This window comes from Rhizobium tumorigenes, assembly GCF_003240565.2.
Classification (GTDB): domain Bacteria; phylum Pseudomonadota; class Alphaproteobacteria; order Rhizobiales; family Rhizobiaceae; genus Rhizobium; species Rhizobium tumorigenes.
The window spans coordinates 2,670,001-2,725,235 of record NZ_CP117255.1; the positions used below are offsets into that span (position 1 = coordinate 2,670,001).

Annotated in this window: 58 protein-coding genes, 1 other RNA gene and 1 pseudogene; 42 read left to right on the forward strand and 18 right to left on the reverse strand. The window is 60.9% G+C overall.

What is annotated here, in order from left to right; all coding sequences use genetic code 11:
- The first annotated feature begins 398 nt into the window (after positions 1–398).
- The 7 genes and pseudogenes from PR017_RS13025 to PR017_RS13055 form a co-directional block, all read left to right on the forward strand.
- Positions 399–740 carry a hypothetical protein gene (locus PR017_RS13025; protein ID WP_111220913.1) on the forward strand — a complete coding sequence of 114 codons (342 nt, stop codon included), beginning with the start codon at positions 399–401 and terminating at the stop codon, positions 738–740.
- Between the two features lie 152 nt (positions 741–892).
- Complete coding sequence (locus tag PR017_RS13030; RefSeq protein ID WP_111220912.1) at positions 893–1,099, forward strand: hypothetical protein; 207 nt, start codon at positions 893–895, stop codon at positions 1,097–1,099.
- Between the two features lie 74 nt (positions 1,100–1,173).
- On the forward strand, positions 1,174–2,034 hold the full coding sequence (locus tag PR017_RS13035; RefSeq protein WP_111220911.1) for a pseudouridine synthase: 861 nt from the start codon (positions 1,174–1,176) through the stop codon (positions 2,032–2,034).
- A 6-nt stretch (positions 2,035–2,040) separates the two neighbouring features.
- Positions 2,041–2,721 (forward strand): phosphoribosyltransferase, encoded by a 681-nt coding sequence (locus PR017_RS13040; protein ID WP_111220921.1) that lies wholly within the window; start codon positions 2,041–2,043, stop codon positions 2,719–2,721.
- A gap of 116 nt (positions 2,722–2,837) precedes the next feature.
- Positions 2,838–3,791: a phosphoribosylaminoimidazolesuccinocarboxamide synthase gene (locus PR017_RS13045; protein WP_111220910.1), complete on the forward strand. Its 954-nt coding sequence runs from the start codon at positions 2,838–2,840 to the stop codon at positions 3,789–3,791.
- Positions 3,792–4,116: 325 nt separating this feature from the next.
- Positions 4,117–5,550 carry an efflux transporter outer membrane subunit gene (locus tag PR017_RS13050; protein ID WP_111220909.1) on the forward strand — a complete coding sequence of 478 codons (1,434 nt, stop codon included), beginning with the start codon at positions 4,117–4,119 and terminating at the stop codon, positions 5,548–5,550.
- A gap of 474 nt (positions 5,551–6,024) precedes the next feature.
- Positions 6,025–6,753, forward strand: a pseudogene (locus PR017_RS13055) (SH3 domain-containing protein); the annotation flags it as partial.
- A 307-nt stretch (positions 6,754–7,060) separates the two neighbouring features.
- Here PR017_RS13055 and PR017_RS13060 read toward each other — a convergent pair.
- The 4 genes from PR017_RS13060 to PR017_RS13075 all read right to left on the reverse strand — a co-directional run bounded on the left by PR017_RS13060 (position 7,061) and on the right by PR017_RS13075 (position 8,632).
- Positions 7,061–7,303 (reverse strand): DUF982 domain-containing protein, encoded by a 243-nt coding sequence (locus PR017_RS13060; protein ID WP_111220907.1) that lies wholly within the window; start codon positions 7,301–7,303, stop codon positions 7,061–7,063.
- A gap of 175 nt (positions 7,304–7,478) precedes the next feature.
- Positions 7,479–7,790 carry a hypothetical protein gene (locus PR017_RS13065; protein WP_111220906.1) on the reverse strand — a complete coding sequence of 104 codons (312 nt, stop codon included), beginning with the start codon at positions 7,788–7,790 and terminating at the stop codon, positions 7,479–7,481.
- Between the two features lie 224 nt (positions 7,791–8,014).
- Positions 8,015–8,203 carry a hypothetical protein gene (locus PR017_RS13070; RefSeq protein WP_111220905.1) on the reverse strand — a complete coding sequence of 63 codons (189 nt, stop codon included), beginning with the start codon at positions 8,201–8,203 and terminating at the stop codon, positions 8,015–8,017.
- A 132-nt stretch (positions 8,204–8,335) separates the two neighbouring features.
- The gene (locus PR017_RS13075) at positions 8,336–8,632 is read right to left on the reverse strand and encodes a hypothetical protein (RefSeq protein ID WP_111220904.1); all 297 of its coding nucleotides are present in this window, start codon (positions 8,630–8,632) and stop codon (positions 8,336–8,338) included.
- Positions 8,633–9,276: 644 nt separating this feature from the next.
- On the opposite strand from PR017_RS13075, the gene PR017_RS13080 reads away from it, so the two are divergent.
- The 5 genes from PR017_RS13080 to PR017_RS13100 all read left to right on the forward strand — a co-directional run bounded on the left by PR017_RS13080 (position 9,277) and on the right by PR017_RS13100 (position 16,921).
- Positions 9,277–11,685 (forward strand): transglycosylase domain-containing protein, encoded by a 2,409-nt coding sequence (locus tag PR017_RS13080; protein ID WP_111220903.1) that lies wholly within the window; start codon positions 9,277–9,279, stop codon positions 11,683–11,685.
- Positions 11,686–11,979: 294 nt separating this feature from the next.
- Positions 11,980–13,899, forward strand: a complete 1,920-nt coding sequence (gene dnaK / locus PR017_RS13085; RefSeq protein ID WP_111220902.1) for a molecular chaperone DnaK — start codon at positions 11,980–11,982, stop codon at positions 13,897–13,899.
- A gap of 90 nt (positions 13,900–13,989) precedes the next feature.
- A complete protein-coding gene (gene dnaJ / locus PR017_RS13090; protein WP_111220901.1) occupies positions 13,990–15,129 on the forward strand; it encodes a molecular chaperone DnaJ in 1,140 nt (379 codons plus the stop codon).
- Between the two features lie 199 nt (positions 15,130–15,328).
- Positions 15,329–16,570, forward strand: coding sequence for an SAM-dependent methyltransferase (locus tag PR017_RS13095; RefSeq protein WP_111220900.1), 1,242 nt, complete (start codon positions 15,329–15,331; stop codon positions 16,568–16,570).
- A 171-nt stretch (positions 16,571–16,741) separates the two neighbouring features.
- The gene (locus tag PR017_RS13100) at positions 16,742–16,921 is read left to right on the forward strand and encodes a hypothetical protein (protein ID WP_111220899.1); all 180 of its coding nucleotides are present in this window, start codon (positions 16,742–16,744) and stop codon (positions 16,919–16,921) included.
- A gap of 92 nt (positions 16,922–17,013) precedes the next feature.
- On the opposite strand, the gene PR017_RS13105 is transcribed toward PR017_RS13100, so the two are convergent.
- From PR017_RS13105 to PR017_RS13115, 3 genes are all read right to left on the reverse strand, one after another.
- Complete coding sequence (locus PR017_RS13105) at positions 17,014–17,289, reverse strand: metal/formaldehyde-sensitive transcriptional repressor (protein ID WP_111220898.1); 276 nt, start codon at positions 17,287–17,289, stop codon at positions 17,014–17,016.
- A gap of 30 nt (positions 17,290–17,319) precedes the next feature.
- Positions 17,320–18,276 carry a CDF family Co(II)/Ni(II) efflux transporter DmeF gene (gene dmeF, locus PR017_RS13110; RefSeq protein WP_111220897.1) on the reverse strand — a complete coding sequence of 319 codons (957 nt, stop codon included), beginning with the start codon at positions 18,274–18,276 and terminating at the stop codon, positions 17,320–17,322.
- 116 nt (positions 18,277–18,392) lie between these two features.
- Positions 18,393–18,836, reverse strand: coding sequence for an SRPBCC family protein (locus tag PR017_RS13115; RefSeq protein ID WP_111220919.1), 444 nt, complete (start codon positions 18,834–18,836; stop codon positions 18,393–18,395).
- Between the two features lie 182 nt (positions 18,837–19,018).
- On the opposite strand from PR017_RS13115, the gene recF reads away from it, so the two are divergent.
- From recF to PR017_RS13130, 3 genes are read left to right on the forward strand one after another with little or no spacing between them, the layout of a single operon-like run.
- The gene (recF, locus tag PR017_RS13120) at positions 19,019–20,143 is read left to right on the forward strand and encodes a DNA replication/repair protein RecF (RefSeq protein WP_111220896.1); all 1,125 of its coding nucleotides are present in this window, start codon (positions 19,019–19,021) and stop codon (positions 20,141–20,143) included.
- Between the two features lie 45 nt (positions 20,144–20,188).
- Positions 20,189–20,974 (forward strand): molybdopterin-synthase adenylyltransferase MoeB, encoded by a 786-nt coding sequence (locus PR017_RS13125; protein ID WP_111220895.1) that lies wholly within the window; start codon positions 20,189–20,191, stop codon positions 20,972–20,974.
- Positions 20,971–21,459 (forward strand): GNAT family N-acetyltransferase, encoded by a 489-nt coding sequence (locus PR017_RS13130; protein WP_111220894.1) that lies wholly within the window; start codon positions 20,971–20,973, stop codon positions 21,457–21,459. The genes PR017_RS13125 and PR017_RS13130 overlap by 4 nt, the downstream gene beginning before the upstream one ends.
- Positions 21,460–21,514: 55 nt before the next feature.
- On the opposite strand, the gene PR017_RS13135 is transcribed toward PR017_RS13130, so the two are convergent.
- Complete coding sequence (locus tag PR017_RS13135; RefSeq protein ID WP_111220893.1) at positions 21,515–22,516, reverse strand: 2-hydroxyacid dehydrogenase; 1,002 nt, start codon at positions 22,514–22,516, stop codon at positions 21,515–21,517.
- A 185-nt stretch (positions 22,517–22,701) separates the two neighbouring features.
- Between PR017_RS13135 and PR017_RS13140 the strand changes: the two genes are divergently transcribed.
- Positions 22,702–23,241: an SH3 domain-containing protein gene (locus tag PR017_RS13140; RefSeq protein ID WP_111220892.1), complete on the forward strand. Its 540-nt coding sequence runs from the start codon at positions 22,702–22,704 to the stop codon at positions 23,239–23,241.
- On the opposite strand, the gene PR017_RS13145 is transcribed toward PR017_RS13140, so the two are convergent.
- Positions 23,234–24,226, reverse strand: a complete 993-nt coding sequence (locus tag PR017_RS13145; RefSeq protein WP_111220891.1) for an adenosine kinase — start codon at positions 24,224–24,226, stop codon at positions 23,234–23,236. The two genes, PR017_RS13140 and PR017_RS13145, sit on opposite strands and share 8 nt — an antisense overlap.
- 328 nt (positions 24,227–24,554) lie before the next feature.
- Positions 24,555–25,766 carry an MFS transporter gene (locus PR017_RS13150; protein WP_111220890.1) on the reverse strand — a complete coding sequence of 404 codons (1,212 nt, stop codon included), beginning with the start codon at positions 25,764–25,766 and terminating at the stop codon, positions 24,555–24,557.
- A gap of 200 nt (positions 25,767–25,966) precedes the next feature.
- Here PR017_RS13150 and PR017_RS13155 point away from each other — a divergent pair, with 200 nt between their 5' ends.
- The gene (locus tag PR017_RS13155) at positions 25,967–26,500 is read left to right on the forward strand and encodes a ribonuclease H family protein (RefSeq protein ID WP_111220889.1); all 534 of its coding nucleotides are present in this window, start codon (positions 25,967–25,969) and stop codon (positions 26,498–26,500) included.
- 42 nt (positions 26,501–26,542) lie between these two features.
- Here PR017_RS13155 and PR017_RS13160 read toward each other — a convergent pair whose 3' ends face one another.
- Positions 26,543–27,136 (reverse strand): c-type cytochrome, encoded by a 594-nt coding sequence (locus PR017_RS13160; RefSeq protein ID WP_111220888.1) that lies wholly within the window; start codon positions 27,134–27,136, stop codon positions 26,543–26,545.
- 149 nt (positions 27,137–27,285) lie between these two features.
- Here PR017_RS13160 and PR017_RS13165 point away from each other — a divergent pair, with 149 nt between their 5' ends.
- The 5 genes from PR017_RS13165 (at position 27,286) to PR017_RS13185 (ending at position 30,265) form a co-directional block, all read left to right on the forward strand.
- Entirely contained in the window at positions 27,286–28,041 is a 756-nt protein-coding gene (locus tag PR017_RS13165; protein ID WP_111220887.1) for a 3-deoxy-manno-octulosonate cytidylyltransferase, read from the forward strand.
- Positions 28,042–28,051: 10 nt separating this feature from the next.
- Complete coding sequence (locus PR017_RS13170) at positions 28,052–28,906, forward strand: prephenate dehydratase (protein ID WP_111220886.1); 855 nt, start codon at positions 28,052–28,054, stop codon at positions 28,904–28,906.
- 38 nt (positions 28,907–28,944) lie between these two features.
- On the forward strand, positions 28,945–29,178 hold the full coding sequence (locus PR017_RS13175) for a BrnA antitoxin family protein (protein WP_111220885.1): 234 nt from the start codon (positions 28,945–28,947) through the stop codon (positions 29,176–29,178).
- A 78-nt stretch (positions 29,179–29,256) separates the two neighbouring features.
- Complete coding sequence (locus PR017_RS13180; protein ID WP_111220884.1) at positions 29,257–29,772, forward strand: GNAT family N-acetyltransferase; 516 nt, start codon at positions 29,257–29,259, stop codon at positions 29,770–29,772.
- A 97-nt stretch (positions 29,773–29,869) separates the two neighbouring features.
- Positions 29,870–30,265 carry a (R)-mandelonitrile lyase gene (locus PR017_RS13185; RefSeq protein WP_111220883.1) on the forward strand — a complete coding sequence of 132 codons (396 nt, stop codon included), beginning with the start codon at positions 29,870–29,872 and terminating at the stop codon, positions 30,263–30,265.
- A 5-nt stretch (positions 30,266–30,270) separates the two neighbouring features.
- On the opposite strand, the gene PR017_RS13190 is transcribed toward PR017_RS13185, so the two are convergent.
- Positions 30,271–30,516 carry a DUF6434 domain-containing protein gene (locus PR017_RS13190; RefSeq protein ID WP_111220882.1) on the reverse strand — a complete coding sequence of 82 codons (246 nt, stop codon included), beginning with the start codon at positions 30,514–30,516 and terminating at the stop codon, positions 30,271–30,273.
- Positions 30,517–30,681: 165 nt separating this feature from the next.
- On the opposite strand from PR017_RS13190, the gene PR017_RS13195 reads away from it, so the two are divergent.
- The gene (locus PR017_RS13195; RefSeq protein WP_111220881.1) at positions 30,682–30,861 is read left to right on the forward strand and encodes a hypothetical protein; all 180 of its coding nucleotides are present in this window, start codon (positions 30,682–30,684) and stop codon (positions 30,859–30,861) included.
- 19 nt (positions 30,862–30,880) lie between these two features.
- Here the strand turns inward: PR017_RS13195 and PR017_RS13200 are convergent, their stop codons facing one another.
- Both PR017_RS13200 and PR017_RS13205 read right to left on the reverse strand, forming a co-directional pair.
- Positions 30,881–31,249 carry a VOC family protein gene (locus tag PR017_RS13200; protein WP_111220880.1) on the reverse strand — a complete coding sequence of 123 codons (369 nt, stop codon included), beginning with the start codon at positions 31,247–31,249 and terminating at the stop codon, positions 30,881–30,883.
- Positions 31,250–31,341: 92 nt separating this feature from the next.
- Positions 31,342–32,253: a LysR family transcriptional regulator gene (locus tag PR017_RS13205; protein WP_111220879.1), complete on the reverse strand. Its 912-nt coding sequence runs from the start codon at positions 32,251–32,253 to the stop codon at positions 31,342–31,344.
- 114 nt (positions 32,254–32,367) lie between these two features.
- On the opposite strand from PR017_RS13205, the gene PR017_RS13210 reads away from it, so the two are divergent.
- Positions 32,368–33,063 (forward strand): NADPH-dependent F420 reductase, encoded by a 696-nt coding sequence (locus PR017_RS13210; protein ID WP_111220878.1) that lies wholly within the window; start codon positions 32,368–32,370, stop codon positions 33,061–33,063.
- Positions 33,064–33,123: 60 nt separating this feature from the next.
- Here PR017_RS13210 and PR017_RS13215 read toward each other — a convergent pair whose 3' ends face one another.
- Genes PR017_RS13215 through PR017_RS13225 form a run of 3 tightly spaced genes read right to left on the reverse strand, consistent with a single transcriptional unit; the run spans position 33,124 to position 35,193 of the window.
- Positions 33,124–33,813 (reverse strand): helix-turn-helix transcriptional regulator, encoded by a 690-nt coding sequence (locus PR017_RS13215; protein WP_111220877.1) that lies wholly within the window; start codon positions 33,811–33,813, stop codon positions 33,124–33,126.
- A gap of 13 nt (positions 33,814–33,826) precedes the next feature.
- Entirely contained in the window at positions 33,827–34,786 is a 960-nt protein-coding gene (gene nudC / locus PR017_RS13220; RefSeq protein WP_111220876.1) for an NAD(+) diphosphatase, read from the reverse strand.
- A complete protein-coding gene (locus tag PR017_RS13225; protein WP_111220875.1) occupies positions 34,783–35,193 on the reverse strand; it encodes an HIT family protein in 411 nt (136 codons plus the stop codon). Before PR017_RS13225 ends, nudC begins: the two co-directional genes overlap by 4 nt.
- A gap of 90 nt (positions 35,194–35,283) precedes the next feature.
- On the opposite strand from PR017_RS13225, the gene ffs reads away from it, so the two are divergent.
- From ffs to PR017_RS13240, 3 genes are all read left to right on the forward strand, one after another.
- Positions 35,284–35,380, forward strand: an RNA gene (ffs, locus tag PR017_RS13230) — signal recognition particle sRNA small type.
- A gap of 46 nt (positions 35,381–35,426) precedes the next feature.
- Positions 35,427–37,310, forward strand: coding sequence for a DNA polymerase III subunit gamma/tau (locus PR017_RS13235; RefSeq protein ID WP_111220874.1), 1,884 nt, complete (start codon positions 35,427–35,429; stop codon positions 37,308–37,310).
- A 37-nt stretch (positions 37,311–37,347) separates the two neighbouring features.
- Entirely contained in the window at positions 37,348–37,671 is a 324-nt protein-coding gene (locus PR017_RS13240) for a YbaB/EbfC family nucleoid-associated protein (protein ID WP_111220873.1), read from the forward strand.
- An 81-nt stretch (positions 37,672–37,752) separates the two neighbouring features.
- Here the strand turns inward: PR017_RS13240 and PR017_RS13245 are convergent, their stop codons facing one another.
- Complete coding sequence (locus PR017_RS13245; protein WP_206423186.1) at positions 37,753–38,370, reverse strand: MOSC domain-containing protein; 618 nt, start codon at positions 38,368–38,370, stop codon at positions 37,753–37,755.
- A 57-nt stretch (positions 38,371–38,427) separates the two neighbouring features.
- On the opposite strand from PR017_RS13245, the gene recR reads away from it, so the two are divergent.
- The 15 genes from recR to PR017_RS13320 all read left to right on the forward strand — a co-directional run bounded on the left by recR (position 38,428) and on the right by PR017_RS13320 (position 55,225).
- Positions 38,428–39,033: a recombination mediator RecR gene (recR, locus tag PR017_RS13250; RefSeq protein ID WP_111220871.1), complete on the forward strand. Its 606-nt coding sequence runs from the start codon at positions 38,428–38,430 to the stop codon at positions 39,031–39,033.
- Between the two features lie 227 nt (positions 39,034–39,260).
- Entirely contained in the window at positions 39,261–40,490 is a 1,230-nt protein-coding gene (locus PR017_RS13255; protein ID WP_425070030.1) for a lytic murein transglycosylase, read from the forward strand.
- A gap of 148 nt (positions 40,491–40,638) precedes the next feature.
- A complete protein-coding gene (gene rimP / locus PR017_RS13260; RefSeq protein ID WP_111220869.1) occupies positions 40,639–41,256 on the forward strand; it encodes a ribosome maturation factor RimP in 618 nt (205 codons plus the stop codon).
- Positions 41,257–41,301: 45 nt separating this feature from the next.
- Positions 41,302–42,924 (forward strand): transcription termination factor NusA, encoded by a 1,623-nt coding sequence (gene nusA / locus PR017_RS13265; protein WP_111220868.1) that lies wholly within the window; start codon positions 41,302–41,304, stop codon positions 42,922–42,924.
- Positions 42,921–43,613 carry an RNA-binding protein gene (locus PR017_RS13270; RefSeq protein ID WP_111220867.1) on the forward strand — a complete coding sequence of 231 codons (693 nt, stop codon included), beginning with the start codon at positions 42,921–42,923 and terminating at the stop codon, positions 43,611–43,613. The genes nusA and PR017_RS13270 overlap by 4 nt, the downstream gene beginning before the upstream one ends.
- 100 nt (positions 43,614–43,713) lie before the next feature.
- Positions 43,714–46,452 carry a translation initiation factor IF-2 gene (gene infB, locus PR017_RS13275; protein ID WP_111220866.1) on the forward strand — a complete coding sequence of 913 codons (2,739 nt, stop codon included), beginning with the start codon at positions 43,714–43,716 and terminating at the stop codon, positions 46,450–46,452.
- Between the two features lie 83 nt (positions 46,453–46,535).
- Positions 46,536–47,177 carry a YcxB family protein gene (locus tag PR017_RS13280; RefSeq protein WP_111220865.1) on the forward strand — a complete coding sequence of 214 codons (642 nt, stop codon included), beginning with the start codon at positions 46,536–46,538 and terminating at the stop codon, positions 47,175–47,177.
- Between the two features lie 69 nt (positions 47,178–47,246).
- Entirely contained in the window at positions 47,247–47,657 is a 411-nt protein-coding gene (gene rbfA / locus PR017_RS13285; protein WP_111220864.1) for a 30S ribosome-binding factor RbfA, read from the forward strand.
- Between the two features lie 9 nt (positions 47,658–47,666).
- Positions 47,667–48,599 carry a tRNA pseudouridine(55) synthase TruB gene (truB, locus tag PR017_RS13290; RefSeq protein WP_111220863.1) on the forward strand — a complete coding sequence of 311 codons (933 nt, stop codon included), beginning with the start codon at positions 47,667–47,669 and terminating at the stop codon, positions 48,597–48,599.
- Positions 48,600–48,821: 222 nt separating this feature from the next.
- A complete protein-coding gene (locus PR017_RS13295) occupies positions 48,822–49,400 on the forward strand; it encodes a hypothetical protein (protein ID WP_133255603.1) in 579 nt (192 codons plus the stop codon).
- 254 nt (positions 49,401–49,654) lie between these two features.
- A complete protein-coding gene (rpsO, locus tag PR017_RS13300; RefSeq protein WP_111220861.1) occupies positions 49,655–49,924 on the forward strand; it encodes a 30S ribosomal protein S15 in 270 nt (89 codons plus the stop codon).
- Positions 49,925–50,330: 406 nt separating this feature from the next.
- The gene (gene pnp, locus PR017_RS13305) at positions 50,331–52,466 is read left to right on the forward strand and encodes a polyribonucleotide nucleotidyltransferase (RefSeq protein ID WP_111220918.1); all 2,136 of its coding nucleotides are present in this window, start codon (positions 50,331–50,333) and stop codon (positions 52,464–52,466) included.
- 82 nt (positions 52,467–52,548) lie between these two features.
- Entirely contained in the window at positions 52,549–53,565 is a 1,017-nt protein-coding gene (locus PR017_RS13310) for a class I SAM-dependent methyltransferase (protein WP_111220860.1), read from the forward strand.
- 122 nt (positions 53,566–53,687) lie between these two features.
- The gene (locus PR017_RS13315) at positions 53,688–54,782 is read left to right on the forward strand and encodes an AraC family transcriptional regulator (RefSeq protein WP_111220859.1); all 1,095 of its coding nucleotides are present in this window, start codon (positions 53,688–53,690) and stop codon (positions 54,780–54,782) included.
- 185 nt (positions 54,783–54,967) lie between these two features.
- Positions 54,968–55,225 carry a response regulator transcription factor gene (locus tag PR017_RS13320; RefSeq protein ID WP_111220858.1) on the forward strand — a complete coding sequence of 86 codons (258 nt, stop codon included), beginning with the start codon at positions 54,968–54,970 and terminating at the stop codon, positions 55,223–55,225.
- Positions 55,226–55,235: the final 10 nt, after the last annotated feature.

The window sequence follows — 55,235 nt, forward strand, 5'->3', positions numbered from 1 at the left end:
CAAATCACCCCCAAAACTCTCAAGCTTCTTTTCGAAACAACAGAGCGAAGCAGTTCGTCGCCAGAAGCGCCGCCGCCCTCGTCAGTGACCGGCTTATAGGCCCTACATCCCGAAGTAGTCAACACACACCCACCAAAGTTTTTTGAAAAATTTATAACTGACTGTTTCTAAACACATATTCAGAACATCTTTATCAACACGACAAAACCAGACACCACTCGGACAGCCAAACGAAAACTACAAAACCGAAAATCTTGCCCAAATGGTCAAAATTCGACGTTCGGGAATTCTTCTTGAGATCCAGAATCCCGTCTCTTAATCAAATGGGGCTGGGATGGCGACGGAACCAAAACGCTCGTCGTGCTGTTACAGGGGCCTACGGATAAAAGGAGGCCAGCATGGCGACCACGACTGACGACATCAAGAATGGCATGACCAAGGACATCAGCGCTCTGCAGCAGGAAATCACCCGCCTTCAGAAGCTGGTGGCATCGCAGGGCTCGGAAGCCTACAGCGACTTGCGCGACAAGGCCGGCAAACTCTACGACGACGCGGCGCCCAAGGCCAAGAACGCTGTCGCCCAGATCAAGGCTGAAAGCGCCGCAGCAGCAGAAGCCGCTAAGGAGCATGCCGCTGCAACAACGACCGCCCTCGTCGTGGTCGGCCTTCTCGGCCTGGCCGCAGGGTACCTGCTGGCAGGCGCATCGCAGCCCGAACCGCAGCGTACCTGGTGGCGCTAAGCGGACTTCGGTGCAAATCGAAGGTATGAAAGATCAATACAAAGGCCTGCCCATGCGGCAGGCCTTTGTATTGAGTGCAATCCATGATTTACTGATGGCTTATACAACGCAATTCGAGGCCTAACGATAAGAAAAAAGCGCGGGAGGAAATCATGCAGACTGCCAGACCGGAAAGTATCGTCGAAGTCAGCGTCGTAAAGTCGGGCATCAGCCGGGCAGTCGGCATCATGAGCATGCGGCAGGCACTCGAACTTCCCGACATTCCGAACCTCATCTATTCCCACCCGGACCCGGCGTTGGCTGCCGCCGGCGTAGAGGTGAGCCGCGAGGACCTCGAAGCCTTCCTCAGTCATCACTGATACGGACGGGATCCATGTGGGTGGTTCCCTCCCGCCCACTGCCCGCCTACACCGTTTGCATGTAGCCGCCTGACATGCCAAACCGGCTGCAACGATACCAAGTGCAGGACGGACCGGTGAGCCAACGGCAATCTCCGCAACGACATGACCAAGGCGGTAAAAATCGCGAAACAGCGGACGGCAAACGGGTGACGCTACCCCGGGCACTGTCGAAGCTCGGCTATTGTTCGCGAACCCAGGCAGAAGCGCTGATTTCCGAAGGCCGTGTGAGTGTTGACGGCCGCACTGTGATGGACACCGCTGCCTGGGTCGATCTCGACCACACGCGAATTGCCGTCGATGGAATTGCCGTGGTGGCAGAGACGAAGGTCTATCTCATGCTCAACAAGCCGCGCGGCCTTGTGACCACGCGCCAGGATCCCGAAGGCAGGCCGACAGTCTATGATTGCCTGAAGACTTTCGACGCCCCGCACCTTTCACCGGTCGGCCGGCTCGACAAGGCCAGCGAAGGACTGCTGCTCTTCACCAACGATACTGTGCTCGCACAGGCGCTGCTCGATCCCATCACCCATGTCGCAAAAACCTACCATGTGCAGATCGACCAGCAGATGGACGAAATGCGGCTGGCGCGGATGATCTCCGGCGTCACATCCGATGGTGAATGGCTGACGGCAAGCACGGCAACGGTGCTGCGCCATGGCGATCGCAATGCATGGATAGAGGTGGAACTGCGACAAGGGCGCAACCGCCAGATCCGCCGGATGCTCGATGTGCTCGGCGTTGCCTGCCTGCGGCTGGTGCGCGTCAGTTTCGGGGATCTGCAACTCGGGGATCTCCCCAAGGGCAATGTGCGGGCTTTGACGGAGACAGAAGTGCGAGGTCTCAGGCAGGCAAGCGGCATGGAGAAGCGCAGCGAGCCCGGCCGGAGGCGCTAGACCATGATGCAGCCCGAAGACTTCTGGCAGCAGATCGATCCGCACGGGCCCGAGATGGCCGGGCCTTTCCACGACAGCTACAGCGCCGCTTTCGCCGGCGGCCGGATCAGGCTTCCGATCCGCGTGCTTGCCGATGGGCGCCACGCACTCGCGTCGCTGATCATCAATCAGGCGAGCTTTGTCGTGCAGGATGCATTGGCAAGGGCGCTCGCCGACCGGCTTTCCGGCTTTGCCATCGATGTCGTTGTCGGCCTGCCGACGCTCGGGCTGACGCTCGCCTCCGCAGTTGCCCGCCAACTCGGCCACATCAGGTACGTCCCGCTCGGAACTTCGCGGAAATTCTGGTACCGCGACGAACTGTCAGTGGATCTGTCCTCCATCACCACGCCAGATCGGAAGCGTCTGTTCATAGACCCTCGGCTCCTGCCGTTGATCGAAGGCAAGCGCGTGGCCCTGGTCGACGACGTCATCTCCAGCGGAACGTCGATCGCCGCCGGCCTCGAACTGATGACGCTATGCGGCGTCGAACCGGTGGTGATTGGCGCGGCGATGTTGCAGTCGGAGCGCTGGCGGCAGCGTCTCGGCGCGCTCGATCAGAAATGGACAGAGCGGGTTGTCGGCGTCCTGGCGACGCCTCTCCTCGAGCCGGCAGACGGCGGCGGCTGGCAGCGGCCGGCCTCGTCTTGAGCCAGTCATCCTGCCCCGCGACGGAGCGATCGCGGTTGACATCGGCGACTGGCAATTTATGGATCGGCGTACAACACGCATCCGCAAGCCGGATGCCTAGCCGATCGGTGGTCCCCTTGCGCATCCTTTCAGAAGCCCATTTTCCCGAACTGCCGAACTATTATCGCGGCAAGGTGCGGGAAAACTACGACTTGCCCGACGGCAACCGCATCATCATCAGCACGGACCGGCTGAGTGCATTCGACCGTATCCTCACCTGCATTCCTTACAAGGGCCAGGTACTGACTGAAACGGCGCGCTACTGGTTCGAGGCCACCAAGGACATCTGCCCCAACCACGTGGTTGCCTATCCTGATCCGAACGTCGTCATCGGCAAGCGGCTGGATATCCTGCCCGTCGAGATTGTCGTTCGCGGCTATCTGGCAGGCACCACGGGCACATCCATTCTGACGCTCTACAAGAAGGGCGAGCGAACCATGTACGGCACGACGCTGCCAGACGGCATGCGTGACAACCAGATCCTGCCGAAGCCGATCATCACGCCCACCAGCAAGGAATTCGACGGTGGTCACGACGCGCCGCTGACGCCCACCGAAATTATCGAGGGCGGATTGCTGACCGAACTGCAGTGGAAGACGCTGTCGGAGTATGCCTTTGCGCTCTTTGCGCGTGGCCAGCAGATGGCGCTCCAACGCGGTCTTATCCTGGTCGATACGAAATACGAGTTCGGGGTAGACGAGGCCGGCACCATCATTCTCGCCGACGAGATCCACACGCCGGATAGTAGCCGCTACTGGATTGCCGACAGTTACGAGGAAAGCTTCGCAAAAGGCACGCGCCCGGCGAGCTTCGACAAGGATTTCGTCCGCAGCTGGGTCGCCGAGCGCTGCGATCCGTATCGGGACGAAATACCTGAGATTCCTCAGGATTTGGTGGAGCAAACCTCGAAAGTCTATATCGCCGCCTTTGAGGCTATAACGGCCACCCGCTTTGTCCCTGACGATCGTGGCGAGACGCCGCTGGCACGGGTTCGCGCAAGTTTGGCCAGCTATTTTCCGAAATCAGCATGAACGGTCTTGTAATTCTACAACCGTCATTGTCCGAGCCAAAAGGTAACGCGAGTCGACCCGACAAGGTCGCGGCGACCGGCGGACAGGGTATGCTTTTTGCAACACTTGGAAAAAATCGTTGACGCAAGAGGCCGTTTCACACCTCTGTGTGATCAATCACGTCTTAGAATCTGGCAGAGGGACTGTGATCTTGCAGATGCGATTGCTAGATTGTCGCGACTTACGACTACCCGTTTGCGGACCGTGAATGTGTATGATCTTGATACGGAGTTATGAAAACTTCGTTAACACGCTGATAGTAATTAGAATTGTGGGAAATAAAGTGATGGTTTCCATTCGTACAGCTGCTCCTGCCCTGCTGCTTATCCTGGCAGGTTGCGTCAGCGGCCCAGATCATAAGCCGCCGGTGATGCCTCTGCCGGCGAAATTCTCGGAAGGCGGTACGAAGTCGAACGATGACGTTTCCAGCCGCAAGTGGTGGACAGATTACCATGACACTAAGCTTGACGGCCTGGTTAACATAGGTCTCGCCCAGAATGTTTCCATCCTTTCGTCCATCGAAGCAACCGTCGCCTATGAAGGCGATGTCACGGTCGCCGGCGCAGGGGGCCTCCCCAGCCTAACAGGCACTGCAGCGCAGACGATGAGCGGCCAGAAGGGCAAGCTGCGCACAGCGCAGGCAACGCAGCACACCAGCAGCGGCGAATTGACGGCTTCCTGGCTTCTCGACTTGTTCGGACAATATCGTCGTGCCCGCGAAGGCGCACTCGACACGCTCGATGCAGCCTACGCCACCGTCGATGTCACCCGTCTGGCCTATCTGCAGGATCTGGTGACCAGCTACATCACGGCTCGCTACTATCAGGCCCTGATCGGCGTCGCCAACGAGAACCTCAAGTCCCGCCGCGAGACACTCGAACTGACGAAGTTCCAGCTGCAGGCCGGCGCCGCATCACGTCTTGACGTGGTTCAGGCCGAGGGCCTCGTCAACTCGTCGCTCTCCGAACTGCCGCCGAACGAAATCGCCTTCCGCAAGCAGGTGCATCACATCGCTACCCTGCTGAACGTCCCTTCGGCCACCGTCATTGCCGAAATGCAGTCGTCGACCGGACAGCCCGTATTTCGTGGCAGCGTGACAACCGGCGTTCCCGCCGATCTCGTCCGCAACCGTCCCGATATCCGCAAGGCCGAACGTCAGCTGGCAGCAGCCACAGCCCAAATCGGCGTTGCCGAAGCGCAGCTCTACCCGAGCATTTCGCTGAGCGGTTCGATCTCGCCTTCCTACATCAAATCAGGCAGCACGAAGGGTGGCCTCACGACCTGGTCGTTCGGCCCCACGCTCAACCTGCCGATCTTCGACGGCGGCCTGTTGCGCGCCAACGTCAAGATCGCCGAATCGAACGCCCGTGCGGCGTATCTCTCGTGGAAGTCGACGGTGTTGTCGGCTGTCGAGGATGTCGAGAACGCACTTTCGGCCGTTACCCGCGATGCACAGACGATCTCGGCGCTGCGTGCGCAGGTCAAATCCTACCGCGAGGCGCTGCAGCTTTCGACTGCTAGCTACAAGGATGGCGCATCTTCGCTGCTAGACGTCATCACCGCGCAGCTTCAGGTCACTTCGGCACAGGAGAGCCTTGCCGCTGCCGTGCAGACCAGTGCAGCCGACTATGTGTCGCTCAACGTTGCGATCGGTGCAGGCTATGTCGCAGCCAGCCCGGACAAGGTTACTCCGGTGACGTTAGCCTCAAAGAAGATGTAAGTTCGAACAGGGCGTCGTCGCCCAAACTTTGTTACACATTGAAACCGCCGCAGCACCGCTTGCGGCGGTTTCATTTTGGGGGAGGCAATCTGACGGCGGGCTGTTGGCTGATCCTGGCTGTATGAGCAATACAATACGCCAAAACGACAAAAAGGCCGGAACGATCCGGCCTTTCGTCACCTGCTTCGAAACAATGCCAGTACATCCGTGGTCAAAGCAAAAGCAGATTTGCACATAGTCTGGGCGCGATAGGTTAACAAAAGGTTAACGCTGTCCCGCCTTTGCCACTGGGAGCGTTGCTCCCCGGGCCTTTTTATCGATATGTGGCTGCAAAGTAGATGGTTTGGCAGGACGCGCATTTCAAGATGGAAGTGCCGTTCCGCGTTCAAGTTACGTTCATGCATCTATTCTTACAAGACGAAAGAAAGCAGCCTCTCGAATCATTGGCTGCAAGACGTCCCACGGAGGAGACACATGAGGAAACTACTTCTGGCCACCGCAGCCCTGGGCAGCGTGTTGGTCTTGCCGGCGATAGCCGAGGCTGCCTCGGGCTTCTCGACGGCGAATGTCAACATGCGTTCCGGACCGAGCACCGCCTATCCAGCAGTGACGCTCATCCCGATTGGCGCGCCACTCCGGATAAATGGTTGCCTTGCCGACCTCCCTTGGTGCGACGTCTCGTTTGACGGTGGTCGCGGTTGGGTCGCAGGCCGTTATGTCCAGGCGGTCTACCAGCAGCGGCGTATCTATGTCGGCCCGCAATATTACCGTCCGCTCGGCATCCCGACAATCACCTTCGATCTCGACAACTACTGGGACCGCAACTATCGCGGCCGGGATTTCTACCGCGACCGTGATCGCTGGGCGCAGGGTCCGGACTGGCAGCGCAATGGTGGCCAGCCGATCTATCGCCGGCCACCACCGCCGCCGGTTTACGATCCTGAGGACGATGACCAGGGTAACTGGCAGAGGCGCCACCAGCGCCAGCCAGACTACGGCGACAACTACCAGGGCGATGACACTCCGCCACCCCGCCACCGTCCGCGTTATGGCGACAGCGATGCTGGCCAGCGCTATGGCGACCCCGACCAGGGCAACTTCGACGGCGACAACAACCAGCCGCCGCGCAGGCGCCAGCAGCAGAATCAGCAAGATCAGCAGCAGCAACGCCCTCAGCGTGATCAGCCTCCACAAGGCCAGCCACCGCGTCAGCCGCAGCCGCAGCCACAGCAGCCGCAACCTCAGCCTCCGCAACAGCCTGCTCCGCCGCCGCCGCGTGCTCAGCCCGAGGCCCCTCGCCCGCAACCACAGCCGCAGGCTCAGCAGCCGGGCAATAGCGAGCCGCCGCGCGTCATTCGTCGCAATGATGGTCAGGTCATAGTGTGCCCGGACGGTGGCTCCGCCTGCAACGAGCCGCATTCGTCGCACAACTGAGTACTGAAGATACAGGGGGCCTCTCGGAGGCCTCCTGTCATGCCCAATCCGCGAGGAGCGTCCGCTTAGGTCCGCTTCAGTGTGTTGTCAGGTCTGCTTCACGCGTTGCCGACATAAAGATCTCACGAGCTTCCTCGGCCGACCGCCGGCCTGCTATCGCCGCGCGGCATACACTGCGCGCAGCCACATAGAGAGGCCCGCGCCGATCCGGCCACATGTCCATCAGGCAGTGCAACGCATCGGATGGACCACTGACCACCCGGGCGTCATCCTGACTGAAACCCACTTCTACCGGATTGCTCCATTTAACGTGTCGCATGAGCCTGTCTCCTCCTGACCTATGCCTGCGCGTTCATCCTCCTCGATGACGTGCAAATGACATTGTCCATTAGTCCCGATAAAAACACAACCGGTGAAATACGGGGGAGCTGCGCAGCAACGCTTGGCCATTCGAAGGACCAGATCGCGAAGTTGTAAGGTTGAAAAGGCGGGCTTCAGAAATTTCCTCTTGCACCATCGGCGGTCAGCATCTTGAAGTTGGTCCCATCGGTCAGGATTTTGGCGCAACCGGTGCTGCCATTCGGCGATCGGATGCAAATGCTGCCGTTAGACACCTTGTAGCCCTTGCTGCTGCCTTCCTTGTAGGTGAAGCCATTGGCGTTGGTTTTGCCGGCAGCGTTCGGACCGAGATGCTTGACGATTTCAGCCTTGGTTGCCGAACGAAGCTCGGCGGAGGAAGCTGGGACGGATAGCGCACACAGGGATAAGGAACCTGCGACGAACAGGTTGGCAATTTTCGCGATCATGATGACATAGACCTCTTGGGAAGCAGGACGGTGCTGCAGCGGCGGCAGTCCGAACAGGACGCCAACTCATGCCAAAAATACAGAGGGCCGTGAGATGTGCAATGCAGTTGTTGATTTTTGCAGTGCAAAAATTGTTTCTGGAGCTGCCGGCGAAGGCAAGGTTCATATCCAGACATTGCTCGGGCGGCACGTGCCGCCCGACTGGGAAATTTGTCAATCGTCGGTTAGATCGCCGTATTCGAGTCTGGCCGGGCCATTGCGGCAACGGGATCGTTTGGGTTCAGGTCGTCTTCCGGCTGGATTATCGGGGGCACGGCCGGCTTTTCCTGGGTCCGGTCGGGGATACCTGGCGTGAATGTCGGGCCACGCGGTGTTTCAGCGTCTGGCTGCGGAAGAGGATCGCGATTAGGCATGGATTTCTCCTTTATCAACTAACGGCACTGGGACTAACGACACCACCAGCCATTCGTTCCGCCGTACAAAAGAAATCTGGAATCCATTTCTTCTAACGAGAAAAGAGCCCCGCAGGGCTCTTTTCAGATGTATTACAGGCGAATGATGACGCCGTTGCGGCGGTGATGGCGCTGCCATTCGCGGCGGTTGTGGTATCCGCGATCACGGCGCCACTCTCCGCGGCCATGGCGGAATTCGCGGCGATCGTGGCGCCAGTTCCGGCGCTCATGGCGATCGTGGCGCCAGCGCTCGTCCCGGACCTGTACCACGTCAGAAGACTGTGTGATCTGGACTGGCGCCATCGGCGCGGCAGATACTGGAGCGGATACGGCAAACAGTGAGCCCAAGGCCATGGACGCAGTCAGAAACGCGGTGGCAAAAATTTTCATATTCGATCCCTCATTGAACAAAAAACATGCAGTCGCTTACCAAATGCGCGAGCAGCGTTTGTGTTCCACAAGGAACAGATGAGATATCAAGTCTCGGAGATACGGATACCGGCATGGGCAGCAGCCACGCGGTACCGCAAAGTGTCTGCACCCTGCAGCGCCAGTGAAAATTACAAACCGATCCGCATCCCGACGAAGAGAATGGGGAGTGCCGCGATCATGCAGGTGATCGCTAGAGCCGCAGCAAACTTGTGCAGTTGCGCCCGCCTCGCCCTACGCTCGTCCCACTCGATATTCATCGACCGCCCCTCGGTTGCACAGAATGCAAATCAAACATCGAACATGCAGGAAGTCGAGTGGGGCCACGCTCAAAGATCTTGACTCTACGACACAGAACGGGAGCGTTCATTGCGCGGAGAGGTAGAGGCATAACTGAAGAGAGCAGTTCGGCTTGCCGATCAAATAGCAAACCTCCGACCACAAACTGTTGATCGGGATATGGAAAACCCGTGCCGCCTTTAACATCCCCTTAAATCGCCGCATTTAAAGTTCAACCGAAAGCTGGGTCGCGGGGCGCCTTTTGACAGGCAATTTGCCTGTCGGCCTGCGTGCAGCATCATCACCGAAGGGTTGACCGGTCCGCAATGGCAGGAAAAGGCAGATCAGGTCAGCGCATCGAACCGTCCTTCGCCGGCAAGCCCGACCGCGATGACGACGAGCTGACGATCGACGCTGAAGATCGCATAGTCGGCCGCTCGCCCGCAAAGGGTTCCGGCAAGGCACGCGAGAAATATCCCAAGGGTCGAAAGACCGCCCGGAGCGGGCGTGGCGGAGGCCACAAGAGACCGCAGCGCCGCGAAGGCATCGGCTTCATAGGCCTTATCCGACGGCTGATATACTGGTGTCTGGTGCTGGCCTTGTGGGGTGGCATAGGCGTTGCCGGCATTGTCCTCTACTACGGGTCGCGCATGCCGAGCGCCAGCACGTGGCAGATCCCGGCCCGTCCACCCAATGTCAAGATCAACGCCATGGACGGCACGTCGCTCGCCAACCGCGGCGCGACCGGCGGCGAGGCCCTAGCGCTCGAGGACATGTCTCCGTTTATTCCAGAGGCCATCGTCGCCATCGAGGACCGGCGGTTCTATTCGCATTTCGGCGTCGACCCCATCGGCCTAGCCCGCGCGTTCACGACCAACCTGCTGACCGGCCATACCGTCCAGGGTGGATCGACCCTGACGCAGCAACTGGCCAAGAACCTGTTTCTGTCGCCCGACAGGACAATGGAGCGCAAGGTCCAGGAAGTGTTGCTCGCCCTCTGGCTGGAGCACACCTACACCAAGGACCAGATCCTCGCGATGTACCTCAACCGCGTGTTCTTCGGCTCGAACGCCTTTGGCGTCGAGGCCGCGTCACGTCGCTATTTCAACAAATCCGCCCGTGATGTGAACCTCGGCGAAGCCGCGATGCTGGCCGGCCTCGTCAAGGCGCCGTCGAAACTGTCGCCGATCCGCGATCCAGCGGCAGCCCATGCTCGCCAGCAAGTCGTGCTGCAAGCGATGCGCGACCAGGGCTATGTCACGGACGCAGATATCAAGACGGCACTGGCAGCCCCTCCGACCCGCGCCAAGAGTTTCTGGAACGGCGCACAGAATTATGCGGCCGACATGGTGATGGACCAGCTGCCGGGCCTGATCGGCCAGATCAAGGAAGATGTCGTCGTCGAGACCACCATCGACATGGCGATGGAGGCCAAGGCCGAACAAGCGCTGGGCGACGTGCTCGATCATGATGGCAAGAAGCTCGACGCCTCGCAGGCAGCGTTGATCTCGGTGGACGGAACAGGCGCCATCCGCGCCATGGTCGGCGGTCGCGACTATGCCGAGAGCCAGTACAACCGCGCTGTCACAGCCAAACGCCAGCCGGGATCGGCCTTCAAGCCCTTCGTCTACGCGGCGGCGATGGAAATGGGCCTGACGCCGACATCCGTGCGCAATGATGCGCCTATCAAGATCGGAAACTGGACGCCGGAGAACTACGAGCAGAAATATTCCGGCGTCGTGACGCTGGCGACGGCCCTCGCCCATTCTCTCAACACCATCGCAGCCCAGCTGGTGATGGAGGTCGGCCCGCCGAACGTGATCAAGCTCGCCCATCGCCTCGGCATCGATTCAGAACTGCAGGACAATGCCTCGATCGCGCTTGGAACATCCGAAGTGTCGCTGCTGGAGCTGACATCCTCTTATGCCGCCTTCATGAACGGCGGCTACAAGGCCACGCCGCACGTCATCACCAAGGTGACGTCTGCCTCCGGCAAGGTGCTTTATACCGCGAATTTCAGCGATCCGCCCCGCGTCCTCAGCCCCAGCGTCGTTACCAACATGAACTACATGATGGAAGGTGTGATGGCATCGGGCACCGGCAAGGCGGCCAGGATTCCGGGCTGGCAGACGGCCGGCAAGTCCGGCACGACGCAATCCTTCCGCGACGCCCTCTTCGTAGGCTTTACCAACGACTTCACGACAGGCGTCTGGTTCGGCAACGACGACGGCAAGTCGATGAAGAAGGTCACCGGCGGCAGCCTGCCCGCAAAGGCGTGGAAGGAATTCATGATCGCGGCGCACAAGGGCCTGACGCCGGCACCGCTGTTTGGCGGCGGCCAGATGATCGATGGCAGCATGCCGATGGCGCAGTCAGGCGGCGATGCCGGCGACCAGTCGACGATCTCGGGCATCATCTCCGGCGTGCTTGGCGGCCCGACAACCGGCAACATTCCCCCGAAGACGCCAGCGGCAGCAGCCAATTCTCCAGCCGGCACCTATCCTCCGGCGCCCGCCAACCCGGCAGTCTCGGCAAGACCCACTGCGGCGCCCCAGCAGGCACCGGCTGCTGTCGCCAACAATGACGAACCGGTCGACATGCCACCCGTCGGGCCCGGCGCGGACAGCAATCCCTATGCCTCGCAAAGCCCTACACCGCCTGCCGATATCGGCGAATCGCCGTCGGATGCGCGGCCACGCCGAACCACCTTGCTCGACTATCTCATGGGCCGATAACACCTCTTGACGTTTGATTTGGCCGTTGCCACTTGCAGGATGGACTAAGGGCTGGTCTGATGCCGGTTCACGCCTCTTTCCGGGGTTGCCGTCAGAAGCTGCAACACCTTGAAATAAAGCGTGGGCTTTGCCGGATTCCGCTTCATTTCGAGCCTTGCAGTCCGCAAAATCGCTACTTATATAGCCGACATCACCGCAGCTATGACTGCGCAAACCGCAAGACTATCCCGTAAGGGGCTGTCCCAGAAATGCCTGACAGGGGTTTCGACAGTCTGCTTCAATGGAGAGAATGACATGGCAAAAGTAATTGGTATCGACCTTGGAACGACAAATTCCTGCGTATCCGTCATGGACGGGAAGGACGCCAAGGTCATCGAGAACGCCGAAGGCGCACGCACGACCCCATCTATGGTCGCTTTCTCCGAAGATGGCGAACGCCTCGTCGGTCAGCCGGCCAAGCGCCAGGCGGTGACCAACCCCACGAACACACTCTTCGCTGTCAAGCGCCTGATTGGCCGCCGCTTCGAAGATCCGACTGTTGGCAAGGACAAGGACCTCGTCCCTTTCAACATCGTCAAGGGCGATAACGGCGACGCATGGGTCGAAGCCAACGGCAAGGGCTATTCCCCTGCACAGATTTCCGCGATGATCCTTCAGAAGATGAAGGAAACGGCTGAAGCCTACCTCGGCGAGAAGGTCACCCAGGCCGTTATCACCGTACCAGCCTACTTCAACGACGCACAGCGCCAGGCAACCAAGGACGCAGGCCGCATCGCCGGCCTTGAAGTTCTGCGCATCATCAACGAGCCGACGGCAGCAGCACTTGCCTACGGTCTCGACAAGAAGGAAGGCAAGACCATTGCCGTCTACGACTTGGGCGGTGGTACGTTCGATATCTCGATCCTCGAAATCGGTGATGGCGTCTTCGAAGTGAAGTCGACCAACGGCGACACCTTCCTCGGCGGCGAAGATTTCGACATGCGCCTCGTCGAATACCTTGTCGGCGAATTCAAGCGCGACAACGGCATCGACCTCAAGGGCGACAAGCTGGCCCTGCAGCGCCTGAAGGAAGCCGCTGAAAAGGCGAAGATCGAACTCTCCTCGTCGCAGCAGACCGAAATCAACCTGCCTTTCATCACTGCTGACGCGACCGGCCCGAAGCATCTGACGCTGAAGCTGACCCGCGCAAAGCTGGAAAGCCTGGTCGACGACCTGGTCCAGCGCACCGTCGCACCGTGCAAGGCAGCCCTGAAGGATGCTGGCGTGACTGCGGCCGAGATCGACGAAGTCGTTTTGGTCGGCGGTATGAGCCGCATGCCTAAGGTCCAGGAAATCGTCAAGCAGCTGTTCGGCAAGGAGCCTCATAAGGGCGTCAACCCTGACGAAGTCGTTGCCATGGGCGCGGCCATTCAGGGCGGCGTTCTGCAGGGCGACGTCAAGGACGTCTTGCTGCTCGACGTGACCCCGCTGTCGCTCGGTATCGAAACCCTCGGTGGTGTGTTCACGCGCCTGATCGAGCGTAACACGACGATCCCGACCAAGAAGAGCCAGACCTTCTCGACCGCAGACGACAACCAGTCGGCCGTAACGATCCGCGTTTCCCAGGGCGAGCGCGAAATGGCGCAGGACAACAAGTTGCTCGGCCAGTTCGACCTCGTCGGCCTGCCCCCGTCGCCACGCGGCGTTCCCCAGATCGAAGTCACCTTCGATATCGACGCCAATGGCATTGTTCAGGTTTCGGCCAAGGACAAGGGCACTGGCAAGGAACAGCAGATCCGCATCCAGGCTTCGGGTGGTCTTTCCGACGCCGAGATCGAAAAGATGGTCAAGGACGCCGAAGCCAACGCCGAAACCGACAAGAAGCGTCGTGACGGTGTCGAAGCCAAGAACCAGGCAGAAAGCCTGATCCACTCCAGCGAGAAGTCGCTGAAGGACTTCGGCGACAAGGTTTCGGAAGCCGACCGTACGGCGATTGCCGATGCGATTGCCGCCCTGAAGAGCGCAACCGAAGCCTCCGAGCCGGACGCCGAGGACATCAAGGCGAAGACCCAGACGTTGATGGAATCCTCAATGAAGCTCGGCCAGGCGATCTACGAATCGCAGCAGGGTGGCGATGAGGCAGCAGCAGCCGATGCAGCAAGGCACTCTGCCGCTGACGACCATGTCGTCGACGCCGACTACGAGGAAATCAAGGACGACAAGAAGTCCGCATAAGTCACAAGCGCAAGCCGAAACGGTTTTGCGGAAACTTAAGTCCGGCTGCCTCTTGGCAGCCGGAAATCCATTTCCGGGGTCTAATCCTGCATGGCTAAAGCAGACTATTACGAAATTCTCGGTGTCTCGCGCTCTGCGGACGACAAAGAGCTCAAATCTGCGTTTCGCAAATTGGCAATGGTGCATCACCCCGACAAAAACCCGGGTGATCACGAAGCCGAACGCAAGTTCAAGGAATTGAACGAAGCCTACGAGATGCTGAAGGATCCGCAAAAGCGGGCAGCCTATGATCGATACGGCCACGCGGCCTTCGAACATGGCGGCATGGGCAATGCCGGCGGCGGAATGGGCGGCGGCGGCGGTTTCTCCGACATCTTCGAAGACATCTTCGGCGAGATGATGGGTGGTGGGCGCCAGCGCCAGCGCTCGTCCGGCGGCCGCGAACGCGGTGCCGACCTTCGCTACAACATGGAAATCTCGCTCGAGGAAGCTTTTGCCGGCAAAACCGCGCAGATCCGAGTTCCGACTTCTATAACCTGCGACGTCTGTTCGGGCTCGGGCGCCAAGCCCGGCACCCAACCAAAGACCTGCTCGACCTGCCAAGGCTCCGGCCGCGTGCGCGCAGCCCAGGGATTCTTCTCGATCGAACGTACCTGCCCGACCTGCCACGGCCGCGGCCAGATCATTCCCGATCCCTGCACCAAGTGTCAGGGTCAGGGTCGCGTTACCGAGGAACGCTCGCTGTCGGTCAACATTCCCGCCGGCATCGAGGACGGCACCCGCATCCGCCTGCAAGGGGAAGGCGAAGCCGGCACGCGCGGCGGCCCTGCCGGCGACCTCTATATGTTCTTGTCTGTCAAACCGCACGAATTCTTCCAGCGCGACGGCGCAGACCTCTATTGCGCCGTGCCGATTTCCATGACGACCGCAGCACTCGGCGGCACCATCGACGTGGCGACGCTTGATGGCACGAAATCGCGTGTCACCGTTCCCGAGGGCACGCAGGCCGGCAAGCAATTCCGGCTGAAGGCCAAGGGCATGCCCGTTCTTCGCTCGGCCCAAGTCGGCGACCTCTATATCCAGGTGCAGATCGAGACTCCGCAGAAGCTAACCAAGCGTCAGCGCGAGCTGCTGCAGGAGTTCGAACAGATATCTTCACAGGATAACAATCCCGAATCGACAGGCTTCTTCGCCCGCATGAAGGATTTCTTCGACACGCTCAGCGAATAGGCATCTCGGCCGGATTGTGAGACTTGAAGTCGGTTGCGGAAACGCTGCCGGCTTCGCTCGTTCAGGCGAAGAAGCTTTGGGAGCGGCAGGCTGGTTTCTGTGTCACAATACCTCTCGCCTTTTTCGTCAACCCAATGATAGGATATCCTAATTGGGCCCGGCAACGCAGCCGTGGCGGTGGTTTGACGAGAGAAAATGCATGTTTCCGCTTTCGCATATGATGAAGGCTTTTATCCGCAAGGGCCGGCTGACGGTCATCGACGCAGACGGCAAGCGCCACGTATTTTCAGGCACCGAAGGCCCCCACGTTACGATGCGGCTGACGGACAAAAAGCTTTATAGGACACTGGTCTTCAACGCCGAGCTTGCTGCCGGCGAGGCCTATATGGATGGCACCATGCGCTTCGAGGACGGCTCGACATTGCGCGACTTCCTCACGCTGTTCTCGATCAACCGGCTGTCGCTCGGCTCCTACCCGATCCAGAAGATCCTGCGTGCCATCAAGATGAGGTTCCGCAAGCGCCAGCAATCCAACAGGAAGGGCCAGGCGCAACAGAACGTCGCCCACCACTACGATATCGGAAACGAGTTCTACAAACTCTTCCTCGACGAAAACATGCTCTATTCCTGCGCTTATTTCCGCGAGCCAAGCGAAACGCTGGAGCAGGCGCAGCGCAACAAGCTCAGGCTGCTGGCCAGCAAGCTCGGCCTGAAACCGGGCATGAAAGTCCTCGATATCGGCTGCGGCTGGGGCGATCTGGCGCTTTATCTTGCCAAGCTGGAAGACATCGAGGTTCTCGGCGTCACCCTATCGCGCGAACAGCAGGCCCTTGCCACCGAGCGGGCACGCAAGGCAGGCCTTGGCGACCGCGTCACCTTCGAGTTGCGCGACTACCGCGATGTCACCGAGTCCTTCGATCGTATCGTCTCGGTCGGCATGTTCGAGCACGTCGGCGTCCATCATTACGACGAGTTCTTTGCCAAGCTGAATTCACTGATGCCGGACGATGGTGTTGCCGTGCTGCACTCCATCGGCCATATGAGCCCACCCGGCATGGCCAGCGCCTGGCTGCGGAAATACATCTTCCCCGGCGCCTATTCGCCGGCGCTGTCAGAAGTGTTCGAGGTCGTAGAGCGCAACAGCCTTTGGGTGACCGACCTCGAGTTCCTGCGGGTGCATTACGCGACGACGCTGCAGCATTGGGCATCCCGCTTCGAGGCGAACCGCGACAAGGTAGTGGCGCTCTACGACGAGCGTTTCGCCCGGATGTGGGAATTCTACCTGATCAGCGCCGAGATGATGTTCCGCACGGGAAGCCAGCTCGTGTTCCACATGCAGCTATCCCGCTCCCGCGATGCCGCCCCCATCGTCCGCGACTACATCACCGACCAGCAGCGAGCCTACATCGAGAAGGAGAAGACTCTCGATATGACCGTTTAGGCGCTCTCCTGCGAGTTTCGGCTGGGCGAAGTGCATGCCCACGCCGGCAGTCGGCTGAGGCAGTTCGCGAGCGGAAACATTCCAGCCACGATTTCACCACCGTAATGTCAACTGGCTGACACCCGGTTGTAATGCTCCCCGTCTATCCCTTCGGCAAACGAGGAGATCGCTATGCACGCCACCGAATTGACCATGTCCGAGATGTTGAGAGACCCGATGATCCGCCTGATGCTGCGCGCCGACCGGGTGCCGTTGGGCGAGTTCGCAAAACTCCTGGAAGAAGCGGCAAGCGCCCGGACAAAGGGCCGGCAGGAAGATGCCCAACCCTCGCGGCCACCGCTTGCACATTGAAGTAAGCAGGAGGCAGTCCCATAATTTTGGGTGACCCGACACGCAGAATGAGCATACACCGGGGGAGAAGAAGTCCCCCTCACCGCGCGCTGCTATTTCAGATAGGTGCGCACGACATCGATGAGTTCCGCCGCGCCTTCCTCACGCTCCGCTTGGCGGAGGTCCGCTGCCGCAAGGTGCATGCGGATGTGATCTTCCATCACCTCGCCCATCAGGCCATTGATCGCACCGCGGACGCCGGCGATCAACTGCATAACCTCTTCACAGCCTTTTTCGTCCTCCAGCATCCGTTCGACGCCTTCCATCTGGCCACGGATACGCCGCACCCGGTTGATGAGTTTCTGCTTTTCACGGATCGTGTGGCTCATTTGACTGCCCTCCCGGCGACGCTTCGGTGCTCAGGCCGCACGAGCTTCGACCTCGACCGTCACATGCGAAAGATCGTCGATCGCAGCCAGTTTTTCACGGTAGTAGGACGGCGCGTGCGGATTATCGGCAACGATCGAGACGATGGCGCCGTGATGGCCGGGCCCGAGCTGCCAGACGTGAAGATCGAGGATCTCCACCCCCTCCCGCGTCATGATATCCTTGATTTCCTCCGGCAGGTCCTCGTCATCGGTCTGGTAATCGAGCAGAACGCGCCCGCTGTCGCGGACAAGCACCCAGGACCAGCGGGCGATTACGATACCGCCGACGATGCCGATGGCGGGGTCAAGCCAGAGCCAGCCATAGATGCTGCCGAGCACGAGCGCGCCTATCGCCAGAACAGATGTCAGCGCATCCGCCAGCACATGCACGTAGGCCGCGCGCAGGTTCTGATCCTTACCCCCATGCCCATGATGTCCGGCATGGTCATGGGAATGGTGGTGGCCATGGCTATGATGGTGATCGTCCCTGAGAAGCCATGCGCAGACGATATTGACGAGCAGGCCGACCACGGCCACGAAGATCGCCTCTTGGAAGTTGATGGAAACCGGCGATCGCAGGCGCAAGAAACTTTCCCACGCAATCATAAGAGCGATCAGCGCCAGTACAACCGCGCTGGCAAAGCCCGCGAGATCGCCGAGCTTGCCGGTACCGAAGGAAAACCGCGGATTATTGGCGTGCCTGCGGGCGTAAAGATAGGCCAGCGCGGCGATCAGCATGGCTGCAGCATGCGTGGACATATGCCAGCCATCCGCCACCAGCGCCATAGAGCCGAACATATTCCCAGCAACGATCTCGATCACCATCATCGATGCCGTGATGGCAATGACGAGCCAGGTGCGACGCTCGTTGCGAGCATGATTTTCACCGAGAAACAAATGGTCATGGGCAGCGCCCAACGTGCGGCCGTGATCGTGCGACAGGGTCATGTTCGAAAATTCCTGATTGGTAGCATAGGGGGGTACCCTATCTGGCGCGTAGCCGCAAGATTGAGCCGAGGCCTCTGTCGTGGCCCGATGCCTTACATCCCTTGAGACCTCGATCACTAATCGGCGATATCGGGTTCAACGAGCTTTGCCAGATTACGGAGGGATTCCTGCCAGCCGAGATAGCACATCTCGACCGGAATAACGTCGGGAATGCCTGCCTGAACGATCACCAGTTCGATGCCGACGGACACCGTCTTCAAGACGACAGTGACCTCCATCTCGCCGGGCAGGTTTGGATCTTCGAAACTGTCCGTGTAACGAAGCCGCTGATTTTCAACCAGTTCTTTGTATTCGCCGCCGAAGCTGATGCTTTTGCCGCTTGAGAAATTGCGAAAGGATAGCCTGAATCTACCGCCAACGCGCGGCTCAAGGTGATGCACCGTACATGCAAAGCCATTGGGCGGGAGCCACTTTGCCAGCGCGTCCGCTTCGAGAAAGGCGCGATAGACTTTGTCCGGGTTGGTCGCCAGCACGCGGTGCAGATTTACACTATTCGGCATGATCATCCCCCCTCAGGCCTGCTAGACTGCCATCATAGACGCGAATATTCGATTGCCAACATCCCTTTTGGATAGGCCCCCTTCCCAACAAAACGCCTGTCCCACAACAAGCCTCCCAGCCGACCTTGCCATTCCGCACCGATCGGCATAGCTCTCACCGGACACACGAATCCCGGATCCCGATGCCGCATAAGGTCTCTCTCTCTCGCCTGAAACTGACCGACTTCCGCAACTACGCGGCAGCGGCGCTGGATCTGGACGGGCGGCACGTCGTGCTGACTGGCGATAACGGGGCCGGCAAGACGAACCTGATGGAAGCAGTCTCGCTGCTGTCGCCGGGCCGCGGCCTCAGGCGCGCCGCCTATGGAGATATCACCCGGGTCGGGGCGGCCAATGGCTTCTCCATCTTTGCGGAAATCGAGGGTATGGACGGCGGTGTCGAGATCGGCACCGGCGTCGATACCACGGACGAGACAGCGGTCCGGCGCCTGCGTATCAACGGCACCACGGCCAGAACCGTCGACGAATTGACCGACCACCTGCGCGTAGCCTGGCTGACGCCGGCCATGGACGGACTCTTTACCGGTGGCTCCTCCGATCGCCGGCGTTTTCTCGACCGGCTGGTCCTGTCGCTCGATCCGGCCCATGGCCGCAGGGCAACCGACTTCGAGCGCGCCATGCGCAGCCGCAATCGCCTGCTCTCCGAAGGCCGTTTCGACCCGGCCTGGCTTTCCGGCATCGAGCAGCAGATGGCAAGTCTCGGTATTGCGATGGCGATTGCCCGCGAGGAAATGCTCGGACTGCTGTCGGGCCTGATCGACGCCAGCCGCGAGGCTACCCCCTTTCCCTCGGCCTCCCTCACCCTCTCCGGTTTTCTCGATGGCGGGCTTGATGGCCCAGCCGTCGATCTCGAGGATTGCTATGCCGACATGTTGCGCGACAGCCGCTACCGCGACGCCGGCGCCGGACGAACATTGGATGGGCCGCACCGCGCCGACCTCAAGGTCCGCCATCTCGAAAAAGACATGGACGCCGGGCGCTGCTCGACCGGCGAACAGAAGGCTCTGCTGGTCGGCCTGGTGCTGGCACATGCCCGACTAGTCGGCAATTTGACAGGCCACGCTCCCGTGCTGCTGCTCGATGAAATTGCTGCCCATCTCGACGAAAATCGACGGGCAGCGCTGTTCGACCTGATCGACGGCCTCGGCGGCCAGGCCTTCATGACCGGCACCGACCGGAGCATGTTTTCGGCGCTCGGTGAGCGCGCCCAGTTTCTGGGCGTCGACCACGGTGCCGTCCAGCCATGACGCACCGCTTTTGCGCGAGCCGGATGCGAATGATAGGATGATGAAATGGAACCCTTGAACCCCGATGAAATCGAGCGCTACCGCCGCCATATCCTGCTGCCCGAGATCGGCGGCGCCGGCCAGCAGAAGCTGAAGGCAGCCCGTATCCTGGTCATCGGCGCCGGTGGTCTCGGTGCGCCGGTGCTGCAGTATCTAGCCGCCGCCGGCATCGGCACGCTCGGCATCGCCGACGACGACCGGGTATCGCTGTCAAACCTGCAGCGCCAGGTGATCCACGACACCGGTACCATTGGCGAACTGAAGACGCAAAGTGCGACCGATGCCATCGCCCGGCTCAACCCGCATATCCGCACCATCCGCTTCGAGGAGCGGTTTGCGGCCGAGACGGCAATGCGGCAACTCGCCGGCTTCGACCTCGTGGTCGACGGCTCCGACAATTTCGATACCCGCTATGCGGCCGCCGACGCCGCACATACCGCCGGCAAGCCCCTTGTCTCCGGCGCCGTCGGCCGTTTCGACGGCTCGCTGACCGTGTTGAAGCCCTATGAAACCGACCCTGACGGCCGTCTCAATCCGACCTACCGCGATCTGTTTCCAGCCCCGCCGCCGGAGGGTTTGATCCCTTCCTGCGCCGAGGCCGGCATCGTCGGCGCGCTTACCGGCGTCATCGGAACGCTGATGGCGATGGAAGCCATCAAGCTCGTTACCGGCATCGGCGAACCGCTGATCGGCCGGCTGCTGCTCTACGACGCACTTGCCGCAAGGTTCGACACCATCCGTTATGCAAGGCGCACCAAGCCGGCTAAGGTGGGTGGCACCGCAGGATCATGAGCGGCCTAGAACTGCACCGACTGGAAGAAGACTTTACCGGTTGGGACACCTTGCTGGGGCTTATCCAGACCTCATTTGCAGACATGGAAGGCCGCGTCGACCCACCCACGTCGGCAGAAGCCCTGACAGCCCGGTCATTGCGACAAAAGGCCGGAGCCGAAATCGGTTTTATAGTCATGCAGGAAAAGATCTTAGCCGGCTGTGTATTTTGTCGATTGGAACCCGATTGCCTCTACATAGGCAAGCTGGCGGTTCTGCCGGCACTGCAGGGCCGAGGTATAGGTCGAAGGCCGATCGAGGCTGCGGAACAGCTTGCGCGGCAGGAAAAGCTACCGGCGCTGCGGCTCGAAACCCGTATCGAACTCGTCGAAAATCACGCAACATTTGCTGCCTGGGGCTTTCGCAAGACCGCCGAAAACGCCCATCCCGGCTTCGGCCGGACCACCTCGATCGAAATGCGGAAGTCCTTGCTGCCGGCAGATTAACCATCGCCAACGACGAGCGCTTCCACGTGGATCCTTTGGCCTGACCCGAGGGCACTCAGCGCCCGGGCAGCACCCGGTTCGGCGGGCGATGGCTATCCATGAAGGCGCGGATGTTGATGATCACTTTGTCGCCCATCTCGATGCGGCCCTCGATGGTGGCAGAGCTCATATGCGGCAGGAGCACCACCTTGCCTTCGTTGGCGAGCTTGATCAGCTTCGGGTTCACGGCCGGCTCGTTGGAAAACACGTCGAGACCGGCGCCGGCGATCTTGCCGTCACGCAGGATGTTGATCAGGGCCGGCTCGTCGATGATGTCGCCCCGCGCGGTGTTGACGATGAAGGCGGTTGGTTGCAGCAGCGCCAGCCGTCTTGCCGAGATCAGGTGATAGGTGCCTGGTGTCGAGGGGCAGTTGATCGAGATGATATCGACGCGGGCGAGCATCTGGTCGAGGCTGTCCCAGTAGGTCGCCTCCAGCTCGTCCTCGGTCTCCGGGCTGACTTTGCTGCGGTTGTGATAGTGGATCGAAAGGCCGAAGGCCTTGGCACGGCGGGCGACGGCGGTACCGATGCGGCCCATGCCGACGATGCCGATGCGCTTGCCGGAAAGCCTGCGGCCGAGCATCCACGTCGGCGACCAGCCGGCCCATTCGCCGGGCTTGTCAGTCAGCACCCGCGCGCCCTCGGCCAATCGCCGCGGCACGGCGAGGATAAGCGCCATCGTCATGTCGGCGGTATCTTCGGTCAGCACGCCCGGCGTGTTGGTTACGGTGATGCCCTTTCGCGCCGCAGCCTCCACGTCGATGTGATCGGTGCCGTTCGAGAAGCCGGCAATAAGTTTCAGCTGCGGGCCTGCCTGTTCGATAAGGGTCGCATCGATCCTGTCGGTCACCGTCGGCACCAGCACATCGGCCGTCTGCATCGCCGCCGCCAGTTCGCTGGAGGTGCGCGGCCGGTCGTCTATGTTGAGCTCGGCGTCGAACAGCTCGCGCATCCGCGTCTCGACTGCGTCGGGCAGTTTGCGCGTCAGATAGACTTTTGGTTTTTTCTTCGTTGTCATGACGCCCTGCGATGCCTTGTTCAGAGGTCCTTAACCAAGACCAGACATAATTTTAACGTTGCGGGCAGTTCTACCAGACCCGCAGTCGAAGACAAACAGAAGTCGCTTTCGGCGTCCACGCATTTGCGGATGGCCGGAACGAAGCGCGCCCGGGCAGCGCGCCACGACAATCGAACGGAATTCTGATGCGGAGCACCATCTTCAAATCCTGTACGGCATTTGCACTCGGCCTGATGATGATGGCCGGCTCGATCCAGATCGCCAACGCTCAGGCAGCCAAGGGTGCCAGCGGCTTGCCGCTGCCACGCTTCGTGACGCTGAAATCGAAGCGCGTCAACCTGCGCATCGGCCCGAGCAGCGATTACGCGGTCTCATGGCTCTATACCCGCGCCGGCCTGCCAGTCGAAATCATCCAGGAATACGACAACTGGCGCCAGGTACGGGATGCCGACGGCACGGAGGGCTGGGTCAACCAGTCGCTGCTGTCAGGCTCGCGCGCCGCGATCGCCGCCCCGTGGATGAAGGGCAAAGGCAAGGAAGTCTACGTCAACATGCGCCGGGATCCGCAGCCGTCGAGTTCCGTCATTGCCAAGCTCGAGCCCGGCGTCGTCCTCGATGTGCGCGAATGCAACGGCACCTGGTGCAAGACGACAACCGATGGAACCGAAGGCTGGGTGGCGCAATCGGAAATCTGGGGCGCCTATCCCGGAGAGGCCTTCAAATAAGCCCGGCTTCCTTGGCCAGCTTCGACAGCGACTTGTCAGGCCGGGGGCCGATCTGCTGGATCACAGTGCCTGCCGCAAGGCAGCCAAGCTTGCCGCAATCCCGGAGTTCCCGTCCCTGCGTATACCCATAGAGGAAGCCGGAGGCGAACAGATCGCCGGCCCCTGTCGTGTCGACAAGCTCGTCCAGCTCGATGGCGTCGACTTCGTAGCGCTCGCTGCCGCGCAGGATGACCGCCCCGTCTTCGCTCATCGTCACGGCTGCAATCTTGCAATCGCGGGCGATCCCGGCCAGCGCTTCCTCGAAATCCTCTGTCTCGTAGAGGCTGAGTGCTTCCTGACGGTTGGCAAAAACGATGTCGACGGTGCCGGAGCGCATCAGCTCCAGGAATTCGTCCCGGTAACGGCCGACGCAGAAGCTGTCGGAGAGCGTCATCGAGACCTCGCGACCGTTTTCATGGGCGATACGGGCGCATTCGCGGATCGCATCCTTGGCGCGCGGCGGATCCCAGAGATAGCCCTCGAAATAAATGACCTTGGAATCGGCAACGACATCGGCTTCGACGTCCTCGGGTCCGAGCTCGACGCAAGCACCGAGATAGGTGTTCATCGAGCGCTCGCCGTCCTCGGTGACGAAAATCATAGAACGGGCGGTGGGCGGAAACGTCTCTTTCGGCGCGGTCTCATAGTGGACGCCGAGCGCGCGGATATCGTGGGTAAAGATTTCGCCGAGCTGGTCCTTGGCGACCTTGCCGAAATAGGCTGCCTTGCCACCAAAATTGGCGATGCCTGCTGCCGTGTTGCCGGCGCTGCCGCCGGAGGCTTCGATGGCCGGGCCCATGCGGGAATAGAGCAATTCGGCACGCTCAGCGTCGATCAGGTTCATCGCCGCCTTGGTGATGGCGTTGTCGATCAGGAACTGGTCGTCGCACCGGGCAATAATATCGACGATGGCATTGCCAACGGTGAGTACATCGAAACGTGTCATCAAAATGGAACCCCGGTCACTGTCTTCGCCGGTGTCCGGTCATATCGGGTTTTGAAAAGTTTGGAAGGCGGAATCGCCACCGCCCGCCCAAGAAATGCCAAGTGGTCACAGAGCCGTCACTTTCGCCGTGTATTTATCCATCAGGCGATAGGCATGGACGGTCGGTAGATCGTTAGAGCCTTTATCGCTTGGGGTGAGAAACCCTGGCTTCCATTGAACGCGCTGACCACGGATGTACTGGCAGACGGCGATGGAAGCAGACCACCGGGATGACCGGCTGCGGAAAAGCGGGCAATGCCCGCTTTTTTTGTGCCTTTTTCTAGGTCGACTAACGAACGCCAGCAGACGTTCGCCGTCCCCCGAAGAAGAGCGAAACACCTAGCAGCGTTGCGGCGAGACAGATCAGGCAGACGCAGACGAGGCAAACGCCGATCCATCCGGCAAGCGTCCAGGCCATGCCGCCAGCGAATGCCCCAAGTGCACCACCGGAAAACGTCGAAACCATATACATGGTGTTCAACCGGCCGCGGATTTCATGACCGATGGCAAAGATCCGCGTCTGGTTGGCGATCTGGCCGCTCTGCAGGCCGAAATCGAGCAGGTTGACGGCAACGACCAATGCCAGCAGATGCGTCGTCCCTAACGTGGCGGCAATCGCGAAACTGGCAAGCAGGGCGCAGAAGGCGAAAGCATTCACCCGCGACGAACCCCAGCGGTCGGCAAGTCGCCCTCCAACAGGCGCCATCAGCGCACCGGGGGCACCCCACAGGCCGAAAAGGCCGGCTGCGGCGGCTCCGAGGCCGAAGGCGGGGCTGGCGAGATGGAATGCCAGCGTCGCCCAGAACGCCGAAAAAGCGCCGAAAGCCAGGAAATTCATCCCCATCGACAACAGCAGCGGCCGGTGCTTCAACAGCGGCACAAGCGAGGCCAGCAGCTCGCCATAGCTCATTTTCTGCATTGTCTGCGGTCGCTGCGGCATGAAGGCCGGAATGAAGAAGAAAAGGATGAGCGTGAGAACTGCCGCCAGGCCGTACGACGCACGCCAGCTGTCGGTATATCCCGCCACAAGACCGGAGACTGTGCGCGACAACAGGATGCCCATGACCAGACCGGTGGTCATCGTACCCACGACCCGGCCCCGCTTTTCTGCCGGCACCAGCGAGGTTGCAAGCGGTATCAGCACCTGTGGCACGACGGTGACCAGCGCAAGACAGGCGCTGGCACCGATAAGCACGCCGATACCGGGCGCAAGCGCCGCTCCGAGAAGGCCTATCGCCGTCAGCGCCATCAGCCAGCGCAGCAACCTGCGTGGCTCGGCAATATCGGCAAGCGGCACCAGCAGGAGAATGCCGAACGCGTAGCCGACCTGGGTCGCCACCGCAACCAGCGACGACACATGCTCTGGAACGCCGAAGCTAACGGCGATCTGGCCGAGCAGCGGTTGGCAGAGATAGATATTGCCGACCATGACGCCACAGGCGGCGGCCATCAGGGGTATGGTGCCGCGATGGATTTCAGGCAACGACTGCGAATTGGGCATCAAAAGACTCACATTGGCATAAGCGCGCAGAACGTCATGCTTCGGTCATCTTGTCGAGGTCGCAGGGTGTGCCGTTTATGCAAGGCAGCATCCCGCTCGTGACCGAGGTAAGCGGCGGCCACAGCATTCGAGGTTGGCAACGCGCAATGTATCCGGGTTAGGATGTTCCGGTTTTGCCGCGTCTTCGATAGGCCAACTCATTGACCTCCACGCCTACCCCATCCCCCGAAGCCCACCCGGCCGTGTTACGGCAAGGACTTCATGTCTTCACCGACGGCTGCGTCGAGCCCGGTACCGGCGATGGTGGCTGGGCCTATGTCGTGTATCGCGATGGACTCGAGATAGCCTCGGGCTGCGGCGGCGTCGTAAAGACCGCCAACAATGCGATGGAAATCATGGCAGTGCTGGAGGCCGTAAACTGGATCGGCAGCAATGCCGCCGAAGAGCCCGTCGTCATCTGGTCCGATTCGCTCTACGCCATCAGGGGCTGCAACGCCTTCCGGCAGATATGGAAAGGCAACGGCTGGAAAAAGATCGACGCCAACCCGAATCTCCGGCGAAGGAAGATCGCCCATGCGGAGATTTGGAAGGCACTCGATCTTAAGCTGTCGCAAAACGCCTTCATCAGTATCGAATGGTGCAAGGGTCACTTCGGCATAGACGGCAACGAGCGCGCCGACGGGCTTGCAGACCAAGGCCGCCGGACAATCCAACGGCCGGGCGGCCGGACGTGAAGACCCGGCCACGGATGGCCGGGCTTTGTCGGAGAATTAGGCTCAATTGGTAGTGGGCGCCGGCGCGGCGGCGGCGGCATCCGGCAGCGGTGCAGGCGTATCAGCCAGCGTCCGGAGATAGGCGATGACATTGGCGCGGTCGGTGTCTTTCGGCAGGCCTGCAAACCCCATCGCGGTGCCCGGAATGTATTTCTTCGGGGATGTCAGAAAATGCGCCAGATGGTCATAGGTCCACTTTTCTGACGAACCCTTGGAAAAATCCTTGATGGCAGCGGAATAGCCAAAGCCCTCATGCGAGGCGATCGGTCTGTCGACTATGCCGTAGAGGTTTGGACCGACCTTGTTCGGTCCGCCCTTGCTGCCGTCATGACAGGCCTGACACTTCTTGAAGATTGTTTCGCCAACCTTGGCGTCGGCCTTCTGCAACAGCTGGGCAATCGGCGTTTCAGGCGCTGCCGCCGCAGTCTTGCCACTGGCGCCGCCGGCCGGTGCCGTCTCGTCGGCGACAATGATAAACCCCGGCTTTTCCGGCGGCTCCGAAGCAAACAGCGCGCCGGACACCAGCGACACCGACTTCAACACGAACAACGTCGCCAGAAGCGCACCGAGTCCCATGTTCACGTAGGATGAATTCATCTGCTATGTTCCCCTCCCCGGCAAACCCGCCGGCCCCATCTTGAATTCGGCCGAAACCTGTGTCTTCTGACTGTCCCTTACAAAACTCTCCACCCAGCTCGGAACATCACACTTTTTGACATTTTTCCGACGGGAATAAAAGGCCAACAATGACGTACCTCGATATCGGCAAGACGCTGGTCCTCATCCCCGCCCGTCTGGCTTCCACCCGATTGCCGGGCAAACCGTTGGCCGACATTGCCGGCCTGCCCATGATCGTACAGGTTGCCATGCGCGCGCGCGAAGCGGCTATCGGTCGCATCGTCGTCGCTGTCGACCATTCCGACACGTTCGACGTCGTCAGAAACGCCGGCTTCGAGGTGGTGATGACCCGCGAGGACCATCAATCCGGCTCCGATCGCATTCACGAGGCGCTGCGCGCTGTCGATCCGGACGGTCGCATCGAGACAATCGTCAATGTCCAGGGCGACCTGCCGACCATCGACCCCGCCACGATCCGCGCTGCCCTGAAGCCGCTCGAAGATACCGCCGTCGATATTGCGACGCTGACGGTGGAAATCCGCGACGAGGAGGAAAAGACCAATCCCAACGTCGTCAAGATCGTCGGCTCGCCGCTGTCGGACAGCCGGCTGAGGGCACTTTATTTTACCCGCGCCACCGCCCCCCATGGCAAGGGGCCGCTTTACCATCACATCGGCCTCTACGCCTATCGCCGCGCGGCACTCGAGCGCTTCGTGACGCTTGCCCCATCGACGCTGGAAAAACGCGAATCGCTTGAGCAGCTACGAGCGCTCGAAGCCGGTATGCGCATCGACGCCGAGATCGTTGACACGGTTCCGCTGGGTGTCGATACTCCGGCCGACCTCGAAAAGGCCCGCCGAATGCTCTCCGGCGCCTCTCTCTGACGGATTTTTCATGACAACCAAGACCAACAAGATTGCCTTCCAGGGCGAATACGGCGCCAATTCCGACATGGCCTGCCGCGACATGTTTCCCGACATGGAGCCGCTTCCGTGCCAGACCTTCGAGGATGCGTTCACCGCGGTCGACAATGGCGATGCCGATCTGGCGATGATTCCGATTGAAAACACCATCGCCGGCCGCGTCGCAGACATCCATCACCTGCTACCGGAATCCAAGCTCCACATCATCGGCGAATATTTCATGCCGATCCGTTTCCAGCTGATGGTGCTCCCGGGCGTTACCCGTGACGAGATCCGCACCGTCCACAGCCACATCCATGCGCTCGGACAATGCCGCAAGATCGTTCGTGCCAACGGCTGGAAGCCGGTCATCGCCGGCGATACTGCGGGCGCTGCCAAGCTGGTGCAGGAAACAGGCGACCGCTCGATGGCGGCGCTGGCCCCCCGGCTGGCCGCCGACCTCTACCATCTCGACATCATCGCCGAGAATGTCGAGGATGTCGAAAGCAACACGACACGCTTCGTCGTGCTGGCACGCGACGAGGCCTGGGCGGAGCGCAGCTCCAGGGACGAAAAGATCGTCACGACTTTCGTCTATAATGTCCGCAACATCCCGGCCGCCCTCTACAAGGCGCTCGGCGGTTTCGCCACAAACGGCATCAACATGACCAAGCTCGAGAGCTACCAGCTCGGCGGAAAGTTCGTGGCCACCCAGTTTTACGCCGACATCGAGGGTCATCCCTCCGATCCGCATGTCCGCCAGGCGCTGGAGGAACTGCGGTTCTTCTCCGAAAAAGTTCGCATCCTCGGCGTCTACAAAGGCCACCCGACGCGCGGTTCGATGTAGGCATTGCAACTGCCGCCGTCATACAGAAGGAAACCGCCATGCCCACGCCACCCCGCCGCCCGGTCAGCCCGATGGACGCGGCAGAGGCGCTCTTCAAGCCGACAAAGAAGCCCGTCGCCCCTGCAGTCGAGCGCCCTGCCGTGCCCAACACGAAGGAGATGGTGTCGATCAGGCTCGACAGCGACGTGCTCGCCCACTTCCAGGAAGACGGTCCCGGCTGGCAGGACCGCATCAACGACACGCTGCGTGCAGCCATGCTGGCCAAGGATTAGCATCCGGCCATACCCCATGCCGGGATGACGCGCGGAACGCATGGCTCGCGCAGCAGACCGGCAATTGAATGGACCCTCATGATCACCTTCCGGCCTATGCTTCCCGAAGAGTTCCCCGCATACCTGGATTACTTCATTGCCGACTACGCCGATGAAATTGCTGAGAACTATGCGATGTCTTCGGCCGCTGCACGGATACGGGCTGAGCGCGAGGTCGCGGCGGAGCTTCCGGCCGGCCCGCGAACCGCAGGCCAGGAATTGCTCTGCATATTCAGCGAGCAGAACCCGGCGCAACCCATTGGCTATCTCTGGTATCGCTCCGACAGCGACCGCCATTCGGCTTTTGTCTGCGACTTCTGCATACTCCCGGAGTACCGGGGACAAGGTCGCGGTCACTCTTCTCTGGCTGCCCTGGAAGCAATGATGCGGCAACAGGGATACACGGAGATCAAGCTGCGCGTGGCTGCCGATAACGCGCGTGCTCAACACCTCTACGCCGTCGGCGGCTTTCGCGTCACTGGGGTAAATATGTCCAAACGCATCGACGCTGAAGCGGTGCCGGAAAAAGCCCTCGCCAACGAGCCCACTATCTGACTTCCCGAATTGAGGTGCACACACCTGATCCGGTGCACTCTGCGCGCTAAGTAACGATTACCGGCGGCAGGGAAATGCCGCGCAACAGGAGAGTTCCATGAAGATCACCCGCAGCGGTTCGCTTCCATCGGCCAAAGGCCCATCCGATTACTTCACCGGCACGGTGCGCATCGATGCGCCTTTCAAGGGCGAAGATCCGGCCCGGATCGGCGGCGCCACCGTCACCTTCGAACCCGGCGCACGCACCGCCTGGCACACGCACCCGCTCGGCCAAACCCTGCTCGTGCTCTCCGGCCTCGGCCGTGCGCAGCGAGAGGGCGGGCCGATCGAAGAGATCCGCCCCGGCGACATCGTCTGGTTCGCGCCGGGTGAGAAACACTGGCACGGCGCTGCACCTTCAACAGCCATGAGCCATGTCGCCATCGCCGAAGCGCTTGACGGCAAGGTCGTCAATTGGCTTGAGCACGTCACCGACGAGCAGTACGAGGGCTGATAGGATCAGGCATCGCTCGCTGCAGGTGATGTCGGCGGACGCTTTGCAGCCTCGCGCCGGCACCATTCGTCGGCAGCACTGCCCATGGTCTGGCCGACAGCCGTCTTAAGCCAGGCCATGAAGGGGCGGTCGAACTTGAACCCTTCGCCGCATTCCACTTGAAAAAATCGACGGACGTTCTGCGTGTTGCGGTAGGAAGCCGTCAACGGCGTCGCGCGCGTGATTTCACTGCCATGCCAGTCGAATGCCATCCCCACTCCCCGTCTTACCCATGCACCCGCTTCTTATCCGCCACCTCTTATGCCCGCAATGCACCAAGCTCACGGCAGATCATCAATATGTGAATGGGTATGTTGCAGTGCAACGTGCTAAGTAATTAGCTTACTACCTATCCACTACGATGAAGGTTGAAAAGCATGTCGGAAGATAAGAGCACACATCTGGTATCCGTTCTCAAGACCATGATCAGAGACCACGGAATGCCGCGGTCCCTGGATGAGATCACCGATCCGGACTTTCGTAGCATGGCAGTCGCGCATATCGATGAATTCGATGAAGCCCGCGATGAATGCGAAAGCGACCTCACCCTGAACTGATGCGGAACTGCGGTGCAGCCTACTGATCCGGTTCGCAAACACGCAAGCGATGGCCATCGGGATCGAGCGCCACGAAGGTCTCTCCGAAATCCATCGTCGTCAACTCCTGCGCAATCGGCATTCCCTGTTTGCACCATTCCCGGTAATGGGCGGCAATGCTGCCCTTGCCTGGCAGAGCAAAGCCGATTTCACCGCGATTTCCAAGCGCTAAAGGCTGAGGTTCCACGGAACTACGGCGCCAGAGCCCGAGCATGAAACCGCTATCGAGAGCGAAGGCGGCATAATTCGGCGAATCCGCAACCGGCTCGCGACCAAGAAGGCCGCGATAGAAAACGACGCTCTCGGCCGGGTCCTTGACGTAGAGAATGATGAGATTGGGATTGGTCATTTTCGCTGCTCCTTGTTGTCGATGGAGCAACGATAGCAGCAACCACTGACAGTTTATGGCAGCAGTGTGGGCAATGCATCTGAGTTGTTCTTCTATGTTGCGCCACCGGCTTTCGCCTCGCCGAACTCCTCCATGACGGCCTCGATGAAGCTTTTGAGTTTGGGGGTCTGGCGGCGGTCGGGGTGGAAAAGAAGATGCATCGGTCGCGTCTCCGTCCGGTAGTCCGCCAACACCCTGACGAGACGACCATCGGCCAGCATGTCCCGCGCGTGGTCGTAGGCAATCAGCGCGATGCCGAAACCGCCCACCGCAGCCGAGAGCAACCCCTTGGCATCGTTCACCCGCAAGCGCCCCTGCACCTTTGGTTCATAAACGCTGTCGCCCATCTCGAAACGCCAGTGATAGTTTTCCGGCTGCGACCACAGGGCCTGCCCCAGGCATTCGTGGTATTCGAGATCGGCAGGATGGGTCGGAGTTCCGCGTTCCTGCAGGTAGTCCGGCGAGGCACAGAGCACGACGCGAAACGGCGCAAGCCGGTACTTGGTGAGGGTCGTGTCACCGACCTGCCCGATGCGGAACACAGCTTCGAAAGACTCCTTGACCGGATCCACATACTTGTCGTCGAGCACCAGATCGACTTCAACGTCGGGATATCGACGCAGGTAGCGGGTCACCAGACCGATCAGGCTCTGTGATCCGAACGAAACTGGGGCGTTGATGCGCAGGCGCCCCTGCGGCGTGCCCTTGGCCTGCTCCGCAACGGCATCGGCCCAGTCGGCATCGGCTAGCACCAGCTTGCACCGGTCGTAGTAGGTCCGGCCGATCTCGGTCACGCTTTGCCGCCGGGTGGTGCGATAGAGCAGCCGTGCTCCAAGGCGCGCCTCGAGATAATTGACATGCTTGGCCACCATTTGCTGCGAGATGCCGAGCACGGTCGCGGCAGACGCAAAGGAGCCCATCTCCACCGACGTGACATAGGCATTCATGCTGACAAGACGATCCATTCCACACTCCGGGTAGTGATTGATACCATCCTATTGCGATTTATCGCTATGTGAATATGAATTATTGTCCGGTTGTCTCTCCACGAAGGAGACTGGCAATTCGGAGTATTTGATATGAAAATCGGAATTATCGGTGCCGGCAATATTGGCGGCGCGCTCGCAACCCTGCTTGTCAAGGCGGGACACCAGGTCGATATCGCCAACTCCCGCGGTCCGGAAACGCTTTCGGAGTTGGCCACGAAAACAGGCGCACGCGCCGCAACTGTCGAAGCAACTGTGCTCGACAAGCACGTTGTCGTCGTGACGATCCCCCTGAATGCCATCCCGTCGCTGCCTCGCGACCTCTTCGCCAATGTGCCCGCGAAGACCATCGTCATCGACACCAACAACTATTATCCCCGCGAACGCGACGGCGCGGTCGAAGACATCGAAAACGGCATGACGGAAAGTGCCTGGGTGGCAAAGCAACTCGGCCGCGACGTGGTGAAGGCATTCAACATGATCTACGCCCAGAGCCTGGCAGAACTCGGCAAGCCAGCGGGCCAGCCGGGTCGCATAGCAATCGCAGTGGCCGGCAACGATCAAGCCTCGAAGGCCGCCGTCATCGGCCTGATCGATGAAATCGGTTTCGACGCCGTGGATGTCGGAAGCCTGGACGAGTCCTGGCGCCAGCAGCCTGGCTCGCCCGTCTATGTGAAGGACTACGACGCAGCCGGCGTACGCCAGGCGCTGACCGAGGCCAGCCCTCAGCGGACGGACCAGTGGAAGGCAACCCCACGCAGCCCTGGCACCTTCGACGCGCCTGCATAAACGCGAGCAACGTGATGAACCAGATCCTGTGCCTCACCCGCAGGATCTGGTCGCCTTGCATCAGGCATTCCGGGTATAGTCGTCGATCTCGCGCCACTCTTTCATCAGCACCGCGCGACGGCGCGGATAGCGACCATCCTGAACGGCCATGTCGCCGATCCGATCTGTGCGGAAATGCCGGTAGTCGCCACGCAACTCGCACCACGCGGCCATGATGCGGATATGCTCGAGATAGCCGAGCGCGAACGGCCAGACCCTCCGGACGGAGACGACACCGCTCTCGTCGGTATAGTTGAGCTCGAGAATGCGCTCCATGCGGATCGCCCGACGGATGACCGAAAGGTCCGCCTTGTCTTCGCTTATGCGGCGCGGACCGACCAGCAGCGTCGCCGAATCGATTTCGTCGCGCATTTCTTCAGGCAGCACGGCGGCGATCTTGGCCATCGCGTCGGCGCCGGCCGCGGCCAGTCTCGGCTCGGCAGCACGCGCCACCCACCGCGAACCGAGCACCAGAGCCTCGATCTCGTCTTGCGAAAACATCATCGGCGGCAACATGAAGCCCGGCTTCAGCACATAGCCGACGCCGGCCTCGCCTTCGATATGCGCCCCTTGCGCCTGCAGGCTGGCAATATCACGGTAGAGCGTCCGCAGGCTCACGCCCGTCTCCTCTGCCAGCGCCGCCCCGGTGACCGGACGGCGATGGCGACGCAGGGCCTGCAGGAGGGTCAGCAGCCGCTCGGAACGGGCCATGGCAAATATCCGCCTAGCGCTTCCACTCGATCCAGTCGCGCATCAGCCGGTGGGCTATGGCACCCTTCGGTGGCGAGGTATGGCCGGATGCATCCACCCGATCCAGCATTGCCAGCGTCTCCTCCGGCGTAAACCATCGACAATCGTCGAGCTCGGTGGAGTCGATGTGGATTTCGGTGGATTTCGCTTCGGCATAGCAGCCGATCATCAACGAATGCGGCATCGGCCACGGCTGCGAGGCATGATAGCGGATGCGGCCGGTGGCGATGCCGGATTCCTCGTGAGTCTCGCGGCGCACGGCGCTTTCGATCGTCTCGCCCGGCTCCACGAAACCAGCAAGGCACGAATACATTCCAGGCGGGAAGTAGTGGCTTCGACCGAGCAGACAGAGCCCTCTGGCCTCATCGACGACGAGCATGATGACGACGGGATCGGTGCGCGGAAAAATTGTGTGCTGACAGGCAGAGCAGATGCGCTTGTAGCCACCGAGATGGCCTTCGCTGGTACCGCCGCAGCGGCCGCAGAAGCGGTTGTCGCTGTTCCAGCGGAGGAGGCTGGCAGCCTGTGCCGCCTCGCCCAGAATTTCGCCTTCGAACAGATGCTCGCGCCACAGCGCCCGCATGTCTGTCGCCTTGTATTGGCTGGCAAGATCGTCGGCACCTACGCCCACCGGCACCGCGAGCCGCGGTTCGCCGCTCTTCTTGTAGCCGAGCAGCACTGCATTATCCCAGTCCGGCCCGAGCTCGGCTAGTTCATAGCGGGCAAACAACGGATCGAGAACCTGGCCGTCATGCTTCAGCACCAGCTTTTCACCGGCAAAGGCCAGGATATGGGTCCCGTCGATGGACAGCGCTTTTTCCACCGAGCTCTCGTCGCGATGCTCGGAGTCGCGGTTCAGCGCGTTCTCGGCAAAAGCGGTGAGGCTGCTAGGCTCGGGGTGGGGCGCGTCGGAGGTGAAGAGGGAATGGCTCATGGGGACAGGGCTTTCTGCATTCGGGTCATGAAGGCGCGCATCTCGTCGTCCTCATAGGGCTCCTGATGGCCATGACCCCAGACGGGCCCCGGCCAGTTCGCATCCCCTTCGGACCGCGCAATGACATGAACATGCAGTTGTCTGACAATATTTCCAAGGGCGCCGACATTGATTTTCACAGCCCCGGTGACGCTCTTCAACGCGCTCGACACCATATTCGTCTCGAAGGTGAGCAAGGCCTGGTCGAGAGGTGTGAGCTCGAAAATTTCAGAGATTGCCTGCCGGCGCGGCACCAGCACAAGCCATGGCCAGCGGCGATCCTTCATCAGGCGCAGGTCGCAAAGACCCGTGATCGCAACAGACACTGTGTCCTTCGCCAGGCGATCATCGAGCACGAATGGGCTCATGGTGTCTCCTCCAGTATTTTTTCAAATGTTTAGCAGTTTTTTTGTGGGCGTGCTTGCATTTGATGGCGAGATTGCCGATATGTCGCTCCGGGAGGTTGGTGGTGGACGAGCCACTCGCCAACCGGGTCAGGTCCGGAAGGAAGCAGCCCCAACGAGCCAGGCACGGGTCATCGTGCCAGCCTCCCACCCTTTTCTCATAGCGATGTCCGGCTTGCCCGGCGACAAGCAGGGCGATGAGCGAAATCGAGCGACCAGCAAATTCAGCCGCGTCGACCGGCACCGGCTACAGGGTGCTGGCCCGCAAGTATCGCCCGAAGGATTTTTCGGACCTGATGGTCGGCCAGGAGCCGATGGTCCGCACCCTGACCAATGCCTTCGAGACCGGCCGCATCGCCCAGGCCTACATGCTGACCGGCGTGCGCGGCGTCGGCAAGACGACGACCGCCCGCATCCTGGCCCGTGCCCTGAATTACAAAACCGCCGAAATCGACACGCCCACCATCGACTTGCGCATGCTTGGCGAGAACTGCCAGGCAATCATGGACGGCCGCCACGTCGACGTCATCGAGATGGACGCCGCCTCGCACACCGGCATCGACGACATCCGGGAAATCATCGAGCAGGTTCGCTATCGCCCGGTGTCGGCACGCTATAAAGTCTACATCATCGACGAAGTGCACATGCTGTCGACTGCCGCCTTCAACGGCCTGTTGAAGACGCTGGAAGAGCCGCCCGAGCATGTGAAATTTATCTTCGCGACGACGGAAATCCGCAAGGTGCCGATCACGGTGCTGTCGCGCTGCCAGCGCTTTGACCTGCGCCGCATCAGCGCCTCCGATCTCGTCGGCCTGTTTTCCACCATAGCTGCCAAGGAAGGCATCGAAGCCGAGGCTGAGGCCCTGGCGATGATCGCTCGCGCCGCCGAAGGCTCCGCCCGCGACGGCCTGTCGCTGCTCGACCAGGCAATCGCCCATGGCGGTGGCTCGGTGCAGGCCGAAACCGTGCGCTCGATGCTCGGCCTTGCCGACCGCGCCCGTATCGTCGACCTGTTCCAGCATATCGTCAAAGGCGACGTTGCCGCTGCCCTTGCCGAATTCAATGGCCAGTACGAGGCCGGCGCCAATCCCGTCGTTGTGCTCACCGATCTTGCCGATTTCACGCATCTGGTGACACGCCTGAAATATGTGCCCGATTCGGCCAACGACCCCTCGCTGAGCGAGATCGAACGGGTAAGCGGCCTCGAATTTTCCCGGACTCTCGCAGTCACCACCCTGTCGCGCATCTGGCAAATGTTGCTGAAGGGCATTCCCGAGACCGAAAACTCCTCGCGCACGGCGGGTGCCGCTGAAATGGTGCTGATCCGCCTTGCCCACGCCGCCCACCTGCCCTCGCCGGAGGATGCCGCTAGGCGCCTGGCCGAAATCGGCAGCGACAGCGGCGGCGGCAGTCCGCGTCCCACCCCATCGGGAAACGGTAACGGCAACGGCGCTGGCGCTTCCGTTGCCTACCAGCCAGCCACATCTAGAAACGCCCCCGAGGCGGCCCCGCGCACAAGCAGCGGAGCAGCCACGATGTTGCGCGCCGTCCCAGATGCGGCACCGCAGCCTGTTGCCACCGGCCGCACCGAGGCAAAGGCCGTCGAGGCTCCGAAGCCAAGCGTCGCCATCCGGTCGATCGGCGATATCGCCGACCTCTGCGGCGTCAAGCGCGATCCACGCCTGAAGGCCATGGTGCGCACGTTCCTGCGACCGGTGAAGCTCGAGCCCGGCCATCTCGATGTCAGCCTCGCGCCCGGCGCGCCCGGCACGTTGCTCAATGAACTCGCCCTGAAACTCAAGGAGTGGACCGGCATCCACTGGGTCGTCAGCCTCAGCCGCGATGGCGGAGCGCCGAGCGAGACAGAGGCGGAGACCAAGGCGCAGGCACAGCGCATGGTCGATGCCAGCCAGGACCCGGACGTCGCCGCGATCCTTTCGCAGTTTCCTGGCGCCAAGATTATCGACGTGCGCGTCCGTGCCGATCCGGACGACGATGCAGGCGATGAACCGCTCGCCGCGCCGGCCGTTGCCGAATCCGACGAAGGCGATATCTTGCCGGGCGACGACATAGAATTCTGATCGAACACCAAAAGACAGCAGAAAAGGAACGAAGGCGATGCGCGACATCATGGGAATGATGGGCAAGGTCAAGGAAATGCAGTCCAAGATGGAAAAAATGCAGGCAGAAATGTCTGACATCCATGCGGAAGGCAAGTCGGGCGGCGGTCTCGTCACCGTCACCCTGAACGGCAAGGGCGAGATGATCTCGCTGAAGATCGACCCGTCTCTGTTCAAGGAAGACGATGTCGAGATCCTGGAGGATCTCGTCGTCGCAGCCCACACCGATGCCAAGGGCAAGGCCGAGGCCATCGTCGCCGAAAAGACCAGAGAACTGACCGCCGGCCTGCCGATCCCTCCCGGCTTCAAGATGCCTTTCTGAGACCTGAGATCGATCGCAGCCTGGATCTCACCGGAGGACGGTCGCGCCATGCGCGGCCGTTGAGCGTTTCGCCGTCGAGCCTCAGGCCTGCGCTTCGATCTTCTCTCGAAACTGCTTGTGCAGCGGCGTCGACAGATAGCGCTCCCGGTCCTTGGGCGACAGCTTGCGGCCGAATGTCTTCATCATCTCCGGCATCGTCACCCGCTCGCCTTCGAACGGCTGGTATTCGACACCGGTACCGGAAGACAGCGACGCCGGCTTCAATACGCGGCAGTAGATGCCCGGCAGACCGGCATTCATGTAGCGCTTGACGAACTTCGGGTCGCCCATCTTGGCCGCGAAGGTGGCGCAGGGGATGCGTGGCGATGTCACCTCGAGCACGAGGTCGCCCGCCACGAACCGGTCGCCGACGGCAACATTGGCGTTGTCGAGCCCGTCGATGACGATGTTCTCGCCAAACAGGCCTGGCGGAACCGGCTGGCCGAGTTCGCGTGCCCACCAGTCGAGCGTCAGCGAGCCCTCAACGTATACCGCCTGGCAGGGACCTCCATGGTGCTTGCGATTGCAGACGGCGTCGCCGATCAGGCCGTTTTCATCGATCATGACTGCGCCCGAAACCGGATGCTTGTTGATGCCGGTCTTGTAGCTCTTGCCGGGCAGTTTTTCGGCATTGCCGGTGCAGACGGCGAGAATTTTCATGGGATGCTGTCTCCTGACGCGATTCCGTTTCTCTAGCATATGGTCTAAGAACGCCCCATGGCAAAACGAGTCACCGGTCCCGAAATTGAAAAACTGATCCAGTTGCTGGCCAAAGTGCCCGGCCTCGGGCCGCGTTCGGCGCGCCGCGCGGCTCTGCATCTGATCAAGAAAAAAGACCAGTTGCTCGGCCCCCTCTCGGTGGCCATGGGCGAGGCCCACGACAAGGTCAAGATCTGCTCGCACTGCGGCAACGTCGACACCGTCGATCCCTGCACGGTGTGCACAGACGACCGCCGGGACCAGGCCGTCATCATCGTCGTCGAGGATGTCGCCGACCTCTGGGCGCTGGAGCGGGCAGCAGCGATGAACACCGCATACCACGTGCTGGGCGGTACGCTCTCGCCGCTCGACGGCGTCGGACCGGACGACCTCAACATCCGTGGCCTGGTGGCGCGCGTCGCCGAAGGTGGCATCCGCGAGATCATCATCGCCGTCAACGCCACCGTCGAGGGCCAGACGACGGCGCACTACATCACCGACCAGCTCGCCGGCCTCGACGTCAGGATCACCCGTTTGGCCCATGGTGTTCCCGTTGGCGGCGAACTGGATTATCTCGACGAAGGCACCCTGACGGCAGCATTGAGGGCGAGGACGCTGATATGAACGAGAGACAGATGATGCGGACGCAGACCCCCCTCTGTCACTGCGTGACATCTCCCCCGCAAGGGGGGAGATCGGGAGCGCGGGGCAACCCCTTCCAATCTCTCGGCACTATTTCAGGCTTGGCACGATCCATCCGTCATTGGTTTTGCAAAGAACCCGCGGCCAATCTCCCCCCTTGTGGGGGAGATGTCACCGCAGGTGACAGAGGGGGGTACTCTCGGCAGCTCCTGAGCCTTGCCGCCCTTCTCCTTACCCTCGTCCCCCTCCCCGCCTTGGCAGCGCCCTCGAAGGCCGATGTCGAAGCCCAGTTCCAGACCTGGGTCAAAACCGAGATCTACCCGGAAGCGCGCAAGGCCGGCGTCTCCGAAAAGACGCTGAACGCCGCCTTTGCCGGTGTCCAGCTGAACTGGAATCTCCCCGATCTTGCGCCGCCCGGCTTCCCACCGGTAAAACAACGGCCGCAGAGCCAGGCAGAATTCTCGTCACCGGCACCCTATTTCAACAATGACCGGCTGCAACGATTGGCCGTCACCGGTCGCGGCTTCGCCTCGCAATACGCGTCGACGCTGAAGCGGATCGAGAAAACCTATGGCGTGCCCGGCTCGATCGTGCTTGCCATCTGGGGCCGCGAGACCGGCTTCGGCGCCGCCACCATGAAGAACTCGGCGATTGCCATCCTTGCGACCGACGCCTTCATGTCGACCCGCAAGGAGATGTTCCGCACCGAGCTGATCACTGCCCTCGGCATTCTCGAGCATGGCGACATCGGCCCAGACCAGTTCAAGGGCTCCTATGCCGGCGCGCTCGGACAGCCGCAGTTCATGCCGTCTAGCTATCTGAAATATGCCGTCGATTTCGACGGCGACGGTCATCGCAACATCTGGACGTCAGTGCCGGACACTCTGGCCTCGATTGCCAACTACCTGGTCCAGAAGGGCTGGCAGCGCGGCCGTGGCTGGGGTTACGAGGCGACGATACCGGCCGCCGTTTCCTGCGCCCAGGAAGGCCCGGATCTCGCCAAGCCGATTGGAAAATGGGCGGCGGACGGTATCACGCGCGTCAATGGCAGCGCCTTCCCCTCGAGCGAATTGAAGGCACCGGGCATGATGATGGTGCCGGCCGGTCGCGATGGTCCGGCCTTTATCGTCACGCCCAATTTCTATGTCATAAAAGAGTATAACAACTCTGATCTCTATGCGCTCTATATCGGCAATCTTGCCGACCGCATCGCAGACAATGCCGGCGCCTTCAAGGGACCATGGGGCGATGTCGGCAAGATGCTGCGCTCGGATGTCGCCGCAATGCAGAAGGCGTTGCAGCACAAGAGCTACGATGTCGGCGGTACGGACGGCTTGCCGGGCTATAAGACGCGGCGCTCGATCGGCCAGTGGCAGGCAAAGAACGGCGAGCGGCCCACCTGCTATCCGGAGGCAAGAATGATGGGTGTGCTTAAATAGCCGCTGGCGATTGCAGACCTTGCAATTTGGTAAAAACCTGGCTATATCGCATTCAAATTCTTGATCGTCTGATGAAGGGTGGGCCGCGAGGACCCGCTCTTTTTTATTAGCTCGAGCATGGAATGCCAAATTTTCCAGGAGCGCATGCTTGTCGGACCTGACACCCGCCGAAGACCCAAACGAACCCCGCCTGATCGTCGAAACCGGTCTGGACCAGCGCGTCGCCGCCATCATCGAACCGGTGATTGTTGACCTCGGCTACCGCCTCGTGCGCGTCCGGCTGATGAACCAGAACGGTGCGACGCTGCAGATCATGGCGGAGCGGCCGGACGGCACGATGAACGTCCAGGATTGCGAAGCCGTTTCACAAGCCGTTTCTCCGGCTTTGGATGTGGATGATCCGATCGATAAAGCGTATCATCTCGAAGTATCATCGCCGGGCATCGATCGCCCCATGGTGCGCAAGTCGGATTTCAGCCGCTGGCAGGGCAACCTCGTCAAGTGCGAGACTTCGATATTGGTCGACAACCGCAAGCGCTTCCGCGGCAAGATCGTCGCCGTGGATTCCGATGGATTTACCATCGAACGTGACCAGCCGGCCTACGGCGAAGATCCGAAGGTCGTTATTCCGTTCACGACGCTAGCCGAAGCGAAGCTTATTCTGACTGACGATCTCATTCGTGATGCGCTGAAGGCCGACAAGATGGCCAAGGCAGCGAACCAGAACGAACAAGAAGAAGACGAAGATACTTCACCGATAGACTAACCGCCCACGGGACGGGAACCCGGGCAGGAAGACGGAGAAATTAAAATGGCAGTCAGTGCGAACCGCCTGGAACTTCTGCAGATCGCAGACGCCGTGGCGCGCGAAAAGGTCATCGATCGCGAGATCGTTCTTGCCGCTATGGCAGACGCGATCCAGAAGGCTGCGCGCTCCCGTTACGGTTCGGAATCGAACATCCGCGCGGACATCAACCCGAAGACCGGTGAAATCCGTCTGCAGCGTCTGCTCGAAGTGGTCGAAGTAGCCGAAGACTATGCGATCCAGATCCCGTTGGAACTGGCTCGTGACCGCAACCCCGACGCTGCCCTTGGCGACTTCATCGCCGATCCGCTGCCGCCGATGGATTTCGGCCGCATCGCCGCCCAGTCGGCCAAGCAGGTCATCGTCCAGAAGGTCCGCGAAGCCGAGCGTGACCGTCAGTACGACGAGTTCAAGGAACGCGTCGGCGAAATCATCAACGGAACCGTCAAGCGCGTCGAATACGGCAACGTCATCGTCGATCTCGGTCGTGGCGAAGGCATCATCCGTCGCGACGAGATGATCCCGCGCGAGAACTTCCGCTACGGCGACCGCGTCCGCGCCTTTGTCTATGACGTCCGCCGCGAACAGCGCGGTCCGCAAATCTTCCTGTCGCGTACCCATCCGCAGTTCATGGTGAAGCTCTTCACCATGGAAGTGCCGGAAATTTACGACGGCATCATCCAGGTGAAGTCGGTTGCCCGCGACCCGGGTTCGCGCGCCAAGATCGCCGTGATCTCGAACGATTCGTCGATCGATCCGGTCGGTGCCTGCGTCGGTATGCGCGGTTCGCGCGTCCAGGCTGTTGTCGCCGAACTGCAGGGCGAGAAGATCGACATCATTCCGTGGAGCCAAGAGCCGGCGACTTTCGTCGTTAACGCCCTGCAGCCTGCCGAAGTCACCAAGGTCGTGCTTGACGAAGATGCAGAGCGCATCGAAGTCGTCGTGCCTGACGAACAGCTGTCGCTGGCCATCGGCCGTCGCGGCCAGAACGTCCGCCTTGCTTCGCAGCTGACCGGCTGGGACATCGACATCATGACGGAAGCCGAGGAATCGGAACGCCGCCAGAAGGAATTCAACGAACGCACCACCCTGTTCATGGATGCGCTCGACGTCGACGAGATGGTCGGCCAGGTCCTCGCCTCCGAAGGCTTTGCCCAGGTCGAGGAACTCGCATTCGTCGATCTCGAGGAAATCGCCTCGATCGACGGCTTCGACGAGGAAACAGCTCAGGAAATCCAGCAGCGTGCGCGCGAATTCATCGAGCGTAACGAAGCCGAGATGGACGAGAAACGCAAGGCGCTCGGCGTTACCGACGAATTGCTGCAGATCAACGGCATGACCGCCCCGATGATGGTGGCGCTCGGCGAAGACGGCATCAAGACGCTCGAAGACTTTGCGGGCTGCGCCTCCGACGACTTGATCGGCTGGACGGAACGCAAGAACGGCGAGACCAAGAAGTTCGAAGGCCTGTTCTCCAAGCTGGAGGTCTCGCGCGTTGAAGCCGAACAGATGGTCATTCAGGCACGTCTGGCCGTCGGCTGGATCACCGAAGACGAAGCAACTGTGCAGCTTGCAGAGGTGACCGAAGCCGAACCTGAGGCTGAGCCCGATGCCGAGCAGGGAGCATGACCGCGGCACTCCAACAGGATGTTGCGCTTGACGACGACGATGTACCGACCGAGGAAAAAAACGGTCGCATGTGCATCGTCACCCGCGAAAGCGGTGATTTGGACGACCTGATCCGGTTCGTCGCCGCGCCAGACGGCACGGTGGTACCGGATCTGAAGCGGCAATTGCCGGGACGCGGATGCTGGGTCAAGCTTGACCGGGCAACAGTCGACAAGGCGGTGGCAAAGAAGCTCTTTGCCCGCGCCTTGAAGGCAGATGTGAAGGCCGCCGAGGATCTCGGCGAAACTGTCGAGCGACTGCTGAAGATGCAGCTTGCCGGCATGATGCATATGGCCCGCAAGGCCAGCCAGTTTATCAACGGCTCGTCGAAGGTCGACGGGGCAATCAGATCAGGCGGCGCCATTGCCGTCTACCACGCCGCGGACGCAGCCGATGACGGCGTCCGGAAAATCGACCAGGCCCGCAAGGCCTGGCATCTCGGAATGGAAACCGAGCATGAAATACCATCTTCCCGTCCGTTCACGACGGCGGAAATGGACGAACTGATGGGCCAGAACGCTTTTATCCACGCCTGCGCGCTTGCAGGGCAGGCGGGTGAAGGTGTAGTGAAACGCGCAAACCTGCTCGAACGGTACCGCAACGGCGGTCAGTCCCGGGCAACGGGCGCCGCTGGCCAGCTAACACAATGACGCGGACATCGGTAAACGCCGGACGCATCGTTAAGGTACATCGAATTAAAGACAGGGTCTGATGGTAGTCATCCGCCCTGTTTGAAGGAACAGGACCGGAATGACTGACAACAACGACGAAAAGACGCTGAGCGCATCGGGTAAGAAGACCCTCACACTGAAACCTTCAGGCGTGAACCAGGGCACCGTGCGTCAGGATATGGGTCGGGGTCGCACCAAAGCGGTCGTGGTCGAGACTCGCAAGCGCCGCCCTCTACGCCCGGAAGACGACAAGCAGGTGATCACGCCGGTCACGGCCCCAGCGCCTGCCGCTGCTGCACGCGTCGAGGCTGCACCGCAGCCTGCGGCCCGTCCGGCCCAGCCGCAGATCCAGACCCGCGTCAACCAGCCGAGCGGCATTGCTCCGCGTGCCCAGCCGGCAGCGCCGGCCTACCAGGCGCGTCCGCAGCAGGACCGCCCGTCGCGCCCGGTCGTGCTCAACCACCTTTCGCCAGACGAGATGGATGCCCGCCGCCGCGCGCTTGCCGATGCGCAGGCCCGTGACGCTGCAGACGCCATCCGCCGCGCCGAGGACGACGCCCGCCGCAAGATCGAGGACGAAAAGCGTCGCATCGAGGAAGAGGCTGAAGCCGTTCGTCGCGCTGCCGATCTCGCTGCACGCGGTCCCGAAATCGCAGCTGCCGAAGCCGCCGCAGAAGCAGCGGCCGAAGAAGCAGCCCGTATCGAGGCTGCCAAGCCACAGCCTGTTGCAGCTCCGCTCGTTCGCCGCGCAGATGCCGGCGCTCCGGCCGCACGCCCCGCCGTCGGCGACGTTGCCGGCCGCCGCAAGCCTCTTGGCGAAGAAGAAGAGAACCGCGGACCGCCGCGCACTGCCGTCATTCGCGGCAAGGTCGTTCGCGTCGAGCCGCCGAAGACACCGGCTCGCCCGAAGACCGAAGAAGAGCGCCGCCGTGGCAAGCTGACCGTCACGACAGCCAATGTCGACGACGACGGCACGGGTCGCGGTCGTTCGCTCTCGGCCATGCGTCGCCGCCAGGAGAAATTCCGTCGCGGCCAGATGCAGGAGACCCGTGAAAAGGTCCTGCGCGAAGTGATCCTGCCTGAAACCATCACCATCCAGGAACTCGCACAGCGCATGTCCGAGAGGGCCGTCGACGTTATCAAGTTCCTGATGAAGGAAGGCCAGATGATGAAGCCGGGCGACGTCATCGACGCCGATCTGGCTGAACTGATCGCGGTCGAATTCGGCCACACGGTCAAGCGCGTATCGGAATCCGACGTCGAACTGGGCCTGTTCAACGGCTCGCAGGAAGACGAAGAGCTGGTCTCGCGTCCTCCCGTTGTCACCATCATGGGCCACGTCGACCACGGCAAGACCTCGTTGCTCGATGCTATCCGCAAAACCAGCGTTGTGTCCGGCGAAGCTGGCGGTATCACCCAGCATATCGGTGCCTACCAGGTCGAGCAGAACGGCCAGAAGATCACCTTCATCGACACCCCGGGCCACGCCGCGTTTACCGCCATGCGTGCCCGTGGTGCGCAGGCTACCGACATCGCCATCCTGGTGGTTGCGGCCGACGACAGCGTCATGCCGCAGACAATCGAATCCATCGCCCATGCCAAGGCTGCCGGCGTGCCGATCATCGTCGCCATCAACAAGGTCGACAAGCACGAAGCCGATCCGCAGAAGGTGCGTAACCAGCTGCTTCAGCATGACGTGTTCGTGGAAACCATGGGCGGTGAAGTGCTCGACGTCGAAGTCTCGGCCAAGACAGGCCTCAACCTCGACAAGCTGCTCGAAGCCGTGCTGCTGCAGTCGGAAATTCTCGACCTCAAGTCCAACCCGTCGCGTCCTGCCGAAGGTACGGTCATCGAAGCCCAACTCGACCGCGGTCGTGGCCCGGTTGCGACCGTTCTCGTCCAGAAGGGCACGCTGCGTCCCGGCCAGATCATCGTTGCCGGCGATCAGTGGGGCCGCGTTCGCGCGCTGGTCAACGACAAGGGCGAGCAGGTCAAGGAAGCCGGTCCCGCCACGCCGGTCGAGGTTCTCGGCCTCTCCGGTACACCGTCTGCCGGTGATCGCTTCGCGATCGTCGATAGCGAAAGCCGGGCCCGCGAGATTTCCGAATACCGCCAACGCCTCACCCGCGACAAGGCCGCTGCCCGCCAGTCCGGTCAGCGCGGCTCGCTGGAACAGATGATGACGTTGCTTCAGAACAACGTTCTCAAGGAATTCCCGCTGGTCATCAAGGGCGACGTGCAGGGCTCGATCGAAGCCATCAACGGCGCGCTCGACAAGCTCGGCACCGACGAAGTGCGTGCCCGCATCGTCCATTCGGGCGCCGGTGCCATCACCGAATCGGATGTCTCGCTGGCCGAAGCCTCGGGTGCCGCGATCATCGGCTTCAACGTCCGCGCCAATGCACAGGCCCGTGCGTTCGCCGAACGCGAAGGTATCGAGATCCGCTACTACAGCATCATCTACGATCTCGTCGACGACGTGAAGCAAGCGATGTCTGGCCTTCTTTCGCCGGAACGCCGCGAAACCTTCATCGGCAACGCCGAGATCCTCGAAGTCTTCAATATCACGAAGACAGGCAAGGTGGCCGGTTGCCGCGTTACCGAAGGCAAGGTCGAGCGTGGAGCAGGCGTCCGCCTTATCCGCGACAACGTCGTTGTCCACGAAGGCAAACTCAAGACGCTCAAGCGCTTCAAGGACGAAGTCGCCGACGTGCCGATGGGTCAGGAGTGCGGTATGGCCTTCGAAAACTACGAAGACATGCGTGCCGGCGACGTCATCGAATGCTTCCGCGTCGAACACATCACGCGTACGCTCTGATCGATCGCGCATTATTGCCAAGATATCCAAACCGCCGGTGCAAACCGGCGGTTTTCTGTTGAATTCGGCCGACGAACAGTCAAATGCTGCGCGACGTTATCCTCAAGGCTTCTCATATGCTTACATCACCGCTGTCGCAGGACAACCGTTTCAGCCTGTCCTACATCCGCCAGCCCGGTGAGGAAGCTCATGTCGTCAGCGAGGCTATCGGACGGTTCGGTCATCCTCTGAGCCCGCGCGCCAGCATCAACGGCTGGTACCTCATGGTCGGCGTCCTCGGTGGTGCAGCGCTGAGCCTTTTTCTCAATATCTACCGCAGCCTCATCCTGCTTCCCTCGTTCGGGCCGACGCCGCTGATCGATGTGTTCAACCTGATGCTCATCTGCTCGGTCCCCTGCCTTGCCGTCTGCGTGCTGATGATGCTTTCGCTCCGGCGCGAGGCCTACCTTCAGCGGAGCGCAAGGGCGAGCCGCATCCTCCCGGATGCCACCGTGATGGTCAGCGTCTCGCCGGAGGGTATCGCCTGGGAACGGCCCGGCGCCATGACGACATTGGCCTGGACCATAATTTCCGCCATCGAGGAACGGCATGGCCGTATCGAGTTCGACAGCGAGGCGACGGTCCACTACATCCCGGCCCATGCCTTCCATAACCGGCAGGAACAGGACGCGGTTCTGGCTCGCATACGCAACCTCTGGCAGCCGCCCGTCCCAGCAAAGCCTTGACCTTTTCAGCATATCAGGGCATGTGAGCCGCTTTATCGCGTCCCTTTGGACGCCGCTGATGGAAACACCATGACCAGACCCACTACCTCCGCGCCCTCGCAGCGCATGCTTCGCGTTGGCGAACAGGTCCGAGGCGCCATAACGCAGGTGCTGCAGCGCGGCGAAGTTCGCGAGCCGGTCCTCGAAAAGACCGTGCTTGCCATCTCGGAAGTGCGCATGTCGCCGGACCTGAAGGTTGCCACCGCCTATGTCTCGCCGCTCGGCGTCGCCGACCACGATACGATCATCGATCTGCTCAACAAGCACGCCAAATATATACGCGGCCGCGTCGGCCCGCTGCTTCGCCAGCTGAAATACATGCCGGAAATCCGCTTCAAGGACGACACGAGCTTCGATAACTACAAGAAGATCGACGATCTCCTGAAGTCGCCGGAAGTCCAGCGTGATCTCGGCCCCGATACCGACGACACCCAATCATAGTAGAGACCGATGTCCAGACCCAGAAAACCAAAGGGCCGCCCGGTTTCCGGCTGGCTGATCCTCGACAAGCCGATCGATTTCGGCTCGACCGAGGCTGTCTCGAAGATCAAATGGCTGTTCAACGCCCAGAAGGCCGGCCACGCCGGTACTTTGGATCCGCTGGCCTCGGGCATGCTGCCGATCGCGCTCGGCGATGCGACCAAGACGGTTCCCTACGTCATGGACGGACGCAAGATCTATGAATTCACCGTCACATGGGGTGAAGAGCGCGCCACCGACGACCTCGAGGGCGAAGTCACGCAGAGCTCGGACAAGCGTCCCTCGGCGGAGGACATACGCGCCCTTCTGCCCAACTACACCGGCGTCATCAACCAGATCCCGCCGCAGTTTTCTGCCATCAAGATCGCCGGCGAACGGGCCTACGATCTCGCCCGCGAAGGCGAGACCGTCGATATCCCGTCCCGCGAAGTCGAGATCTTCCGCCTGACGCTGCTCGCCTGCCCCGATGCCTCCACGGCGCATTTCGAAGTCGAATGCGGCAAGGGCACCTATGTCCGAGCTCTCGCCCGCGACTTTGGCCGCGACCTCGGCTGCTACGGCCACGTCTCCGGCCTGCGCCGCACCTTCGTCGCGCCGTTTGCCGAGGAAACCATGGTGCCGCTCGCGGAACTCGTGGCGCTCGAAGCCATCGAGGATATGGAAGAGCGCCTCGCCGCCCTCGACGCGCTGGTCATCGACACCGCAGAAGCCCTGTCATCCCTCCCGCATCTCGCCATCACCGACGAACAAGCCCACCGCCTGAAGATGGGCAACCCCATCCTCGTCCGCGGCCGCGATGCGCCGGTCGCCGAGAGCGAAGCCTATGCCACGGCGCGCGGCAAGCTCATTGCTATCGGCGAGATCGGCGAAGGCGAATTCCGGCCGAAGCGGGTGTTTGTCTGAGGGACGGGCTAACTTTCTTTCCATAATCGGGGATCGGCAGTCACCTTAGAGGTTCAAACCAAGCCCTCGCAGTTTGGTCCTGGACAAGCCTTTAAGTGAAAAATTAAGATATCGCTAAGTATACCTGCGGTAGAGTTCGGAGGGCATGATGCCTCCCTGGGTTCAAGGGGCCGTCCATGGTGGTAGGGCGATCGGCACGCAGTTCCTGGGGAGGACTTTGCAGTGGCATTTCTATCTTCCATTTCCGGCAGTTCGACCGCCTTGCTTCTTCTTCAGCCGGCCGGAACTTCGCCGACAACGCCGACTCAAAGCGCGACCGACGCGATCACCGCAACCGCAAGCGGCCAGACGCGACAGGGAAAAGTTAGCGTAGTGAGGCAGCCAAGTCCGGGCGAGTCGAAGGTTGCCGAGGCAATGTTCGGCGTCAACCATCCGAGCATCACCAAGCAGAAACTCGATATCATCGACCGTACGGCCAAAGCGCTGGGCGTCAATCAGGACGACTACTCCTCGAGGGATGATTTTGTTGCCGCCATGCAAAAAGCTTTCGCACGCCTGAAAGTCGACGGCGGGGATAGCGCCGTCCATGGCCTTGAAAAGGAACTCGGCCTAGACAAGCTCGGCATCTCGCTCCAGGATGTCATAGACAGTGCCAGCAATCCTGAGGCTAACGACAGGCTGACGAAAGCCTTGAAGCGGAACGCCGGAATGTACGGAGACGATACAGACGGCACCGATACATCCCCTTCACTGCCAACACCGAATTTCGCGACAGGCCTGTACGGATCTTCAAACCGATAGCTTGGCCTAGACGCGCACTGCAAAAAGGTTGCTTTCAGAGCAGCATGCCAGGCTTGCCGGCGCGGTCATTGCTCGGAAGGGGCAAAAGGACTTTGTCCTCTCCCCACTGCCTCTACCCACGCCCTCTTCCCTTCCCACCCCAATTAGTTTATAGGCTGCGCCAGCACTGGGCTTGCCCATTTGCTTTCGCGGCCAAAGCTGGACGACATCTCGGCTTTTGGCGACTTCTTCCTCCTCATCGAAAGGACCATCCGATGTCGATTACTGCTGAGCGCAAGTCTGCGCTGATCAAGGAATACGCAACTGTCGAAGGCGACACAGGTTCGCCGGAAGTACAGGTTGCCATCCTGACCGAACGGATCAACAATCTGACCGGCCATTTCAAGGACCACAAGAAGGATAACCATTCCCGCCGTGGTCTGCTGACGATGGTTTCGAGCCGCCGTTCGCTGCTCGACTATCTGAAGAAGAAGGACGTATCCCGCTACAGCAAGCTGATTGCTGCCCTCGGTATCCGTCGTTAACAATTTTGCGGCGGGCGTTCCTGACGGGACGCCCGCCGGACTTTTATGACCGGGTCGCACCGACCCACATCCCGATGCCTGACCGCGCCACGATATGATCCGCGCAACAGGCAAGAGGCGGCGAACCGGATGGGCCGGCTTCGCCAAGACATAAACCGTTGACCTGTCATGGGGCAGGATTGCCGGACGCTTTCGCCAGGACCCTTGGTCCAGGCCGTCTTCTAGGTCCAGGACCTGAAGCCGCAATGCCGGACACGATCGTCTCCGTCCACCGCCTGAAGGCGAGACGGAAACGCCGGAAAAGCCTCCCGCTGTCTTGCCCGTGACCTGTCACACAATGCGGTCGACGATGCGCCTTGCCCGAACCGGCGGTGGCGCGTTTTCCCGCATCAGGCAAGGATACGATATGTTCGACGTACACACAGTGGAAATCGAGTGGGCAGGACGCCCGCTGAAACTCGAAACCGGCAAGATCGCACGTCAGGCTGACGGCGCGGTTCTCGCCACCTACGGCGAGACCGTGGTTCTGGCCACCGTCGTTTCGGCCAAGTCGCCGAAGCCGGGTCAGGATTTCTTCCCGCTGACTGTCAACTACCAGGAAAAGACCTACGCAGCCGGAAAGATCCCAGGCGGCTACTTCAAGCGCGAAGGCCGCCCGAGCGAGAAGGAAACACTGGTTTCCCGTCTCATCGACCGCCCGATCCGCCCGCTTTTCCCGGCTGGCTACAAGAACGACACCCAGGTCGTCGTAACCGTTGTCCAACACGACCTTGAAAACGATCCCGACATCCTCGCCATGGTTGCCACCTCGGCTGCCCTGACGCTCTCCGGCGTTCCCTTCATGGGCCCAATCGGCGGCGCGCGCGTCGGCTACATCAATGGCGAATACGTCCTCAACCCGCATCTCGACGAGATGGACGAATCGGTTCTCGACCTCGTCGTTGCCGGCACGCAGGACGCCGTCCTGATGGTTGAATCGGAAGCCAAGGAACTGTCCGAAGAAATCATGCTCGGCGCCGTCATGTTCGGCCACCGTGGTTTCCAGCCGGTCATCGACGCGATCATCAAGCTCGCCGAAGTTGCTGCCAAGGAAGCCCGTGACTTCCAGGCGGAAGACCATTCCGAACTCGAAGCCGAAATGCTGAAGCACTTCGAAGCCGAGCTTCGCGAAGGCTACAAGATCACCCAGAAGGCCGACCGCTACGCAGCCGTCGACGCCGTCAAGGCCAAGGTCAAGGCGCATTACTTCCCGGAAGGCGCAGAGCCGAAGTACTCGGCCGAAGTCATCGGCGCCGTCTTCAAGCACCTTCAGGCGAAGATCGTTCGCTGGAACATCCTCGACACCAAGAGCCGCATCGACGGCCGTGACCTGTCGACCGTTCGTCCGATCGTATCGGAAGTCGGCCTGCTGCCACGCACCCACGGTTCTGCCCTGTTCACCCGCGGCGAAACGCAGGCGATCGTCGTTGCCACGCTCGGCACCGGTGAAGACGAGCAGTATGTCGATAGCCTGACCGGCATGTACAAGGAACGCTTCCTTCTGCATTACAACTTCCCTCCCTACTCGGTTGGCGAAACCGGCCGCATGGGCTCCCCGGGCCGCCGCGAAATCGGCCATGGCAAGCTCGCATGGCGCGCCATTCGTCCGATGCTGCCGACACCTGAGCAGTTCCCCTACACGCTGCGCGTCGTCTCCGAGATCACCGAGTCCAACGGCTCGTCCTCGATGGCCACCGTCTGCGGCACCTCGCTCGCGCTGATGGATGCCGGCGTTCCGCTCGGCCGCCCGGTTGCCGGTATCGCCATGGGCCTGATCAAGGAAGAGGACCGCTTTGCAGTTCTCTCCGACATCCTCGGCGACGAAGATCATCTCGGCGACATGGACTTCAAGGTTGCCGGCACGGAAGGCGGCATTACCGCCCTTCAGATGGACATCAAGATCGAAGGCATCACCGAAGAGATCATGAACGTCGCGCTGAACCAGGCGAAGGACGGTCGTCTTCACATCCTCAACGAGATGTCCAACGCCATTTCCGAAGGCCGTGGCCAGCTAGGCGAATTCGCTCCGCGCATCGAGATCATGAACATCCCGGTCGACAAGATCCGTGAAGTCATCGGCTCCGGCGGCAAGGTCATCCGCGAAATCGTTGAAAAGACGGGCGCCAAGATCAACATCGAAGACGATGGCACGATCAAGATCGCATCCTCGTCCGGCAAGGAAATCGAAGCGGCCCGCAAGTGGATCCACTCGATCGTTGCCGAGCCTGAGATCAACCAGATCTACGAAGGCACGGTCGTCAAGACCGCTGACTTCGGCGCTTTCGTCAACTTCTTCGGCGCACGCGACGGCCTGGTGCACATCTCCCAGCTCGCCGGCGACCGCGTTGCCAAGACGACTGATGTCGTCAAGGAAGGCCAGAAGGTCTGGGTCAAGCTGCTCGGCTTCGACGAACGCGGCAAGGTTCGCCTCTCCATGAAGGTCGTCGACCAGGCCACCGGCCAGGAAATCGTCGGCGAAAAGAAGGATGCCGCAGCCGAATAAGCTGCGCCTTCGCTTGCATCTCCGGGGCGCGGGACAAGTCTTCCGCGCCCCTTTTCTATCCGCCTTTGACACGAGATAAGCCATGAGCCGCGACGCCCTGAAGACCCTGTTCCATCCCTTTGCCTCCGCCACCGTGGCTGCACCCGGTGAAGGTGAACGCATCCTGTTTCTCGGCGCCGAGGCCGGGTTTGCGCTGCCGCCAGAGTTTCTGGCGACGTTGACCGCGGTCCAGGGTTTTCGCCCGCTCTATCGCCAGCTGCAGGCAAGCCGCATCGAGGCGACGCCTGAGATAGAGGGAGCGGACTATGACGGCGCGCTGGTCCTCTGCACCAAGCACAAGGGCGAGAACGAGGCCAACATCGCCGAAGCACTCGCACGGGTGAAACTCGGCGGCCTGATCGTCGTCGCCGGCGGCAAGGAAGATGGCATCGCCTCGCTGCGCAAGCGCGTCGAAGGCCTTGGTCTTCCCATCGACCATATGCCGAAATATCATGGCGTGGCCTTCTGGTTCGGACGCCCCGAAGACACGGTGCCGATGCTGGCCAAGCTTCAGAAGCCCGCAATCCGGGTCGATGGCCGCTTCACGACGGCACCGGGCATGTTCTCCCACGAGCGCATCGACGGCGGCTCCGAACTGCTCGCCTCGCGCCTGCCGGCCGACTTTACCGGTGACGTCGCAGATTTCGGTGCCGGATGGGGTTACCTCGCCGTCGAGATGGGTATGCGCTCGCCTAAACTAGGGCGCATCGACCTCTACGAGGCAGATCACGCCGCGCTGGAAGCAGCCAAGCTCAATCTCGCTTCCAATATCCCGAATATCGCGGCCCGCTTCTTCTGGCACGACCTGGCTGGCGAATCCGTGCGCGACAAATACGATCTCGTCATCATGAACCCACCTTTTCACGAAGGACATGCCGCCGATCCGTTGCTCGGTCAGGCGCTCATCAAGACGGCCGCGGGAGCGATCCGCAGCGGTGGCCGGCTGTTGCTCGTGGCAAACCGTGGCCTGCCCTATGAACCGGTGCTGGCGGGGCTGTTCAAGAATAGCGGTGAAACTTGCCGTAATGCTCGGTTTAAAGTGTTGTGGGCAAGTAAATAGGTTTGTCCACTACCGGACAATCCGGCATTGATAATAAACTAATTAAGAATAAGCTCGACAGAGCGACATTCCGCGGCTTATCTTCTGGCGACTGATATTTAACATCGAACGCCAGAAGATCAATGTCTAAGCAAACGGTCAATGATGAACTGACCACTGTCGCCGGTGCGGGCTCTGCCATCGCTCTTCACGCGCAGAGCTACGGCTTCGACATCATCCCGATTTGCCGGGCCCTCGATATTGATCCGGACGACCTGCAAAGCCTGACTGCGCGCATTAGCCTCGACCGCATGTGCCGCCTGTTGGAAGCCTGCGCGTTGATGGCGGATGACGAAGCCTTCGGACTGAAATGTGCTGCCGGCTTTACGCTTGGCTCCAGCGGTCCGTTTGGCTACGGCATGATGACGGCACCCACCGTTCACGATTTCCTGGACTTTCTCGTCGATCATCTGGCATTTGCGTCGCAGGTTCGCGACTGCAGTCTCCAGAAGTCCGACACCGGCTCGGTCCTCTCCTGGAATTTCGCCCCATCGGTTTCGAAACGGGATCAGTATGTCGATCTGATCGTTAGCCTGCACCTGCGCCATCTCGGGCGCCTGGTTGGCAAGGATATCGACCGCGTGGCCGTTGGGCTGCAGCGGCAGAGGCCGCGTCATCCGGCCTTCTTTCGGCAGCACATGACCCGCCATCTCTCGTTTGGCATGCCCGTCAACAGCTTGCACGTGCCGGCAAGCCTTCTCGACCGTCGCAACCCCCGTGGCGACCCTAACCTCTTCAAGCTGATGAACATCCAGATCCGGACCCTGCAGGCGGATGAGGTGACCGAGGAGGAATTTGTCGAGCAGGTGCGCCGCTACATCCGGCGGCGGATCGCCGAGGCGACGCTTTCGCTTGATTTGACTGCCGCCTATTTCGGCTTGTCGGAGCGCACGTTCCAACGGAGACTGGCAGAGTTCGGAACGACCCTCAACGATCTCCGCGACGACGAGCGGCGCCGGCTCTGCCTGGCCCTGCTGCGCGACGGCAGCCTTTCCATTACAACCATTTCCTATCGACTCGGATACTCGGCGCCCAGCGCTTTCACGCGGTCGGTCTATCGCTGGTTCGGCGCGTCGCCCAAGACCCTGCGCAACATCAATGCCGAAGAAAGCAGTAGACTGCAAGAATTCCAAGGAGATGACCTTGACGCGCCGATACAAATCGGGAAGATTTCATGATGTCGTCTTGATAGGCGACAACAGTCATGAACTGTTGCGCAGAAAGATAAATTTCTGGCGCCCGTCGTTAACGACACGATGTCGTCTCCATAGTATTCAGCGCTTTCAGCCAGTCGTTATCGCGTCAGTCGCCTTCGGCGTCGCACCCTTAACTGATTTCGCTCAACCCCATTTAGCGGACCGCCATGTCTAGGATCTTTCCGTCGACGGAATCTACCTCTCCGTCGCCCAAACTCACGTCCCGTGAAAAAGATATCCTGCAGCTGATAGCCGACGGCCATCGGCTGGAAGAAATCGGCCGCACGCTAGCGCTGCCCGAACCAGAGATCGAGCAGCTTTTGAAGACGGTCGAGGAAAAACTGGGAGCGAGCAACCGGCTTCATGCGGTGACCATCGCTGTGCTGCATGGCCATATAGCCATAGGTCCGGAAGAGCCGAGATAGGCATCGCCAT

Bases quoted from the DNA above. Each gene is read 5' to 3' on its own strand.
- PR017_RS13025 (WP_111220913.1), top strand. From the start codon at position 399: ATGGCGACCACGACTGACGACATCAAGAATGGCATGACCAAGGACATC.
- PR017_RS13030 (WP_111220912.1), top strand. From the start codon at position 893: ATGCAGACTGCCAGACCGGAAAGTATCGTCGAAGTCAGCGTCGTAAAG.
- PR017_RS13035 (WP_111220911.1), top strand. From the start codon at position 1,174: ATGCCAAACCGGCTGCAACGATACCAAGTGCAGGACGGACCGGTGAGC.
- PR017_RS13040 (WP_111220921.1), top strand. From the start codon at position 2,041: ATGCAGCCCGAAGACTTCTGGCAGCAGATCGATCCGCACGGGCCCGAG.
- PR017_RS13050 (WP_111220909.1), top strand. From the start codon at position 4,117: ATGGTTTCCATTCGTACAGCTGCTCCTGCCCTGCTGCTTATCCTGGCA.
- PR017_RS13060 (WP_111220907.1), bottom strand. From the start codon at position 7,303: ATGCGACACGTTAAATGGAGCAATCCGGTAGAAGTGGGTTTCAGTCAG.
- PR017_RS13065 (WP_111220906.1), bottom strand. From the start codon at position 7,790: ATGATCGCGAAAATTGCCAACCTGTTCGTCGCAGGTTCCTTATCCCTG.
- PR017_RS13070 (WP_111220905.1), bottom strand. From the start codon at position 8,203: ATGCCTAATCGCGATCCTCTTCCGCAGCCAGACGCTGAAACACCGCGT.
- PR017_RS13075 (WP_111220904.1), bottom strand. From the start codon at position 8,632: ATGAAAATTTTTGCCACCGCGTTTCTGACTGCGTCCATGGCCTTGGGC.
- PR017_RS13080 (WP_111220903.1), top strand. From the start codon at position 9,277: ATGGCAGGAAAAGGCAGATCAGGTCAGCGCATCGAACCGTCCTTCGCC.
- dnaK (WP_111220902.1), top strand. From the start codon at position 11,980: ATGGCAAAAGTAATTGGTATCGACCTTGGAACGACAAATTCCTGCGTA.
- dnaJ (WP_111220901.1), top strand. From the start codon at position 13,990: ATGGCTAAAGCAGACTATTACGAAATTCTCGGTGTCTCGCGCTCTGCG.
- PR017_RS13095 (WP_111220900.1), top strand. From the start codon at position 15,329: ATGTTTCCGCTTTCGCATATGATGAAGGCTTTTATCCGCAAGGGCCGG.
- PR017_RS13100 (WP_111220899.1), top strand. From the start codon at position 16,742: ATGCACGCCACCGAATTGACCATGTCCGAGATGTTGAGAGACCCGATG.
- PR017_RS13105 (WP_111220898.1), bottom strand. From the start codon at position 17,289: ATGAGCCACACGATCCGTGAAAAGCAGAAACTCATCAACCGGGTGCGG.
- dmeF (WP_111220897.1), bottom strand. From the start codon at position 18,276: ATGACCCTGTCGCACGATCACGGCCGCACGTTGGGCGCTGCCCATGAC.
- PR017_RS13115 (WP_111220919.1), bottom strand. From the start codon at position 18,836: ATGCCGAATAGTGTAAATCTGCACCGCGTGCTGGCGACCAACCCGGAC.
- recF (WP_111220896.1), top strand. From the start codon at position 19,019: ATGCCGCATAAGGTCTCTCTCTCTCGCCTGAAACTGACCGACTTCCGC.
- PR017_RS13125 (WP_111220895.1), top strand. From the start codon at position 20,189: ATGGAACCCTTGAACCCCGATGAAATCGAGCGCTACCGCCGCCATATC.
- PR017_RS13130 (WP_111220894.1), top strand. From the start codon at position 20,971: ATGAGCGGCCTAGAACTGCACCGACTGGAAGAAGACTTTACCGGTTGG.
- PR017_RS13135 (WP_111220893.1), bottom strand. From the start codon at position 22,516: ATGACAACGAAGAAAAAACCAAAAGTCTATCTGACGCGCAAACTGCCC.
- PR017_RS13140 (WP_111220892.1), top strand. From the start codon at position 22,702: ATGCGGAGCACCATCTTCAAATCCTGTACGGCATTTGCACTCGGCCTG.
- PR017_RS13145 (WP_111220891.1), bottom strand. From the start codon at position 24,226: ATGACACGTTTCGATGTACTCACCGTTGGCAATGCCATCGTCGATATT.
- PR017_RS13150 (WP_111220890.1), bottom strand. From the start codon at position 25,766: ATGCCCAATTCGCAGTCGTTGCCTGAAATCCATCGCGGCACCATACCC.
- PR017_RS13160 (WP_111220888.1), bottom strand. From the start codon at position 27,136: ATGAATTCATCCTACGTGAACATGGGACTCGGTGCGCTTCTGGCGACG.
- PR017_RS13165 (WP_111220887.1), top strand. From the start codon at position 27,286: ATGACGTACCTCGATATCGGCAAGACGCTGGTCCTCATCCCCGCCCGT.
- PR017_RS13170 (WP_111220886.1), top strand. From the start codon at position 28,052: ATGACAACCAAGACCAACAAGATTGCCTTCCAGGGCGAATACGGCGCC.
- PR017_RS13175 (WP_111220885.1), top strand. From the start codon at position 28,945: ATGCCCACGCCACCCCGCCGCCCGGTCAGCCCGATGGACGCGGCAGAG.
- PR017_RS13180 (WP_111220884.1), top strand. From the start codon at position 29,257: ATGATCACCTTCCGGCCTATGCTTCCCGAAGAGTTCCCCGCATACCTG.
- PR017_RS13185 (WP_111220883.1), top strand. From the start codon at position 29,870: ATGAAGATCACCCGCAGCGGTTCGCTTCCATCGGCCAAAGGCCCATCC.
- PR017_RS13190 (WP_111220882.1), bottom strand. From the start codon at position 30,516: ATGGCATTCGACTGGCATGGCAGTGAAATCACGCGCGCGACGCCGTTG.
- PR017_RS13195 (WP_111220881.1), top strand. From the start codon at position 30,682: ATGTCGGAAGATAAGAGCACACATCTGGTATCCGTTCTCAAGACCATG.
- PR017_RS13200 (WP_111220880.1), bottom strand. From the start codon at position 31,249: ATGACCAATCCCAATCTCATCATTCTCTACGTCAAGGACCCGGCCGAG.
- PR017_RS13205 (WP_111220879.1), bottom strand. From the start codon at position 32,253: ATGGATCGTCTTGTCAGCATGAATGCCTATGTCACGTCGGTGGAGATG.
- PR017_RS13210 (WP_111220878.1), top strand. From the start codon at position 32,368: ATGAAAATCGGAATTATCGGTGCCGGCAATATTGGCGGCGCGCTCGCA.
- PR017_RS13215 (WP_111220877.1), bottom strand. From the start codon at position 33,813: ATGGCCCGTTCCGAGCGGCTGCTGACCCTCCTGCAGGCCCTGCGTCGC.
- nudC (WP_111220876.1), bottom strand. From the start codon at position 34,786: ATGAGCCATTCCCTCTTCACCTCCGACGCGCCCCACCCCGAGCCTAGC.
- PR017_RS13225 (WP_111220875.1), bottom strand. From the start codon at position 35,193: ATGAGCCCATTCGTGCTCGATGATCGCCTGGCGAAGGACACAGTGTCT.
- PR017_RS13235 (WP_111220874.1), top strand. From the start codon at position 35,427: ATGAGCGAAATCGAGCGACCAGCAAATTCAGCCGCGTCGACCGGCACC.
- PR017_RS13240 (WP_111220873.1), top strand. From the start codon at position 37,348: ATGCGCGACATCATGGGAATGATGGGCAAGGTCAAGGAAATGCAGTCC.
- PR017_RS13245 (WP_206423186.1), bottom strand. From the start codon at position 38,370: ATGAAAATTCTCGCCGTCTGCACCGGCAATGCCGAAAAACTGCCCGGC.
- recR (WP_111220871.1), top strand. From the start codon at position 38,428: ATGGCAAAACGAGTCACCGGTCCCGAAATTGAAAAACTGATCCAGTTG.
- nusA (WP_111220868.1), top strand. From the start codon at position 41,302: ATGGCAGTCAGTGCGAACCGCCTGGAACTTCTGCAGATCGCAGACGCC.
- PR017_RS13270 (WP_111220867.1), top strand. From the start codon at position 42,921: ATGACCGCGGCACTCCAACAGGATGTTGCGCTTGACGACGACGATGTA.
- infB (WP_111220866.1), top strand. From the start codon at position 43,714: ATGACTGACAACAACGACGAAAAGACGCTGAGCGCATCGGGTAAGAAG.
- PR017_RS13280 (WP_111220865.1), top strand. From the start codon at position 46,536: ATGCTGCGCGACGTTATCCTCAAGGCTTCTCATATGCTTACATCACCG.
- rbfA (WP_111220864.1), top strand. From the start codon at position 47,247: ATGACCAGACCCACTACCTCCGCGCCCTCGCAGCGCATGCTTCGCGTT.
- truB (WP_111220863.1), top strand. From the start codon at position 47,667: ATGTCCAGACCCAGAAAACCAAAGGGCCGCCCGGTTTCCGGCTGGCTG.
- rpsO (WP_111220861.1), top strand. From the start codon at position 49,655: ATGTCGATTACTGCTGAGCGCAAGTCTGCGCTGATCAAGGAATACGCA.
- pnp (WP_111220918.1), top strand. From the start codon at position 50,331: ATGTTCGACGTACACACAGTGGAAATCGAGTGGGCAGGACGCCCGCTG.
- PR017_RS13310 (WP_111220860.1), top strand. From the start codon at position 52,549: ATGAGCCGCGACGCCCTGAAGACCCTGTTCCATCCCTTTGCCTCCGCC.
- PR017_RS13315 (WP_111220859.1), top strand. From the start codon at position 53,688: ATGTCTAAGCAAACGGTCAATGATGAACTGACCACTGTCGCCGGTGCG.
- PR017_RS13320 (WP_111220858.1), top strand. From the start codon at position 54,968: ATGTCTAGGATCTTTCCGTCGACGGAATCTACCTCTCCGTCGCCCAAA.